This window comes from Acinetobacter sp. YH01018, assembly GCF_013420295.1.
Classification (GTDB): domain Bacteria; phylum Pseudomonadota; class Gammaproteobacteria; order Pseudomonadales; family Moraxellaceae; genus Acinetobacter.
Genome location: NZ_VOYL01000018.1, coordinates 1 through 55,696 on the forward strand (window position 1 = coordinate 1; position 55,696 = coordinate 55,696).

Genomic DNA, 55,696 nt, shown 5'->3' on the forward strand with positions numbered 1-55,696 from the left:
TGAGGACGACCTGATTTCTTTTTGAGTGATTCTGCTTTTTCTAAAACCTCTACCATTTCGGTAAAAACTGGTCGAGGTACGCCAACCAAGCGTTTAAATTCAGAATCTGAAAAACGGTTTAAGTTCTAATATCTCATGAAACTTAGATTGAGGTGGTTTTGACTTTCGCAAGAGGTCTAATGCAGGATCGTTCCTATGCACATCATGTGGTCACACTTGCACTTGAGACAAAGGATCCAGAGCTTGCAAGCTATGTGGAGCGTTTGCGAGCGCTTTTAGACTTACAAGATGATCGTGAACTTATAAATGGAGAAGATCAACAGATTCGTCTTTCTAAGGAAAATAATGCCAATAAAAAAGTTTTTGACGAAGGTCATGTAAGTTTTAGCCTATTCTAAAATATAATAAAAACATCATTTTAAGAGAGCTCATATGTTGAATCATGTGAGCTTTTTTTATATTGGTACAAATATTGCTGCATAGCCTAGTGAGGCTGCTTGATCAAGGAGAGCACTTGATGCCTCACTTTCTTTTTTTAGAGATGGGAATGACAAATGTCAGAAAGTGTAATCATTACAAATGAAGTTTTTTCAGTGGCAACACTTATTTATGCACGGTTAAGACGGGTATCAGGGCGTGTGATTGATGCAAGCTATCTTACAGAGAATGTCGAATATGCCGAACATGTGATGGTAATGGCGAAACAGACACAAGACCCTGAATTACTTCGCCTGGTTGAACGTTTGACTAAAGTGCTGGGACTAAAAACTGATGAAGAACCCGAAAATGAAATTCAGTTCACGCAACATGAAGAATTAATTTCGGTTGAACCTACTCAAGAAGACATAGAGCGTGCACAAGGGGCAAACCGCTACATAGGGGCTTTACGTTAGTTGTCTAGGGTAACTCGGAATCAGGCTGAGTTACCTGTTTTTATTTTTAAAATCAGATGGCTAAATCATTGAATGGTTAATTTATGTTATTGAAAAATTAAATGGGAATTATATTTTTTATTCCAAATACCGAGCTGCTTTTTAGACAAGTAAGATCAAGCTGAACTATTTAAATCGCTTAAACTCTGTATAATACGTTGACTTAACGTATAAGGAATCTCTCATGCACTTGGCGGCATTGCATACTCCGAGCCAGATTCAACTCAACCAAGATGGTAACTTAAAACATTTCCTCACCATCGAGGGTCTTTCTAAAGAAACACTCACAAAAATATTGGACACTGCGCAGTCCTTTTTTAATGACCAAAATCAGCTGATCACCAATAATCTTCTTGAAGGTCGTACGGTGATGAACCTGTTTTTCGAGAATTCTACCCGTACTCGTACCACTTTTGAAGCTGCAGCAAAACGTCTGTCTGCCAATGTGCTCAACATTGATATTGCGCGTTCTAGTACCTCTAAAGGCGAAACCCTGCGTGACACCTTGTGGAATCTGGAAGCCATGGCAACCGACATTTTTGTGGTGCGTCATTCATCTTCAGGTGCGCCGCATTTTATTGCTAAAGATGTCTGCCCGAATGTTGCCATTATTAATGCCGGTGATGGCCGTCATGCACATCCGACACAAGCAATGCTGGACATGCTGACCATTCGCCGTGAAACCAAAAAGAATTTTGAAGATATCAGCATTGCCATTATTGGTGACATCAAGCATTCACGTGTAGCACGTTCAGATGTTGCGGCACTGCAAACTTTAGGCTGTAAAGATATCCGTGTGATTGCGCCAAATACCTTGCTGCCTTATGGTTTTGCTGAATATGGCGAAGGTGTTCGTCTATTTAACAACATGGAAGAAGGCATTAAAGATTGCGACGTGATCATTACCCTGCGTATTCAAAACGAACGTATTGATTCTCCAGCGCTATCTTCACAAGCTGAATTTTACAAAATGTACGGCTTGAACAAAGAACGTCTGGCTATGGCGAAACCGGATTGCATCGTGATGCACCCGGGTCCAATGAACCGTGGTGTAGAAATTGATTCCAGTATTGCCGATGGCACCCAGTCAGTGATTCTGCATCAGGTGACCAACGGTATTGCAGTACGTATGGCGGTATTGGCTCTGGCAATGCAAGGTCAGTTGCAGGAAAAAGGTTTGTTAGAAGCGGTTGCAGGATAAGGGAAAGTCATGAGTATTGTAAAAATTGAAAATGTACGTGCCTTGGACCCCATCAACAAAACCGACAGCGTACAGACTGTATATATTGAAAATGGCAAACGGGTTGCTGAAACTGCTAATGTCACTGAAATCATTGACGGGCAAGGCAAATGGCTGATGCCTACCATGGTAGATTTGTGTGCGCGTTTGCGTGAACCGGGTCAGCAACAGCATGGGACCTTAAAATCTGAAGGTAAGGCGGCACGTGAAAATGGCATTTTGCATGTATTTACCCCACCAGATTCAAAACCAATCGTACAGGATAATGGCGCACTCATTCATGGCCTAGTTGAAAAAGCCATGCTGGATGGCGGCATTTATTTGCAAGTGATTGGTGCACAAACGCAAGGTTTGAAAGGCAATCAACCTGCCAATATGGCTGGCTTGAAAAAGGGTGGCTGTACAGCAGTTTCCAATGCCAATGCGCCGTTTGCTGATGATGATGTAGTGATTCGTACCCTGGAATATGCTGCAGGGTTGAATATGACCGTCGTGTTCTATGCAGAAGAACCACAAATTGCCAAAGATGGCTGTGTACATGAAGGTTTTATTGCTTCACGTCAGGGCTTGCCGATGATTCCAGCCTTGGCAGAAACCGTTGCGATTGCCAAATATTTGTTGATGATTGAAGCGACTAAAGTCCGTGCTCACTTCGGCTTATTGTCTTGCGGTGCTTCAGTAGAACTGATTCGTATCGCCAAAGAAAAAGGTTTGCCAGTAACTTGTGATGTGGCTATGCACCAGTTACATCTGACCGATCAGCTGATTGATGGTTTCAATTCACTTGCACATGTACGTCCGCCTTTACGTTCTGAACAAGATAAAGCATTGTTGCGTCAGGGTGTGAAAGATGGCATCATTGATGCGATTACGACTCACCATGAACCACTGAGCAGTTCTGCAAAAATGGCGCCATTTGCTGAAACCCAACCAGGTTTTACTGCATTTGATACATTTGTACCTTTTGGCATTCAACTGATTAATGAAGGTTTGTTTGAGCCTTTAGAGTGGGTACACAAAGTTACCGTTGCACCGGCAAAAGTAGCAAACATGCTAGAACGCTGGACTGAAGAAGCGGGCTGGGCTTTGCTAGATCCTCAACTTGAGTGGACAGTTAGCAAAGAGAGCATTATCTCTCAAGGCAAAAATACCCCGCTGATTAACCAAAAAGTGGTGGGTAAAGTAATTAAAACTTTTGCGGCTTAAGCGATTAGATTGTGTTTAAAATTTAAAAAAGTCAGCTTCGGCTGGCTTTTTTATTATTGAAAAATAATAGTATTCAAATAATACAATTCATTACACTGCTTAAAAAATGAACCAATAGACTAAAAAGGACATGATAAAAAGACAATAAGAGGAATAAGCCATGAATCTTGATTTGATTGATTTATTAAGGCAGAAAGTGTCTGCAACGGTTTTGGAGGGTGAAACCGAATACCTGAGTGAGAAAAGTCAGGCCTTAAGTAGTTTTATCCCCATTTTGTTATCTATCTTCAAATCTAAACCCGAGTTTATTATAAATTTACAGAATCAATTAAATCCAAGACTGGGCGATATCTTCAACATCAACCCCTCTTTAAAGCAGGAATTTTTGCAACAGATTTCAGGCACGGTGCCGACTAAAACAATCGAATCAACGCTCAATCGTTCTATAGCACCAACTTTGAGAGTACTGGAAGATGAGGCTGGATCTTCCGAACCTAGTGCCATTACCCATCTTATTGCAAGCCATTGGCCCGCAGTATTCAGTGCTTTGCCACATTGGGCTCCCGCACTCCTCAGCGCTTTAGGGATGGATACTGCATCGGGGCAAACTTTACATCAAGTGCCCCCCGTTGACCCTTATCAGGTCATTGAGGAAAAAAAGAAATCAGGTTTTTTAATTCCCTTGATTGTTTTCCTTATTTTAGCTGCGCTATTGGCATTTATTTTTAAGTCGTGTTCAGATAAAAAAGAAAGTACTCCAGCCAGTGGTATACCTGCTGAAACAGCGAGTAGTGAACCGGCAAAATTGCAACTCAGTACCGGTTCGACAGGAGATTTAATCACATGTCAGCTCTATTCCGGTAATGCAAATTATATTGATATTTTACAACAAGAAATTAAACAGATTTTTAATCACAATATCGGTTGTGGTGTAGAAAACAATAGCCGTTATCATTCAGAATTTATCGATCAGGATGTCATTCCAAGCGTATTGAAACTGGTCAAAGGTGTACCTAATGTCTCATTAACCTGGATGGGAGATCAGCTCTTCATTCAGACTGCTCATCCGGCGGATGCTGAACAGCTTGCAGCTCAAATTCGTCCCCTAACGAAAAACATGACTGTACTGACTCCGGCTGGACTGCAGAGTGCATCAGCAGTTGTAGATCCCAATACTGCCATTGCTACCGGTAATAGCAATGCAGAACAAGCATTGGCGGAAATTAATCCAGAGCAGATTCGTGCACTGGATATTGCAACCGCACTGAATATGCAGATTATCAATTTTGCTACCGCAAGTGCCGAGATTCCAGATGCCAATAAATCGATTCTGGATCAGGCTTCTGCCTTGATTAAACGCGCGCCACAGGTCCATTTAACTGTTAAAGGGCATACAGATGCCGTGGGGAATGCAGAGGTGAATAAAGCATTATCGCAAAAACGTGCTCAAGCCGTTGTGGATTACCTAGTCAAACAAGGCGTTGATCCTGCGCAGTTGCAGGCGGTGGGTTATGGTTCACAGCAACCTGTAGCAGATAATGCAACGCCTGAAGGACAATTTAAAAATCGCCGTATTGAGTTTGAAGTATTAAATACCGAAACAGGTGTGGTGCGTGAAGTGGATGAGCAGGGTGTCAATAAGCAGTAATAAGTGAAAGGTCAACTTTATCTCGGTTTAAAAAAAGTACACTTATCCATACATATTGAATTGCAATTAAATAAAAGGACGAATTGATTCGTCCTTTTATTATTGGCATGCTTGTACAGAATTGTAAAACGTGAACTTAGGTATGCGAATTAGTTTTATTGGTGCGGGACGCGTGGCGCATCATCTGGCTGCTGTTTTAAGCCAAAATCATCAAATTGTACAGATCTATAGCCGGACTTTAGAACATGCCCAGACTTTGGCAAGTCAGGTCACTGCACAGGCAATAGTCAATATTGCAGAACTTCAAGCAGATGTGGATTTGGTGATTATTGCAGTGAGCGATCAAGTAATTGCTGAGGTCATTCAACAGGTGCATGCACAATTAGCCGATGTCTTGATTGTGCATACCTCAGGCAGTACCGATATTCAAGTTCTGGCAGAGGTTCATCCACGTGCCGGAGTATTTTATCCTTTACAAACTTTTAGCCTGGCCCGAGAAGTAGATTGGCAGGCCACGCCATTGTTTGTGGAAGCAGTCCAGCAGAATGATCTGGCGCAATTGACCAATCTAGCAAATAGCTTAAGTTCACGAGTCTATCAATATTCATCGGCGCAACGTTTAAGCCTGCATTTGGCGGCTGTATTTGCCTGTAATTTCAGCAATTATTGTTATGACATGGCGAAGCAGGTGGTCGATGCACAGCAAGTCGATTTCTCGCTGCTTTACCCGTTAATTTTGGAAACCGCCCATAAAGCTGTACAGCATGACCCTAAGCAGATGCAGACCGGGCCTGCAATGCGGGGAGATCAAAATATCCTGAATATGCATCAACAGATGCTGGATGATGCCAAACGGGAAGATTTGAAAAATATTTACAATCTGATGAGCCAACAGATTTTGCAATCGCATCATCCTGATGAGTCACTTAAACTTAAATAAATTCAGGTCATGCATTGTAAAGGGAGGCACTTATGGCAAAGGATTTTAATAGCCAGTATGTGGTAGACGGTTATGATTTACACATCCGGAAGCTCATTCCTGGTTATGAAGTGGTACATCAGCAAATTACGGCTTTATTAAAAACTTATGTGGATGAGTATGCACATGTGCTGATTGTCGGTTGTGGTACCGGCTATGAGCTGGGTCATCTGGTCCAGTTGTTTCCTGAATGGACTTTTACCGCAACAGAGTTGTCGCAAAACATGCTGGATAAAGCCAAACATCATATCCACGCCTTAAATGCATTGCATCGGGTGGAGTTTGTATTGGGTGATGTAGACCAGTTAAAAACGGACCAGTCTTACGATGCGGCACTGTCCATTCTGGTTACGCATTTTGTGGCTTATCTAGAGAAGCCCAAGTTCTTTAAAGCCATTTCCTCACGTTTAAAATCTCAAGGCATATTCATCACTTTTGACTTGACCAAAATCAAGTCGGAGCAGGAGTTGCAGACCCTCAAATATCTATGTGAGGCCAATGGCTTAACGCCTTCACAGGCTGCGGTCATGCTGGAGCGTCTAGAAGATGATTTTTATCCGTTATCGAAGCAGGAAACTTTTGAACAACTGAAAGCGAGTGGTTTTGAAGCTGTGCAGGGGTTTACCCAGATTTTGTTCTATCAAGGTTATATGGCGATAAAAGCTTAAACTTTGAGTATAAAAAATGGCTCATTGATATGAGCCATTTTTATGCTGTCAATTAAGGTTATTTGATTTTCTTGAACAGAAAATCATTGATTTTATGACCTTCCTCTAAGCCGCGACGCTCAAACTTGGTTTGCGGACGCCATTCCGGGCGAGGGTAGCTGTTGCCTTTGCCTGCCATATTTTCAAGATTTGGACGGTTATCCAAAACGTCGAGCATCCATTCAGCATAGGGTTCCCAATCCGTTGCTGAGTGGAAAGTACCGCCCATTTCCAGTTTCTGTTCAACCAGTGGCATACGGTCATGCGATACAAAGCGACGTTTGAAATGACGTTTCTTTTGCCATGGATCAGGGAAATACAGCTGGATCGCGTTAATGCTGTTGTCAGGCATTTCACGCAGTACCTGAATGGCATCGGCATCAAGCAAACGTAGATTGGTTAAGCCTGCCATACCCGCTTCATACACACATTGCGCAATACCCGGAACATGCACTTCAATACCGACATAGTTACGCTCAGGGTTGGCTTTCGCCATCAGCACCAGTGAACGTCCCATACCGAAACCGATTTCTACAGTAAGCGGACGTTCTGGATGTTCAAACTGCTGACGTAAATCACCCACCGGATATTCCAAAATTAGGTGACCATATTGTTCAAGCGCAGTACGTTGAGAGGTATTCAGCGGAGATGAACGACGCATAAAAGTGACAATTTCGCGATGTTCATTCAAGTTGTCCAGCTCTACGACTTGCTGGTCTAATGGATCGTTCGACATAATTTTGGCAAATGTAAAAAATACGAATGCGGTATTTTAAGTCCTGAGCCTGACAAGTCAAACTTTTCTCGGTTTTTTCGGTCGCTAAAAGTAGCTTTAAAAATAAAAGAACCCGAAAGCTGTTTATCTTTTATGAAGATTGATTGTATTGATCAATCAAGGTGCTGCTGGCTTCGTTCAAGCCTATCACTTCAACTTCAATATTTTGATCTTTAAATTTCTGCACCACGTTATTCAGCATATTCACTGAAGTAATATCCCAAACATGGGCATGACTCAGATCGATCACAACTTTGGAAATATTTTCTTTAAAGTCAAAAAACTGGAAGAATTTTTCTGAACTGCTAAAGAAGATTTGCCCGGTAATCACATAGTGGCGTTGCTGATTGTGCAAGGTCGATTGTACTTTCACTTCACTTTCCAGCTTGTTGATAATGAACAGTGCAGACAGCAGTACACCAGTCAACACGCCCAAAGCCAGGTTATGTGTTGCCAGTACCACAATCACCACAGTAATCATCACCACATTAAATGCGGCAGGATGCTGACGGAACTGTTTAACCGAGTCCCATTGGAAAGTGGTGAAGGCTACCATCACCATAATCGCCACCAATGCTGCCATGGGCACATAAGCCAGCCAGTCTTTAAAAAAAACAACCAGACAAAGCAAGAATACGCCAGCCACTAAAGTTGACAGTCGGGTACGTGCACCTGAAGATACGTTAATGATGGACTGACCAATCATGGCACAACCTGCCATACCGCCCATAAAGCCACTGACAATATTGGCAATCCCTTGGCCGCGACATTCCTGATGACGGTCGGATTCCGTTTCAGTCACCTCATTAATTACCGTTGTGGTCATCATGGTTTCCAGTAAACCGACCGTGGCTAGAGTGATGGAATAAGGGAAGATGATTTGCAGCGTTTCGAAGTTCAGCGGAATGTCTGGAATCAGGAAAATCGGCAAAGTATCCGGAAACTGTCCCAAATCACTGACGGTACGCATGTCGGCACCCAGTAAAATAGCTAAACCACTCAGTACCACAATACAGATTAAAGGTGAGGGAAGGGTTTTGCCAATTTTGGGCAAATAAGGAAACAGATAAATGATGCCCAGACCCAGTGCCATAAATAAATAGCCTAAGCTATCCATTTTGCTCATTTCCGGCAGTTGTGCGGCAAAAATCAAAATGGCAAGGGCATTTAAAAAACCATAAACTACGGACTGCGAAACAAAACGCATCAGTTTTGCCACTTTAAAGTAGGCTGCAATCACCTGAATGATCCCGGTTAAAATCGTGGCAGCCAATAAGTATTGCAGCCCATGATCTTTCACCAGGGTAATCATCAATAATGCCATGGCACCCGTAGCCGCAGATATCATGGCAGGGCGACCGCCAAAAAAAGCAATCGTTATGGCTATACAAAAAGAGGCATATAAGCCGACTTGCGGGTCAACACCTGCGATCGCCGAAAAAGCGATGGATTCGGGAATTAAGGCTAAACCTACCACCAGACCCGCCAATACATCGGTACGGATATTGGAAAACCATTGTTCTTTTTTCAGGTTAATCACGCTAATTGATTTCACAAATTTTAAAGATGCGTATGGTAAAACAAGTTCAGTCAAAAAAGCATACGAGTTTGACTTGAAAATATGCGTGATTTATACAATATTCAAAGAGTAAGTGATTTTTATACATTTATGCTTTTTTGCAATTTACAGGTTTGATCACTTGAAAGTTTGTTAGAAGCAATTTAAAACAGTGAATAGATATATAACAAGGATCAGGTATGAAGCTTTATTATTCTCCAGGTGCATGTTCTTTGGCATCACACATTATTTTAAATGAAATTAATGTTGATTTTGACTTGGAGCGCGTTGATTTAAAAACACATAAAACTGAAAAAGGAACAGATTATTACGAGATTAACCCTAAAGGTTATGTTCCTGCCTTAGAAATTAATCCGGGTCTGATTCTTACTGAAAACGTTGCCATTTTACCTTTCCTTGCTCAGCACGACCCTAAACAAGATTTGATTCCACCATCAGGACTAGGACGTGCCAAAGTTCTGGAATGGTTAGGATATTTAAACTCAGAATTACATGATGCTTATGCAGTTTTCTTTGGGGCTCCCCTAGAAAAAGAAGCGAAAGAAAAAGCTTATGCCGAAATCGACCGTTTATTGACTTATATCGATAAAGCAATTGGCGAATCAGATAACGATTATCTGGTAGATGATAACTTTGGTCCGGCAGATGCTTATCTGTTTGTACTCACAAACTGGTCGAATGGTATTGGTCATGATCTTACGCCGTATAAAAATATTATTGCCCTGCGTAATAAAGTGGCAGAACGTCAATCAGTACAGATTGCCATGCGAGATGAAGGCTTGATTCCTTAATTCTCTTCATTGATTTGAAAAAGCACCTGAGGGTGCTTTTTTTAGGTTTAAAAATTGATTGGAAGTTGCTTGATCAATAATTTTATTATTGATTTTTTATCAATAGTATTTTGCAAATACATGAATTTTTATCAATAAGGTATTTAAGTATATTGGCCTCATGAAAATATATGATTCAAGGCGAATAAATGAGTAATATCCTGATCGTGAATGGGGCCAAACAGTTTGCACACTCAAATGGCGAGTTAAATGACACCTTGACTGAGTTGGCAAATACTGTGCTTGGCGAGCTGGGGCATCGCGTTAAAATTTCCCGTGCAGATAGTGACTATGAAATTCAGGAAGAGATTCAAAAATATGTATGGGCAGATGTCATTATTTATCAAATGCCTGGATGGTGGATGGGTGCGCCGTGGACAGTAAAAAAATATATGGATGATATTTTTACCGAAGGGCATGGCACTTTATATGCCAGTGATGGCCGATCGCGTTCGGACGCATCGAAAAAATATGGTTCGGGTGGTCTCATTCACGATAAAAAGTATATGTTGTCCTTAACCTGGAATGCACCTATCGAAGCGTTTAATGATCCTGAGCAATTTTTTCAGGGTGTCGGGGTCGACGGGGTTTATCTGCCCTTTCATAAAGCCAATCAATTTTTGGGTATGCAAAGTTTAGAAACTTTCATTGTGAATGATGTGATTAAGATGCCCAATGTTGCTCAATATGAACATGACTATCATCAACATCTGATGAATATTTTTGCTTAATTGATGGGTTGTTTAGGGAGCAGGTTATGTTGATTGTGATTGCAGATATTCAGATTCGCCCGGGTGTTCAACATCGTGAAAATGTATTAAATGCCTTTAGGAACATAACACCTGTTGTTTTGCAGGAAGAAGGCTGTCACGGTTATGAATTACTGGTAGATCATGATTCAGATGTTCATTATCAGACTAAAGTGCCTGATTCAATTATCATGTTAGAACAGTGGGAAAGTATTGAACATTTAAATGCACATTTACAGACCTCACATATGCAAGCCTACCAGCAGCAAGTTAAAAATGATGTATTAGATGTAAAAATCCGGATTATGCAGAAAAGGCTAAACCGTTAAGTGCATTTTCTTGAAATATAAAAAAGGCGATCTATATCGCCTTTTTTATTGTTGAATTAAAATTATTTAAAGAAGTAACCGGTTTCAGGTGAGCTGGCATTGGCCATGCGTTTACGTGGCATACGGCCAGCAAGGAATGCTTCACGACCAGCCTCAACAGCTTTTTTCATTGCCGAGGCCATTAAAACCGGATTTTGCGCAGCGGCAATGGCGGTATTCATCAGTACGCCATCACAGCCCAGTTCCATTGCAATCGCGGCATCACTGGCAGTACCAACACCGGCATCAACCAGTACCGGAACTTTGGCATTTTCCTTAATAATCGAAATGGTATGCGGATTTAAAATGCCTAAACCTGAACCGATCAGGCTGCCCAGAGGCATAATCGCCACACAGCCCATACTCTCCAATTCCTGAGCAATAATCGGGTCATCCGAGGTGTAGACCATAATCTCGAAACCGTCGTCAATTAAGGTACGTGCTGCTTTTAAGGTTTCAGTGACATTCGGGTAAAGGGTTTTTTCATCACCCAGCACTTCCAGTTTCACCAGGTTGTGCCCATCCAGCAGTTCACGCGCCAACATACAGGTACGCACGGCACTGTTGGCATCAAAACAGCCTGCGGTATTAGGCAGAATGGTATATTTTTCTGGTGGGACTACAGAAAGCAAATTCGGCTGATCAGGATGCTGGCCGATATTGACCCGACGGATTGCGACCGTGACAATCTCTGCACCGCTGGCCTGAATGGCTAAATCGGTTTCAGTTAAATCTTTATATTTACCTGTACCAACCAATAAGCGTGAATTAAAAGTACGAGAACCAATTATAAGTGGGGTGTCTTCCATGGGAGCTCCGATTAACCGCCACCGACGGCATGAATAATTTCAATATGATCTTCAGAGCAAATTGGGGTCTGTGCCAACTTGCTTTTGGAAATGATCATTTCATTCTGTTCTACAGCAAAACGTTTACCTTCAAGTTCAAGTTCTTGAATTAATTCTAGTAAATTAGTGCATGAGGTATTTTTTTCTTCGCCATTCAAATAAATCTGCATCGTTAATTCCCTTATTCTATTTCACGTATTTAAAGGCATTCCATGCCAGTACCAGCCAGCCTGCAATCATTAAAGCGCCGCCAATTGGGGTAATTGCTCCTAAACCGCGGGGTAGGCCTAAGGCCATGACATAGAGTGAACCACAGAAAAAGAAAATACCGACCTGAATCAGGATAAAACTGGCTTTAATGGGAAGTTGGGGAATGACTCTGGCTAAAATGGCCAGCGCCAAAAGTCCAAGCGCATGATAGAAAAAATAATCAGTTGCGGTATGCCACCACGCCAATTGAGCTTCTGTTGCACGAGTTTTTAAGCCATGGGCACCAAAAGCACCAAGCATGACAGCAAAAGCTAAATTGAGGGCTGAAATTGCAATCCACATAAGCAATGACTACCTGAGTAAATTTGCCCCATAACTTAGCATATTCTGGTACTTGCACGGAAGGCAAAAAGCAACATTACTGCAGCCTGCATATGAAAAAAGAGCACTTGGCCCTTTTTTCGAAATACCTTGCATATGTTCGGTCATCTAGTTGGAAGACATGGCCACTTTAATTTTTTCCATGGCGTTTTTTTCAAGCTGGCGAATACGCTCGGCAGACACATTATATTCCGCGGCCAGTTCATGCAGCGTCGATTTTTCATCATCCAGCCAGCGGCGCTGTAAAATGTTACGCGAACGGTCATCCAGTTGATCCATGGCATCATGCAGGGCAGAAGTACTTTGTTCTTCATAGTCGTCTTCTTCAGCCAGACGTGCCGGGTCATAACGGTTATCTTCCAGATATAAGGCTGGCGCGACGTGGGTTGAACCTTCATCATCATCATCGCCTTGCGCTTCAAAAGCAGCATCGTAGGCGGTCAGGCGGCCTTCCATTTCCAGCACCTGTTCAGGTGTGACATTCAAGTCATTGGCAATGGATTGTGCTTCATCCAGAGTGAGTTTTTTACTGGATTTTTTTAAACTGCGTAGATTAAAGAATAATTTACGTTGAGCTTTGGTCGTAGCAATTTTAACAATACGCCAGTTACGGATCACGTATTCATGAATTTCAGCTTTAATCCAGTGTACGGCAAATGACACCAAGCGCACGCCCATATTTGGGTCAAAACGTTTCACTGCTTTCATTAAGCCCAAGTTGCCTTCCTGAATCAGGTCGCCTTGCGGCAAACCATAACCGGCATAACTACGGGCAATATGAACTACAAAACGTAAATGAGACATCACGAGCATTTTCGCAGCATCTAAATCTTGGTCGTAAAAGTAGCGTTCGGCCAACTCTTTTTCTTGTTCAGCCGTTAAAATAGGAATCTGATTGACAGTACTTATATAAGCACCGAGATTTACCCCTGGTGCCGATAATGACAGGGGCATCAATTGATTGCTGCTGTCACTCATGTGTTCTCCTTGAGAGTTGGATGACATAACCATCTTAATAAATTTATCTTAATCCAATATTTCAGCGAGTTTAGGAAATTTGGGTAGAGAAATGTAATTTTTTATGCACATTTGAAACGTTCTAGTTTAATTGAAAATAATTAAGATTCAATTAAGTAGTGATATTCAAAATCAGAAATTTTAGTCATATTGCAGTTCATTTGATGCATTGAACAATAACGCGTTACATCTTGCTGACTATGTGGATCTGAAGATTTGAGTAAAAATATGCCGCCCGATTTGTTCTTGATCGCTCGCTTAAGCATCAATAACGGCATGGGGCAAGGCTTGCCCATGGCATCAATGATTATTACCGAATTGGTCAGATCATTCATCGCATTTAATATCTAATTCAATTTCGATAAATATTAGCAAATTTAGTGCCAAAGCCCAATAAAATTATAGAACTTCAACATAAAAGTACTTATCTAAAATAAGGAAATAATTAGTAAAAAAGAAGCTGAATCAAAAAGAAGATTAATCAAAAAAAACAGTATGAATTGTCATAAACCCGTGTTAAGCTCGTTGCGTATTCAAATTTATGACAGCATTTTAAATGTCTTAAAATTGGATATTGCAATGGATGTAACCGGGATTTTGTTAATAGTAATACAGAATGATTACAAGCTTAGAAATAATAATTATTTTTAAACCTTGTTTACTCTGCTGTTTGCAACACCGGGTGGTCCTTTAATTAAATACAATGAGGATTAACTTATGACAGCTCGTGAACAAGGCGTAGTTAAATGGTTCAACGACACTAAAGGCTTCGGCTTTATTCAACGTAACGGCGGCGACGACGTATTCGTTCATTTCCGCGCTATCCAAGGTGACGGCCACCGTTCACTTCGTGACGGCCAACGTGTTGAATTCAGCGTAGTTAAAGGTCAAAAAGGCTTCCAAGCTGAAGAAGTACAACCTTTAGACTAATCGCCTGATTATTCATGAGAACGCCCCAATGTAATTTGGGGCGTTTTTGTTTATAATAGATTCCTATTTTTCCTGATCATTAAGTTAGAGCACATTTATATGTCATCTGGTTTTGAAACCTTAAATTTACATCCGAAACTGAAACAGGCGATTGATGCTTTAGGTTTCAAAGAAATGACACCTATTCAGGAAAAGGTTTTAAAATTCACTCTGGCTGGACATGATGCCATTGGTCGTGCACAAACCGGTACAGGAAAAACGGCGGCTTTCCTGGTGAGTGTGATTAATGATTTGCTCAATAATCCGATTAAAGAGCAACGTTTTCGTGGCGAAGCACGTGCGCTGATTCTTGCGCCTACACGTGAGCTGGCTTTGCAGATTGAAAGTGATGCCAAAGAGCTTACCAAATTTACCGATCTACATCTGGTGACTTTGCTGGGTGGGGTAGATTTTGATAAGCAGAAAGCGCAGCTGGATAAAAATTTTGTCGATATTATTGTGGCGACGCCAGGCCGTTTAATCGATTTTGTTGAGCAAAAAGAAGTCTGGCTGGACCAGATTGAATTTTTGGTGATTGATGAAGCAGACCGTTTGCTGGATATGGGATTCATTCCATCGGTAAAACGGATTGTGCGTTTTTCTCCGCGTAAAGAACAGCGTCAAACCTTAATGTTTTCTGCCACCTTTAGCTATGATGTATTGAATCTGGCGCAACAGTGGTTGTTCGAACCGGTGACTGTGGAAATTGAGCCGGAAAAGAAAACCAATGCCGATGTAGAGCAACGCGTTTATATGGTTGCCAAAACTGATAAATATAAATTGTTGCAAGAAATCTTGCGTGATGAGCCGATTGAAAAAGTCATGATTTTTGCTAACCGTCGTGACCAGGTACGTAAGCTTTATGATCACCTGAAAAAAGACGGCTATAAAGTGGTGATGTTGTCAGGTGAAATTGCACAGGACAAGCGCCTAAAAATGCTGGATCAGTTTAAGAACGGCCAACATAATATTATGATCGCGACCGATGTTGCAGGCCGTGGTATTCATGTGGACGGTGTTTCGCATGTAATCAACTTTACCCTTCCTGAGCAGTCTGACGATTATGTGCATCGTATAGGCCGTACCGGTCGTGCGGGAAGTAGTGGGGTAAGTATCAGTTTCCTGTCTGAAGATGATGCGTTCTATCTTCCGGAAATTGAAAAAGCCATTGGTCAGAAATTGCCTTTAACCCGTCTTGAAGGTTATTGTTAATTTTCAAGATATTTATCTCAGCATTAAATAATGCGATAAACAAAAAAGCCGCTTATTGAAGCGGCTTTTTTTGCCCTAGATAGTTGTATTGAATAAATAAGATGAGGCAGGCTGTGATTTGGTTTCTTAGTTAGCTCAGCAAGTGAAGGTCAGGATGGTTTGGTAGTCTTCATCACGTGCCAGACTGCTACTTTTGCCAGCCAAGGTACCCAGTACAGTAGTTGCAGCCTGAATCATTTGTCCGGTTTTTTCATCGACGACACCTTTTAAGGCACCGTTGTATTCAGTTTTTTCATTCACGATAACAGGCGTGGCTTTTTTACCACAGGTATTATTGGCTGCAGTAATTGCATTATTTTTAGAAATTAAACTGCTTTTACCGATACCCGTCACTTCATATTGATTATTTTCTTTTTGAATCGCTAATGAGGTGGTTGGATTGGATGTACAGGCAGTTAAGGCGACAGCAACGGCAACAGAAGCGAGTGCAAAAACTTGTTTCATCTTTTTCCCCTGAGATTGTTTTAAAAAGAATTTGAATTATTTGAACATGATTTTTTGAATGATTTTTGAAGGACTTGTATGAAATATGCAGCTTTATATGAACTCTTTGTGACTGAAAGTTGGTTAAGTTAGCTATTGTGGAGTAGACATTCACTCAACGCTCTAGAGTATCTAAACAAGATTATGCTAATCTTGATGAAATATTTAGTACACAGATATCAAAGTCAATGACGGATTCAGCGGTAGATACGGTTCATCAAAATATTCATCAACGTCAGTCGATTGGGCATTTGGTTGAGCCTGCGCCGAATGCAGAGCAACTGGAAAAAGCCTTTCAGGCGGCTTTGACTGCACCAGATCATCATCGTTTAAAGCCTACCCGTTTTGTGGTGATTCCGAGTGATCAGCGTGAAGCTTTTGGTGAGTTGCTCTCCAGGGCTTTGGCGGATTTGGGTGAAACTGATTCTGTTCAATTGGATCGGGTAAAAAACCATCCATTTCGTGCACCGCTGCTGGTTTTGGCATTAACCCAATTTCAGCCCCATCCTAAAGTGCCTAATTTTGAACAAACCTTAAGTTCGGGTGCGGCAATAGAAAACTTCTTGTTGTCTTTACAGGTACAAGGCTTTTCAACCATGTGGCGTAGCGGAGCGGTGGTTGAGTCGCCGTTGTTGAAGCGAAGCCTGGGACTATCAGAAGATGATTTAATTTCTGGAATTATTTATATTGGAACGGCAGCGAAAGCGATTCCAGCGCGTACAGCAGTGGATACACAAAACTATGTCAGTTACTGGAATAAGTAACTGTATTGAATCATGAGTTGAGATATAAAAATAATGTCAGAGTTGAAATTTTCAGATCTTGTTGAACCGGTTGTGGTTGATCAAAAAACGGCCTTGCGTGTGACCGTGTTGGGCGGTGGCAGTTTTGGTACGGCAATGGCCAATACTGCTGTACGCAATGGTTGTGATACCATGATCTGGATTCGTGATGAGGCAGCGGCAGCAGAAATTAATCAGATCCATATCAATAAACGCTATTTACCCGATTTTGTTTTGGAGCCGGGTTTAAAAGCGGTATCGGATTTAGAAACAGTTGTCTGTAATCGTGACATTATTTTGGTGGCTATTCCTAGCCATTCTTTTCGCGATGTACTGAAACAAATTAAGCCTTTTATTAGTTCGCAGGCGGTGATTTCCTTAACCAAAGGCATTGAGGCAAAAACTTTTCATTTCATGAGCGATATCATTCGTGAAGAATTGCCTCAGGTTCCCTATGGTGTCCTTTCAGGACCGAATCTGGCCAAGGAAATTATGGCCGGGCAACCTGCGGGAACGGTGATTGCCAGCCAATCGGAACTGGTGCGTTATGCCGTACAGCAAGCGTTGCATAGCGCATTGTTCCGTGTTTTTGGTAGCGATGATGTGCATGGTGTGGAGCTGGGCGGGGCGTTAAAAAATATCTATGCTGTTGCCATGGGTATGGCTGCGGCTTATAAGGTGGGTGAAAACACCAAGAGCATGATTTTAACCCGTGCACTGGCAGAAATGAGCCGTTTTGCGGTGAAACTGGGTGCAAACCCGCTGACTTTCCTGGGATTGTCTGGCGTGGGTGACTTGTTTGCAACCTGTAATAGTCCGCTCAGCCGTAACTATCAGGTGGGTTTTGCCTTAGGTTCAGGCAAGACCCTGGAGCAGGCCACCAGAGAATTGGGCCAAACTGCTGAAGGGATCAATACCATTGTGCAAGTGCGTAGCCGTTCGGAAGAATTAGGTGTCTATATGCCCATTACCAGTGCATTATATGATGTGATTTTTGAAGGTGCACCGCCTTTAAGTATTGCACTTTCACTTATGAAAAATGGTCATCGTAGTGATGTGGAATTTGTTTTACCTCACAATGAAGTGTAATTTTAAATCATATTATTGCGTTCATAAAGCTTGGTTATAATTGATGCATATTTGAAAATAAGGAATTTTTTATGCAACTTACCTTAGTCCGTCATGGTGAAGCCGCTCCAGCGGTGCATGGCAATGATGATAAGCGTCCTTTGACCGAGCGTGGACATGTGCAAGCCCAACTCACTGCAGAATATTTAAAGGATATCATTCGTCCTGATGCTTTTGTGGTGAGTCCTTTATTGCGTGCGCAGGAAACCCTGGCACATTTACAACATTATTTTCGTGATGTACCGGTACTGGTGTGCAATAAGATTAAGCCGGATGATGATGCAAAATTGGCAGTAGACTGGCTGTCTCAGCTTCCTTATGAGTCTATTGTGGTGGTGTGTCATATGAATGTAGTGGCGCATATGGCATCATTGTTGACCGCAGAACCTTCTCATCCGTATGCTCTGGCTGAAGCGCGGATATATGAACAAGCAGTGATTGCAACAGGATTATCAACACAGTTAAAAAGTTTTATTCCAAATGTATAGAATATTAATTAAAACGGCAGAAAAATATTGATGTTGTATTTATGGATGCCTGAAGCCAATGGGGTTTGGCACTGGTCAACTGGAGAGAGTTGGTCTCAGGCCTTTAGTCTTGAACAATTAATTCAAGATATTCAAGGCTATCATGGACAAGAAGCTGTGGTATTTTTTCCCAGTCGTGATGTACAAATGCTGCAACAGAGTCTATCCAGGCCCCAGTACAAGAAATTGGGTACGGATGGGGTTAAATATTTATTAGAAGAATTTGTGCTTTTGCCCATCGATTCCATGAAAATATTGCATCATTTTCAAAATCCCGATCAGTTAATCATTTTGGGTGTGGCAAATAGTACGGTTGAAACCTTGCAACATGCTTTGAACTTAATCCCGGTTAAAGTTGCTTCCTTATTGCCCGATTTTCTCATTTTACCAGCTCCAGAAGTGGGGCAGATCATCATTGCGAACCTGTCCGGGCGCTTGCTGGTGCGTGAAAGTGAATTTATGGGCAATTCGGTGGATGATCTGGCACTGTTTTTAGATTATCAGCCTTCGGGGCAATCTTATAAAATCAGTAATTTTACCGCTGAACAAATGCAAAGCCTTGAAGCCATGGTGACGCAGGAACAGATTGAATCTTTCCATTATGAAATACCGGTATTAAAAAAAGCGCGACTTCATCCTTTTAATATTCTACCTAAAGCTAAAAACAGTCAGGCTATGTCCGGTTATTGGAAAGCCTGTGCTGCTGTCTTGGTTGCTGCTATTGTTGTCCAGTTTGGCTATGATGCAACATGCTGGTATAAATATAAAAAAGTGGCAGACCAGACTGCGTTGCAAGCGATTGATCAGTATAAGTACTGGTTTGGACAGAGTAGTCGTGTGACCGAGCAGAATTTAAAAAGCCAGTTTGAAAGTCATGTACGCTTAAATAAAAGTGCCAATACTCAAGCTTTACAGCTGCTAAGCCGGATTGGTCCAGTGCTGATGCAAAATCAGATCGTGGCTAATCGTATCAATTATGAAGCTTCTATTTTAAATATGGAATTGAAAGCCAATTCTGCGGCTGCTTTGCAAAATTTAACCCAGCAGCTCAATCAGCAAGGCTTTAAGGCAGAATTAGGCACTGTTCAGCCCAATGGTCCAGGTGCAATTGGATTGGTGAAAATACAATAATGAATACATCAGAAAAACTGCAAAACTCGATTGATCAATTCATTGAAAGAGTCACGGATTATCTGGACCAGCTGTCGCAACGTGAACGTTATATGGTGATCTTTACCACTATTTTTGTTGTGATTGCGGTTATTGGTTCGGCACTCTGGTATATGCATGCCGCTGCGAATAAACAGCAGAATCGGGTCAATGATCTTAAGGATATGATTGTATGGATGCAGAGTAATGCAGTCACCATGAAACCTGCAGATGACGTGCAGTTAACTGCTGCAGAAAAGGTTCAGCGTGTTGCCCAGCAGCAGGGATTATCGGTGGCTTCCCAGCAAACGGGTGAGCAAATCCAGATTGTTGCGGCACATGAAAATTATGCCATCTTGGCAAATTTTTTAACCCAATTAGTACAAATGGGTCTAAGCCTTGAGAAAATAGAACTAATTTCTGATGCTGGTCAGATTAAATTAACAGCGACAGTGCAATAAAGGGTAAAAATAAAGATCTGTGAAGCATGGCGTTTTCTGCGGGCTATGCCTATAATATGCCGACTTAAAAAGCAGTAGACTTTTATAGATATGTTGTATTCTCTTGCCCGCCCTTTGTTGTTTTCTTTAGCACCAGAGCGTGCACATGAGCTCACACTATCGTTATTGAAATCAGCTCATCGCATGGGCATGATGCGTCAAAACGTAGCGTCCAAACCTGTGACCTGTATGGGAATTGAATTTCCCAATCCGGTAGGTTTGGCAGCTGGTCTGGACAAAAATGGCGCTTATATTGATGCTCTGGCTGGGCTGGGCTTTGGTTTTATTGAAATTGGAACCATTACACCACGTCCCCAATCGGGCAATCCACATCCCCGTTTATTCCGTTTGCCTGAAGCCAAGGCCATTATTAACCGTATGGGATTTAATAATGACGGTGTAGACAAGCTGATTGAAAATGTCAAGGCAGCAAAATTCAAAGGTATTTTGGGCATTAATATTGGTAAAAATGCCGATACCCCGGTTGAAAATGCTGTAGATGATTATCTGATCTGTCTGGAAAAAGTCTATAACTACGCTTCCTATATCACGGTCAATATTTCATCGCCGAATACTAAAAATTTGCGCAGCCTGCAAAGCGGCGATGCGTTAACAGAATTGCTGCAAACCTTGAAAAAACGTCAGCTTGAACTGGCGGAAGAGTATCAGCATTATGTACCTTTAGTGCTTAAAGTTGCTCCTGATCTGACCGACGAAGATATCCAGTTCATTGCGAAACAATTGCTCCAGTTTAAAATTGATGGTTTGATTGTGACCAATACCACCTTGTCTCGTGAAGGGGTGGAAAACCTGAAATATGGCAATGAAGCGGGTGGTTTGTCCGGTGCGCCTGTATTTGAAAAAAGTACCGCTTGTCTTGCTGCTTTTGCTAAAGTATTAAAAGGTCAGATTCCATTGATCGGGGTAGGCGGGATTTTGTCGGGCGAACAGGCTGTTGCGAAACAACAGGCGGGTGCCAGCCTTGTACAAATTTATAGTGGCCTCATATATACAGGTCCAGCCCTGATTAAAGATTGTATTGATGCTTTAAACACACCATGAATACACTGGATATCTTTATACTGATTATCTTGCTCATTGGAGGGCTCAACGGTTTGCGACAAGGATTGGTTTCAGCCTTTGCGAACTTGGTAGGATGGGTTCTTGCGCTGGTCATCGGTGCAAAATACGCAGCCATCCTGGCACCTTCGATGGTCTCGCTCAGTGGAGATCCAGTGGTACAAAAAATAGCAGCTTTTGCATTTATTGTATTGGTCATGGTGGTGTTAACCTGGATTGTCACCGCATTTCTGAACAAAGTATTGAAGAGCCTGAAACTCGGCCCATTGAACCGTTTGGCAGGTGGTGCTTTTGGCTCTTTAAAAGGTTTATTGATTGTACTCATCACCATGCAGGGCCTGGGTCCCTGGGTGGAAAGTTCTCCTCACTGGAAACAGTCTAAATTTGTACAACTCCTTATTCCGTATGCGCCCTGGGCGACCGAACTTTCTAAAGAAGCGGCGCAAGGGGCACTTGCTCATATCAAGTCTGAAGACGCAGCGTCATCTTCCGACTCATCGTCTGAAAAAACGCAGAAGCATGCAGCGCGTACAGGCGAATCAACAAATAATCCTTTTTATTAATCCTAGCTTGTTTGCGAGGTTGCTATGTGTGGAGTAGTTGGTATAGCTGGTAAGTCACCCGTTAACCAAATGTTGTTTGATGCATTAACGATGTTACAGCATCGTGGTCAGGATGCAGCCGGAATAGTAACCTGTCATAAAGGGCGGCTATTCCTGCGTAAAGACAACGGTATGGTACGAGATGTCTTCCATACGCGTCACATGCGTGCATTGCTAGGGAATTACGGTATTGGTCATGTGCGTTATCCGACAGCGGGTTCTTCGAGCAGTGCAGAAGCACAGCCATTTTACGTGAACTCGCCTTACGGAATTACCCTGGCGCATAACGGTAACTTGACCAATGCTGAAGAAATTCATGAAGATTTGTTTAAAACAGATCTTCGTCACATGAATACCGATTCGGATTCTGAAGTACTGTTAAACGTTTTTGCTCATGAAATGCAGAAAAGTGGCGAGTTGAATCCGTCGCCGGAAGATATATTCAATGCGGTGACACGTGTACATGAGCGCTGTAAAGGTGCCTATGGTGTGGTTGCCATGATTACTGGACATGGTCTGGTTGGCTTCCGTGATCCAAACGGTATTCGTCCATTGATTTATGGTTCTCGTGAAACGGAAAAAGGCCTTGAATATATCATTGCTTCCGAGTCTGTAGCGATTACCGCTTTAGGCTTTAAAGTTGAACGTGATATTGAACCAGGCGAAGCTATTTTGATTACTTCAAAGGGTGAGCTGTTTAGCAAACAATGTGCTGAAAATCCTGAATATCGTCCTTGTATTTTTGAATATGTATATTTTGCACGTCCAGATGCCATCATTGACGGCATTTCAGTGTATAAGGCACGTTTAAAAATGGGCGAAAAGCTTGCCAGCAAAATTATCCGTGAATGGGGTGATGAGCATGACATTGACGTGGTGATTCCAATTCCGGATACTTCTCGTACTTCCGCTTTGGAACTGGCAAATAGTTTGGGTGTTAAATTCCGTGAAGGTTTTGTGAAAAACCGTTATATCGGACGTACCTTCATTATGCCGGGTCAGCAGCAACGCGAGAAATCGGTACGTCAAAAGCTCAACCCGGTTGAACTGGAGTTTAGAGGCAAAAACGTTTTACTGGTGGATGACTCGATTGTACGTGGTACCACCTGTAACGAAATTATTCAAATGGCACGTGATTCCGGGGCGAAAAAAGTATTCTTTGCTTCGGCTGCACCGATGGTAAAATATCCAAACGTGTACGGTATTGATATGCCAGCAAAAGCGGAACTGATTGCCTCAAACCGCAGTGTTGAAGAAATCCGTGAAATTATTGGTGCAGACCGTTTGATTTTCCAGGACCTGGAAGATCTAAAAGGCGCAGTTCGTACCAACAAGGTACCAGCATTACAGGAATTTGACTGTTCGGTGTTTGATGGTGTGTATGTAGCGGGCGGTATCGATGAAGCTTATCTGGAGGAACTGGAAAGTAAGCGTAATGACTCTGCTAAAAAAGCTCAAGACGGTTATATTGATGTCAATATTGATGCGGCGTCAGTGGACTTGACTGGCGTGAAAGAAGAATAAATTCTTCTGGCATGCGATGAAAAGCGGGAAATTCCCGCTTTTTTAATTTATGATGAGTAGATAAATACAATGTAATAAAGGAACTTTACATTGAAGAGTGCGGGTTATTCTTTTATTCAAAACAAAAATATGATTTGGTCTGCAAGTATCTGTGTACTCGCGGTGTTGCTGACATTATTTATTTTAAATACCATTTTGGGGTTGAATGTTTTTTATTTTGATCAAACTCAATCCATCTTCTGGCATGTGTTAAGTCCCTATTTGATTGCTTTATTACTGAGTGTGATGGCTGTTTCTATAGGGTATGAGTTCTATGTTTTTCGTTCTGGTGGGCATTCACTGGCGAAACAGATGGGAGCTCGTCGTTTAAACTTAATCGAAAGTATTCCTGAAGAAAGTATAGCCTTAAAAATTACTGAACAGCTGGCTGAAACCTTTTTAATTGATACACCTACGGTATATGTGTTGCCTGATGAAGTCGGGGTAAATGCACTGACGGCCGGATTTTATCCACGTGATATTGTGATCATTTTAACCTGGGGTGCTTTGCAGAATCTGGATGAACTGGAACTTTATGGTCTGTTAAGTCATGAATTCAATAAAATTTTATCGGGTGAAACAGCTGAAAATACGCGTCTAAAAATTCTTTACAGCAGCCTGACGACTTTGAGCCAGTGGGGCAGTAAAATTGCCAAATTAGGCTTTACCAAGCATGGTCGGGCATATAGGCATAAACTTGCAACTTTCTTTGTAGCTATGGGTGGGCTGATCTGGTTGGTTGGGAGTTTAGGGGTTTTGATTACCCGTTTTATTAAATATATTTCACTCGGTAGTCGCACTTTTAAGAATGATCAAAAAACCAGGCGTCTGATTCAAAATGATGCCAATGTGCAAACCTTATTGAGAATTCATGTACATCATTCAGGATCACAAATTCATAGCGAATATGCAGAATCCATTTCGCATATGTGTTTTGCCAATTCTTTAGGTCCACAAAATTGGATGAATATTCATCCGCGTATTGATCAACGTATTTATGAGTTGAATCCTGGTCTAGTGCAGGATTTACAGCTTGAAAATTTGAAGAAATTACGCAATCAGCCCTTATTTAGCCTGTTCCGTTCGCTTGAGGAGCTGAACAGTGAAGTTTATATACCCTGGAGCTCCCCGCAACCCTTGCCATTGCTGCGTCTATCACCGATCAGTTTTGCCCTGAAGGATGCCATTAAACCCTTAAATCCAGAAATTCGAAACAATATGCAGCGTCCTGAATTAATCCAGCGTGCATTGCAGACTGCTACGGGTTCACGGGAAGTGATGGTGGCCATTTTAATGATTCGGCAGTACCGTGAATTTATTCCGGCTGAAGCCGAAGTCAGCCGTGCCATTGTGGATTCATTACTGCATTTAGATGGACGGGTTCATATCTCGATCTTTCGCGAGGCATGTAAAAATATTGGCTCTATGCCAGCGACCATTGCACGTCAGTTTTTGATGAAACTGGCGCGAATTATTCAGGAAGATGGTGAAATTGGTTTATTGGATGCTTTATTGCTTGAATATGTGAAACATGAATTGAATCTTTTACCGATTCATACTCCAACGTCTTTGGATGAGGTGAAACCGCATATTGTACGTTTGATTGATGCCTTATTGCATGTGCAGCAAATTAATAGCCACAATCAGCTTGATGTGCGTGAAAAAATCCTGAAACGGGTATTAACTGTAAAAGAACTGGAAATTTATGCTGAAATTTCGGATGAGCCGATTGATTTAGCCGAAATTCTGAATGATATTGCGGGTTTGCTGCTACGTGACCGTCTGAGTATTTTAGGCATTGCAGAATTATGTTTGTGGAATGATCGTATTATTACCCAAGATGAACTGGATGTTCTGGAGCTGTTGTATTGGCGTTTTGGTTTTGAAACCGATGAAATTGTCGAGTTGATGCAGAAGAAAAACAGTTTGATGATCGTCTAATCCCCATACGATAAAATGCCGGATGATTCAATAAAAGCTCAGCAAAAAATCGCTAATCTCGTTAGAATATCCACTATTCAATTGGTGATGAAAAAAGATGATAGGGCATCAGCGTGACATATTGGCAACTTTAGGAATCGATATTTGGGTTCCTCGGGATGTTGTATGTCAAAAAATGCCATCTTCATCGCTGTGGCGAGATCAGGCCACAGCTGAATATCAGACTGAAATTGTGCTGGCAAAAGCACCAACCGTACCCTTAGCCCTTAAAGCAGACCAAAGGCAAGAGCCTGAACGCACCGAGCCTTTAATCTCTTCAATTGCAGTAGTAGAAGAAAAAATTGAAATTGTCGCTGAGGTGTTAGAAACACGTCCAGCACAGCAAATTTCCCCTTTCCAACTGCAAGCATTGGCTTTGTCACACTGTGTAATTGTAGTGGACACAACAGAAATCACCGCTGAGCAGCAGCAACTTTGGCATAATATTCAACATGCAGTATCGGGTGAATATAATGAATTGCAGTGGCCATTTCCTTTAATGAGTTTTCAGGATGGTCACGGTGCGGAAAGTTATGTACAAGGCTTTTTAGATGCAATCAGTGAAGATAAAAATATTATTTTTCTGGGGCAGAGTGCTTATTTAAAACATTCAAAAAGCATCAATCTGGCGGGTTTGCAGGAAATGCTGACTCAGCCCCTGTTAAAAAAACGCTTGTGGCAGTTTATGCAAAAATCGTCTCAAAACACGGATAGAACATGAACAAGAAAGTCGTGGTTTTTAGCCAGTTAGATCAGGATATCCTTCAGCGCTTACAACAGCAATATCAGGTGGTCATCATTAACCCGAAACAGGGTGATGTCAACCAACAGATTCTTGAGCAAGTTAAAGATGCCGATGCAATGATTGGTGCAGGGCGGTTATTGAATGAAAATAATCTAGCAACTGCGCAACAGCTTAAAATTATTTCCAGTGTCAGTGTCGGTTATGATAATTACGATCTGTCCTACTTAAACCAGCAAAAAATCTGGTTATCCAATACCCCCCATGTATTAACCGAAAGCACTGCCGATTTGGCGTTTAGTCTACTGATGAGCGCAGCACGTAAAGTTCCGGCTCTGGATCAGTGGACCAAGCAGGGTAACTGGCAACGCACTGTGGGGACGGCGCAATTCGGGCAGGATGTTTTTGGTAAAACTTTGGGGATCATTGGTTTGGGCAATATCGGCGCTGCGATTGCACGCCGTGGCTTTTATGGTTTTAACATGAACATTCTTTACCATAACCGCCGTGAAAAACTTGAACTGGCGCAGCCTTTAAATGCCCGTTATTGTGCTTTGGATGAGTTATTGCAGCAGTCTGATTTTGTAGTAGTGGCTGTTGATCTCAATGCGGAATCTCAGGCCTTGATTGGGCAGCACGAGTTCGATCAAATGCAGTCACATGCGGTTTTTGTCAATATTGCCCGTGGTTCTGTGGTGGATGAGCAAGCACTCATTAATACACTTAAAGCCGGCAAAATTTTTGCTGCTGGACTGGATGTTTATGTAAAAGAGCCTTTGCAGGAATCAGAACTTTTTGCTCTGGAAAATGTGGTAACTATGCCGCATGTCGGTTCTGCGACTGCTGAAACGCGTAAAAAAATGGCTGAGCTGGCCTATTGTAACCTGGTGGATGTGCTGGAAGGCCGTACACCGCCTTATCTGGTGAATCCTGCCTTTACTTAAACTTTGATAACACTTCATTGCAAATTGCTCCAATTTTCAATGTTATAGTCAGGTGAATTGAAAAAAGCAGTTTGAGAACATCACATTGAAACGGTTTTTATGGGCGTGTAACCTGACTTTGATTTCAGCAATCACATTAACGCACAGTGCAAATCTCAATTTAACCTCACAATTTAATGTTCCTGAAATTGGTAGTGGTGTTGGTCTGATTGACCAGCAAAAAGAAAAAATGATTGGTGAAAAGGTCTTTCGTGAAGTCCAGCACCAAATGCCTGTCTTGCAAAATCCGTGGCTGGAAGATCAGTTGGGGAGTGTATTTTCACATATTTTAAGCCAGACCCAGCTGGGTCAGCCCATAGGGCTGGTGATTATCGATGATCCTCAAATCAATGCTTTTGCCGTTCCGGGTGGATTATTTGCCATCAATACGGGCTTAATCACTTCTGCCCGAAATATGGATGAAGTGGCTGGGGTGATGGCGCATGAAGTGGCCCATGTGTCACAGCGTCATTACAGTCGCTCACAAGAGGCGTTTAAGGGGCAGGGCCTGTTAACTGTGGCAGGATTACTGGTTGGCGCGCTAATTGCTTCTCAAGCTGATGGGGATGCTGGAACTGCAGTCATGCTGGGTTCTCAGGCGGCATTGATGGATAAACAGCTGAACTATAGTCGGAATCAGGAGCGTGAAGCAGACCGGATTGGCATGCAGTATATGTATAGCGCAGGCTATAACCCGCAAAGTATGGCGGACTTTTTTGAAGTCATGGATAGGGCAACCAGCAAGGTCAGTTTCTTGCCTGATTTCTGGCTCACCCATCCACTCAGTACAGAACGGATGAGCGAGGCGCGTTTAAGAGCCAATCAATTCCCTCTGGTAAAATCAAGCTTGCATGATGAAGATTTTGAAATACTGAAGTGGTACAGCAAGGTCATTTCTAACCAGACCACAGAGCAACAACTTCAGGTTTTGGCGAATCGCAATAATTTTTCCGGCCAGCTGGCATTGGCTGCTTTTTATCTAAAACAAGGCGATTATGTTTTAGCTCAGCAAGTTTTAGATCAGGCAAAGGCACAGCAACGCTTAAATAATTTGTTGGTTTTGATTCAAACCGATATTTATTTGGGGCAAAACAAAACCGAGCAAGCCTATCAGGCGATTCAGTCAGCCGCACGAATTATGCCGGAAAACAGGGCTTTGGCTTTTAAACTGGCAGAAGTTTATATCCGTCAAAAAGAGCCTGTACAAGCTTTCAGTCTGATCCAACGCTTTATCAATAAAAATCCGCGTGATATTCAGGCTTGGCGCCTGATGCAGCAAGCGGCCAATATAGACCGGTTGTCACCGTTTAGAACGGTGAATGTGCTGCGTTATCGGGCAGAAGTAGAATACTGGTCGGGTTCGGAAGAAAATGCGATTAAGTCTTTATTGCATGCACAGCGCTTGGCTAAAGATAATGCTGTGTTAGCTGCAAAATTAAAAGTACGGATTCAGGAAATGCAAAAAGAGCGACAGCTCAGAATTTAGTTGTATATGATTATGTTGCAGTGATAATAAAAACAAGGAGTAACACATGCTAGAAGGTCAATGCTTATGTGGAAGGGTGAAATATCGTTATCAGGGTGAAATTGAAAAAACCATCATCTGTTACTGTAAGGATTGTCAAATGGCGCAAGGCTCAATCTTTGCCTGGAACAGTCCGTTACAGCAATCAAAATTTGAAATTACCACTGGACTTAAATTTTTAAAAGAATATTTCCATAGCCCGAATAAAGCATGGGTTTTTTGTCAGGAATGTGGTAGTCCAATTTATTCTTATCGGGTCGATTTGCCTGAAATTATTCGTTTACGCTTAGGGACGGTAACTTCGGGTGAATTACTGGCACCTACAGAGCAAGCTTATATTAAATACAAGCCATCTTTTCTGCATATTGAAGAATAAAATCTACATCTAGAAACTTGAAGTATATGATAATCTTAGGCTGCATTTGTATTTCTGACGATGAACAATATTGATTGAATGATGAAAAAAATATTATTTTCCTGTTTTTTAATGGGGTGTGCGACATCAAATGTTGCCTTAGCAAGTGTTGAGCAATACGTGGCAGCTGTGGATCAAATTTCTGAGCAATATAAGCAAGAAACCAGGAATTTTTTTAGTAGTTTGGATGCTCAGCAAACCAGATTTACTTCACAGCAACAAGCGAAATTCTGTGGAATCGTGGGTAATTATGTAGATCGGTTATATCAGGCGGCAGATCAGAACAGGGAGTCTTTGGATCGTCAATTTAGACACATGACCAGGCAAGACGTCATTAATAAAGTGATGTCATCAAAAGAAATGCTGATTTTGAAAAAATATAATATTCAGTGTGATCTGAAATAATCGGGAATGTTTATAAGAGATTAGATGAAACATTTGAACTGTCTTTGCTTAAAGGCAGTTCAACGATAAAGAACGATTTTAGAAGTGGGGTTAGCTAAGTTTAGCTTTAATTTTAGCTGAAACTTGTGCAGGATCGGCGCGCCCGGCTATGAGCGGACGCAGAGAATTCATCACCTTACCCATATCTTTCATGCTAGTAGCTTCTTGTGCAGTAATCGTCTGCGCAATGATAGAATCAAGCTCTTCCTCAGTCATAGCTTCTGGTAGAAATTGAGATAACACTTCAATTTCGGCTTGTTCCTTACTAGCTAAATCATCTCGGCCAGCGCCTTCAAAGGCTTTAACCGATTCTTTACGTTGTTTAATTTGCTTTTCAATGACCGCAAGAACTTGAGCGTCCTCAAGCTCTTTGCGCTCATCGACTTCGATTTGCTTAATTGCTGCCTGCAGACTACGAATAACCGTCAACTTATTCATTTCTTTAGCACGCATTGTTGCTTTCAAAACTTCAGTGATTTGGTTTTTTAAAGTAGTCATTTATTTAGTCCAGGCAGTCAATCACAAATTAATCTTAGTAAAGGCGTGTAGTACGAACTGATTCGCGAGCCAATTTCTTTTGGTAACGTTTAACAGCAGCAGCTTTTTTACGTTTACGTTCTTGAGTTGGTTTTTCGTAGAATTCACGTTTACGAACGTCAGCTAAAACACCTGCTTTTTCGCATGAACGTTTGAAACGACGGATAGCTACGTCTACTGGTTCGCCTTCTTTCAATTTAACTTGTGGCATGAAGAATCCTCATTAAGTTATGGATAAGATCTAGGCTGAATTGCCTTCGATCACAAGTGAAGTGCAGTATTTTACTCATTTACATCTCATATCACAAGTCTATAATAGCTTTAGCAATATTTAGATACGGGTAAAAGGCAGTTTAATGATCGTTCTGGGCTTGGAAACTTCTTGTGATGAAACTGGGTTAGCACTCTATGACAGTGAAGTCGGCTTAATAGGACAGGTGTTATATAGTCAGATTAAACTGCATGCCGAATATGGTGGAGTGGTCCCGGAACTGGCTTCACGCGATCATGTGCGTAAGTTAATTCCTTTAATGAATCAGTTGCTTGAACAAAGCAATATTAAAAAATCAGACATTGATGCCGTCGCCTATACACGTGGTCCCGGCTTGATGGGAGCGCTTATGACTGGTGCACTGTTTGGTCGTACCTTGGCGTTTGCTTTGAATAAACCGGCCATTGGTGTGCATCATATGGAAGGTCATATGTTGGCGCCTTTGTTGTCTAAAACTCCGCCAGAATTTCCGTTTGTCGCTTTATTGGTCTCTGGCGGGCATACTCAGCTCATGGCAGCTCATGGCATTGGTCAATATGAATTGCTGGGTGAATCCATTGATGATGCTGCCGGTGAAGCTTTTGATAAAGTGGCAAAGATGATGGGCTTGCCTTATCCAGGTGGTCCGAACATTTCAAAACTGGCTGAGCAGGGGAATCCAGAAGCCTTTGCTTTCCCGCGTCCAATGCTGCATCAAGGTCTGGATTTTTCATTTAGTGGTTTAAAGACGGCAGTTTCCATTCAATTGAAAAAAGTGGAAGGTCAAGGTCGTGAAGCTGATATCGCAGCGAGCTTCCAGGAAGCACTAGTAGATACACTGGTGAAAAAATCGGTAAAAACACTGAAACAGACCGGTTTAAAACGTTTGGTGATTGCAGGTGGTGTAAGTGCCAACAAACGTTTACGTGAACGTCTGGAAGCGGATTTGGCTAAAATTAAAGCCCAAGTCTATTATGCAGAACCCGCGTTATGTACTGATAATGGTGCCATGATTGCCTTTGCCGGTTATCAGCGTTTAAAAGCAGGGCAGCATGATGGCTTGTCTGTGACGACTACGCCACGTTGGCCAATGACAGAGTTGACCAATCCAAGCGAAGCTTAAATATAAAGAATTAAAAAAGAGGCGAGAGAGTCTCTTTTTAATACTCAGTTGAAGCGGTTGGGGCAAAGTATAATTTGATATATGCGGATTTATATTCAGAATCAGTTTTACCTATGTGCTCAGAAATACTGCACACAGTAATGATATTGTGGCTCGTTTAGGTAGGGATGAGTTTGTGATTTTAAGTGTAGAAAATGATGAGGCAGGAGTAGTAGAAGTACTCTTGAGTCGCCTTATACAAGCTTTAACACAGGAAAAAATTGCTGCGGCGATTGGGGGCGATGCGTCATCCTTCTCAAGGACTGTTTAAAGCAGCTGCTGAAACAGATAGAAAAATGTTTGAGTATAAACGTCAACTCAAGTCTGAAGCATAAAATCGGGCTAGAATGACTTTGAACGATTTTTCTCAATAAACTGATTAAATTGATCTTTTACTTCCCGATACTCGTTATGTATTTTTGCTTTCTTTTTATCTTGTGTTTCCGCTTTAAAAGCCAAATTTCTATAAAAGAACCAGCTCATTTTAAGCTGGTTTTTATATGAAACTTGATCGGATTTAAAGTGCTTTTAACTGTTGTGATCCAATCCAGTGTTTTGAGAACTGATACGCTGCACGCCCTGAACGCTGTCCACGTGCCTGACACCATCTTAAGGCTTCGGCGCGTACTTCATCTGTCATGGACATACCAGCTTTTGCTAAATAGTGCTGCACGATTTCCAGGTACAAGTTCTGATCCATCGGATAGAACGACAGCCACATACCGAAACGGTCAGACAGTGAAATTTTTTCTTCAATGGCTTCTTGTGGGTGTAGCTCCGTGTATTGAGGAACATCCATACGCGTTATCGGGGTGTTTTCATGCATAAATTCCGGCAATAAATGACGGCGGTTGCTGGTGGCATAAATAATAAAATTGCTTGAACCGGATTGTAATGAACCATCCAATACACTTTTTAAACTGCGATAGTTTTCATCTTCTGCGTTAAAAGCCAGGTCATCACAGTAGACAATAAATTTCTCAGGGCGATTTTCAATCAGTTTCTGAATCATCGGCAAATCGGCCAAATCATCACGTTCAATTTCAATTAAACGCAAGCCTTCAGATTCATACTCGGTTAATAATGCACGTACAATTGAGGATTTCCCTGTACCGCGTGAGCCAGTCAGTAGCACATCGTTGGCAGGCAAGCCTTTTAAAAATTGCCGGGTATTTTGAATCACTTTTTCTTTTTGTTTTTCTATACCTTTTAAGTCGTCCAAATAGATTTTTTTAGGCTGCTGAATGGCGTTTAATTGTTTATTTTGCCACTTATAAGCCGAAGCTTCAAAGTTGGTTTCTTGTTTCAGTTCAGGTAGGTTTTGCTGTAGCTGTTGGAGTACTGTCGAAAGAACTTGTAAGATATTGTCAGGTAAATTAATTGTTGCCATGATGGTTCAGCTTATAAGGATAAAGTGAAAAAGGTCATTTTACATGGAAACTGTATATCAAATAGCCATAGTTTGCCAATTGAATAGGCGGTATGATGATGGATTAATCACTTGTTGATTGTACAAAGATGATGTTCGATACCCGATCAGGGACAGGAAATAACAATGAAAGTGTTTGAGGGATAGATATGTTATTTAATGATTTCACGACAAATATTAATCCACATCAAGCATACCGTATAAAAAAATTAAAAAGTCAGCTCGCTGCGGCTGAAACATATGAAGAATGGAAAAGCATTGCCCTAAAAATAGATGAAGAATCCGGTGCTCAAGAATGGAAATTGGATAACTGTTCACCTTATTTTGATGCCGAAATTATTTCTGGGCGATTAAGCAGGTTAAAACGCTACCGTTTTCAAAAACGTACCCAAGATCTCATGTACATATTGCGTGAAGGTTTAAGCTACGATATCGCAAATATTGCACATCCCATGCTTTTTAATGCTACCTATGTGGGCACTAAAAAAATTATTGAAGATTATGTGGAAGAAGTCAGTGAAAGCCTGGCTTACATTGCTTCGAGCAACTGTACTTGCTTGCCTATGGAAAAAAAAATAGAGTTCTTTCAGCAGTGTAAAAAAGCTTATGGCCAGCCTGCGATCATGTTTTCAGGTGGAGCAACTTTAGGACTGTTTCATACCGGCGTATGTAAAGCACTGCTTGAACAGGATTTAATGCCTAAAGTGTTATCCGGTTCGAGTGCCGGGGCAATCATGACCACCATGCTCGGTACTTCAAAACCTTCAGATATTACCGGTCTTTTAAATGGTGAAAACTTTTTTACCGAAGCTTTTCACTTTCGTAAATTTGGTGACCTTTTAAAGGGAAACGGTGGTTTTGCCGATGTAAAATACCTGAAAAAATTCCTGATTGAAAACTTGGGTGATGTGACATTTGAAGAAGCCTTTAAAACTTCCGGTTTACATATTAATGTCGCTGTAGCACCTTATGACACCTCACAACAAGCCCGCATCATGAATACTTATACTTCGCCAGATTTACTGGTTTGGAGTGCGGTGTTGGCATCCTGTGCTGTGCCCATCCTGTTTCCACCGGTTAAGCTCACCAGTAAGCGTTACGATGGCAAATTGACCCCTTATATGTCCAATACCCGTTGGGTAGACGGCAGTGTAAGAAGTGATTTCCCGCAAGAAAAAATGGCGCGACTGTATAATTTAAATTACACCATTGCCAGTCAGGTGAATCCACATATTGTGCCATTCATGCAAAGTGATGTAGAACGCTATCGTCAAGATATGATGAGCTGGCCAGAGCGGATTGTTCGTCGTCAGGGCAAAGTCATTACCAAAGGAATCATGGATTTTGCTCGTGGTCGGGTCGGCATGTTTCCCCCTGTACGCCGTTTGCTCGATCATGGCTATGGGGTGATTGATCAAGGTTATTATGGGGATGTGAATATCGTAGGTGATTATAGCCTGCGCCATTATAGTTACATGTTTCAGAATCCACGTCCGTATTTGTTCAAGTTATTGCAAAGAGAAGGTGAGCGCGCAACCTGGCCGAAAATCTCCTCTATTGAAACCCATGCCCGTGTAGGTAAAACCATCCAGCACTGTTTAGAGCTTTTAAGTTATCAGCATGATCCTGAGAAAAAAACCGCAGAATTTATTGCCGTTTAAAGATGTGGATTTTTCTAATATCCATTTAATGTTAAAGACCAAGCCCAAAAGTTTAACTTTTGGGCGTTGTTTATATACCTTTGAATATCAGCAACAACACTATTGGTTAAAAACCCAAAGCTTAAATAGCCATCCAAGTGTTGAAGCAGGGTTTCGAAATGAACTGGTTTTTTATCAGCAATTTTTAGCTCAAGCCAATTCTGCCAGCAGCCAGCCTGATTTTTTATTGCCTTTTCAAATGATTTCTAATTTTAAAAGCCTGGCTGAATCACAGGTGTCGGGCAGTGCAGCATTGATTCTAAGCGATGCAGACTTATTGCTTGGTAATTGTGCCGAGATGTCACTACAACAGATCAAACAGACTTTTTTGAAGCTTTTAGATGCCGTGGATCAGTTGCATCAGTTGGGCTGGATTCATGGTGATTTAAAACGTGAGCACTTGGTTAAACATCAAAACCGCGTATGTTTAATTGATTTTGAGCAGGTACAAAAAATCAATGCAGTCCACAATCCGAAAAATCTAACGGCAACACCACGCTATATGGCACCCGAACTTTTTCAGGGTGCCGAAAAAACCGTGCAAACGGATATTTATGCGTTGGGTATTATTCTGTATGAATGGTTGAAAAATCAGCGCCTGAGTGCGAAAAATTATCACGATTGGGCCTATTTGCATTGCCAGCAGCTAAATATTGAACTGCCACAACCTTATTTAGCGTTTGAACAGCTTTTATGTGGCATGTTGGCGAAGCAAAAACAGCAGAGATTTACCGACATTGCTACAATAAAATGCTGCTTAGTCACTGAAAATGCTTAAGAAAAATACAGAAAAACGGTTTTTGTTTTTTATTTAAACAAACAAGTGGATTTTTCATAAAAAGGTCTTGTCATCAGGAATCGATCTCTATAATATACACAGCCATTGGGGACGTGGCGAAATTGGTAGACGCACTGGATTTAGGTTCCAGCGCCGCAAGGTGTGAGAGTTCGAGTCTCTCCGTCCCCACCACTTAAATATCAGCATAGTTTGATAATTAGGTTACAGAGGATTGGTGTAATGGTAGCATGACGGTCTCCAAAACCGTTCGTCAAGGTTCGAATCCTTGATCCTCTGCCAAGTTTTAAAAAAATCCAACACACAGTTGGTACCCTGATGGGGACGTGGCGAAATTGGTAGACGCACTGGATTTAGGTTCCAGCGCCGCAAGGTGTGAGAGTTCGAGTCTCTCCGTCCCCACCATCATATTAAGGCAAGGTAAGCTACCTTGCTTTTTTATTGTAGGAAAAACCCAGCACTAAGCTGGTCCTGACGGGGATATGGCGGAATTGGTAGACGCACTGTGTTCAGGTCGCAGCGCCCTCTGGGCGTGAGAGTTCGAGTCTCTCTATCCCCACCATATTAAAGCAAGGTAAATAGACCTTGCTTTTTTATTGCCTGTAAAAAGTGAACATAAATAAAAAGCCCAAAAAATGGGCTTTTAAAAATAGATTTAAAATTATTATTGTTTTGCCCTAATCCAAAATGACCAATAGTCTTTTAAGCTTTTAAATGATCTTCGAATTCTTCGCCAAGTTGCATGGCAAGCGCATTACCTGCTAAATCACATGTGACCAGACCATATTCTTTTTTGAAGCTAAAGGTAAACCCACGATTATCAGTCAATGATTTTACTGAATAGCCCAATTTTTCTAACCAGATACGAAATGCAATTAAATTTTTTGCCTTAACAACTTTCTTCACGAGAGAACTCCTTGTGTATTAGATACTGACTGCTATTAAATAATTAATAGGGATGCAGATATTTTTTTAAAGGGTAGCTTGAACAGGTTTTTTATAAAATAAATATTTTGTATTTTTTTTATGCAAGAAATGCGTAAATAATAATTAAATTGCGGATAAAAACCAATCTTGTATTTAAGGAATTATTTTACATATTATTGATTTTTATTTATTTTAGCCTATTTTCTTGATTTTTTGAAATGGAAATATTTAAACACAATTTTAACTAGAGCATGAATGTTTTTATCTTTGAGTAGTTTTGGGGAAGGATAAATTGGGGGGAAATACCGCACTGAAGTGGAACAGCCATGTCATTTTATTCACAACTCAATAGCCGCCTAAAAATGACAGTGCTTCATATTTTAAAAAAAGATAAAATATATGGCACTGTACCAAGAGAATTTATTGAATTCTGGCAGGTGCAAAATGTTGATCAAGATGAAGACAGAATTGTAATGACCACAGAAACCATTGAACAGAATGTAATCAAGCAAATTCAGCAGATGCAGCAACAAGGTCAGGTACCTGTTGCTGTTATGCTGGGCCATGAGGACTGGCTATTTTTCGGCGAACAATCCAAAGTGTCCTATACGCCTTTTGGCAGCGCCCGTCGTTATCAACCGGCTTTAGGTGGGTTACTGCTAGTTCGTGTGGACGAGATGCATGTCACCAAGGTGGTAACGCAAGCCGAGCTCGATGCTTATACCCAAATCCATCAAATTTTATAAACTTTCATCGCTGCTACATACTACACCCATTAAAAGTTATCTTTTAACTGTCGTATGTGCCGAAATTCTTCCACGCTGTCCACCCTTAAAAAGGGATTAGTTTGCAGTTCCAATTCAATGCTACTTGGTAAGGTACTTTGACCGAGCATACGCAGTGCTTCCACCTGTTCGAAGCGCTGCTGAATCGCCAGGTTGTCAGGTTCGACATGTAAAGCAAACTTGGTATTGGCCAGTGTATATTCATGGGTGCAGTAGACTTTGGTGCGTGCAGGCAAAGCAGCCAGACGGTTCAGCGAATGGTACATTTGCTCATATGTTCCTTCAAACACACGGCCACAACCCATGGCAAACAATGTATCGCCACAGAAAAGTACATCCAGCGCATCAATAAAATAAACGATATGCCCCAGTGTATGTCCAGGTACGGCAATAATCTCAATATTTAAATCATGAAAACTAAGATGATTTTCATGTTGCAGGGGATGAGTGATAAAAGGAACTTTGCTTAATTCTTCCCGTGGACCATAAACGGGGATATGACGATTTTGTAAAAGCTCGGGCACACCGCCAATATGGTCTTTATGCCAATGTGTCAGCCAGATCTGAGTCAGCTTTAAACCTTTCGCTGTACAAAATTCTTCGACCAGATGTGCTTCAGTAGGGTCAACTGCAACTACTTCTTTACTCGGGATATGTTCTAATAACCAGATATAGTTCTGTAATTGATTTTTCACATCAATCATATGGACTTGAAAATGCATAAGATAGAAATCAATGATATAGATATGAATAAGCTAGCCTTAAAGCCAGGTTTTTTCCAGGGGAAAATCGCAATTAATAGGCCAGTATTTATACATAAAGTTGCTGATCTGCAGGCGGATACAAAACAGTCTTTCTCGATCAGCTTTTTATTTTTAAAAAGCACGCTATGGAATACTTGCAGCAATAATGTCTGTATTACATTTAGAACATACAAAGTGCTGAATCTAAAATTGGGGAAATCAATATGAAAATGTATCAGGTAGATGCCTTTACAACGGAACTATTTAAAGGAAATCCTGCGGCAGTGATTGTGACTGAACACTGGCTGGATGAGGTCTTGATGCAAAATATCGCCTTAGAAAATAATCTGGCAGAAACTGCTTTTGTAAAAATGCTTGATGCAGAAAACTATGAAATCCGCTGGTTTACCCCAACCACAGAAGTGAACTTTTGTGGACATGCAACGCTAGCCAGCAGTTTTGTACTATTTAAAGATTATACTGCTGCGAAAACCCTTCGGTTTCATGTTAAAGAGCTCGGTATTTTTGTGGTAAGCCAGGAGGCTGATGGCAAAATCAAAATGAACTTTCCGATTCGCCGTGCAAAAAAAATTACCCATTACCCTGAAATTTTAAAGCAAATTTTAAGCAAGCCATTTAAAAATGTTTTTTTAAATCATCAAGCCTACATTATGGAATATGCAAATCCACAAGATGTACGGGATGAAAAGCCCAATCTGGAATTATTGAAACAATGGACACTCAATCAAGCCGAGAAAACCCAACCCAAGCGTGTTCTGGACCTGGCCATTACTGCTCAGGCTGCTGCGCCTTATGATTGTATATCGCGCTATTTTGCTCCCGCGAATGGCATTCAGGAAGATCCGGTTACCGGTTCAATTCATACCGCGATTGCACCGCTTTGGGCGGAGAAACTGGGCAAAAAAGACATTCTGGCTTATCAGGCATCCGCGCGTGGGGGAAAATTATATTGTGAACTGCTTGAAAATGAACGGATTGAAATTTCGGGTTATGCAAAATTATATATGCAGGCAGAGCTACATGTGTAACATCTGGATATAAATGAACGACAAAGCTGTTGAAATAAACGGCAATGCTTGCAAAAAGTGACTACTCAACATCATGATCATTTTCTAAGATGTGATGCTTAAAAATTCATATGACTGAATAAATTGGAATAATTATGCTCATGCGGTTTAAACAACTTACTATCTCATTATTATTTGTTGGTTTTAGTGCAACTGCCTGGGCACAACCGATTTTGGTTAAATCTGAGCAGAAGATTGAAGAATATACATTAGACAATGGTTTTCGCATGGTGCTGGCGCAAAACGATAAAGAAAATAAAGTGTTTATGAATACGGTCTATCTGACCGGTTCGCTCAATGATCCGCAGGGCAAAGGTGGTCTGGCGCATTTGCTCGAACATCTGGCATTTAAGGGAACACAGAATATCAAGGGGGAAGAATTTCAGCGCCGTCTGGATCAATACACCTTAATGACCAACGCCAGCACGGATTATTATTCCACCAAATATACCAATGTGATCCGTCCTGAACAGAATGCGATTAATCAAGTGATTCATCTTGAAGCTGAACGTATGGACAAACTGGTACTGCAGGAAAAGTTTGTGCCTTCTGAAATTGCCATTGTGAAACGCGAACGTGAAGTTCGTATGGATCAGCCTTTTGCAGTGATGATGGACCAGATGTGGAAATCTGCTTATGGCAACCGGTATCTGGGACGTTTGCCGATTGGCGATTTAAAAGAATTGCAGTCCATCAAAATGGATGAGCTGAATAAATTTTATCGAACTTGGTATGCACCGAATAATGCGGTGATGATCATTTCCGGTAAATTTGATAAAGCTGCTGTGTTAAAACAGATTGATCAACAGTTTAGCCCTATAGTAGCTCGCCAGGTTCCAGCACAGACCAAGGTTCCTGTGCTGGATTCGGCCAAAATTCAGCAAAGAAATTTTGCCGTGGAAAAGGGCAGTGATCTGGCTAAATTCAATATTTACCTGAATGGCAAAAATGAAAAGATCAAGTCTGCTTTGGCACTGACACCTTATTTATATACCATGCAGCCGAGTGGGCATCTTTATCAAAGTATGGTGGAAACCGGTTTAAGTACCGGCGTTCAATCCACCACCTGGCTGGATCAGGACTTTAATCTGGTGTTTATGGGCGCCATTTATGCACCCAATCATGATGAGAAAAGGGTGCAATCCGAACTGGTTGCAGGGGTGGAAAAGAGTCAGCCATTTAATGAGACCGAACTGAACCGGGTAAAAAACCTGATTCAGAATCAGGCAGACAGTGTGCTCAGCAATGCTGCCGCCTTGGGTGGAAGATTAAGTGATTATTATGTGGCGTATCAGGGGAATTGGTCGCAGTACTTTAGCGATTTGAATAATGTGAAGCAATTGAAGCTTGCTGATGTCAATCAAACCCTGATCCGGTTTTTAGTGCCAGAACATCGCATTTCTGGAGATATTAAACCGACCCCGGAAGATCAGAAAAAAGCATTACAACAACAGGCCGCCGAGCAGCCTAAAACCTTAGATCAGGCCAGTGTGCAAGAAGAACCGCTTAAAGACAGCAGGGTGTATAAGCAGGAGGTTGCGGAATACGTCAAAACCTCGAAGCAGTATTTGGTGGATACTGAAAAGAAAATTCAGCGCGGAAATTTGAAAAACGGTATTGCATACGCTTTATATCCGACCTCAACCCGTGATGATAAAACCTATGCCACCATTTCTGTGGACTTTGGTACGGACAAATCTTTGTTCAATAAGGGTGAAGTGCTGGATTTAATGGCCTATTTACTGCTGCGTGGCTCAGATCAATACAGCTTGCAGGATATTGCCGACAAGTCAATTGAAGCCGGTGGTGGCGCAACGGCTACTGCATCTGCAAATAGCATTATCATTCAGATTGTGGCGAAAAAAGACAAATTTGACGATTATTTCAAATTTATGCTTGATGTTCTGAAAACACCGAAGTTTGAACAATCGCAGTTTGACCTGATTAAATCACAGAGCCTGTCGAGCCTGGATCGTCCCTATACCGAACCTGAAACGGTTGCTGCATTGACCATGACCCGCTTATTGGAAACTTATCAGCCAGGGGATTTGCGTTACCATTTTGAACCGAACCTGTCCAAACAGCAGCTTCAAGCGGCAACGGTTGAGCAAGTGAAAAAGTTATATCAAGATTTTTTTGTCAGTCATCATGCACAAATTGCCATTACGGGTGATTATCAGGCTCAGCCCATGCTAAAACTGCTGCAAAAAGAATTTTCAGGATGGAAAGCGCAATTGCCTTATCGGCGTCTAAGTTCTGATTATCAGGCATATCAGGCACAAAAAATTCATGCCTTATCTGAGCAACGTGAATTTGGGAATTATCAGGCCATTTTGACCTTGCCGGTGGGTTCGAATCATGCCGATGCACCCGCACTCATAGTGTTGGGCTATATTATGGGCGACTCGCAACTGTCTTCACGTTTAGCCCAGGAACTCCGTGAGAAAAATGCCCTGGTGTACGGTTTTGGCAGCAATCTGGATCTGGATGAATGGATTGATTCAGGCGCACTCAGCATAGAAGCCAATTATACGGCAGCGAAGTCGGCGCAAGTATCACAAGCTGTGCATAAAGTGCTGAATGATTTACTTGCTAAAGGGGTGACTGAACAGGAGCTGGAAGCAGCCAAAGCCAGTATTCTGAAAAAACGGGTAACTGCTTTGGAAGATGAGCGCAATATTCACGCAATGCTTATGCCACAACTGGAACATAACCGCGACTTACTGTACCGTGAAAAACGTGATCAGGCTTTTGCAAAACTCAGCAAAGCCGATGTAGACACCGTGATCAAGAAATACCTCAAGCTGGATCAGCTGGTGGAAGTCATGGCGGACCAGTATGGAAAGCCACAAAACAAGTCATAACTTTTAAACGCTATTTTCTATCCTGCTATTCATATATTTGTTGTGCTTTTCCCCTCCTTTTAGGAGGGGTTAGGGGAGGTTTCTTTTAAAGCCGATAAAACTGCTTCGCGTTATGATAAAAAACTTGTTTCAGTGCATTCATAGATCCCACGACCACATCACTAAAGGCATTAATGATGTTCAGCAGTGAGCTGTTGATGACCCGATCCATGGGAAAGTTGAAGGCAAATATGACCCGGTAATTGCCAAAGTGGCGCAGTACATGGCTAATCAGTGGAAAGGCTAAATCATAGATTTCCTGTTTGCTGGCTAAGCGGTCTTGTTTATGAAACTGATGACCTAATACAGGCATAACAGGCCAGACATCTTGATATAAACATTTGGATACCTTGCCAGTTCGGCAATATCCTCCTGCCAGCGCAACAAAATATTTTCCCGGGCGGTTTTCGTCAGTCCTGTAAGTGAGCCGACTTTTCCAAATAATCCGGCAGGCGTGCCAAAATGGTCCAGTACAATAGAGGTTTCCGGAAACTGTCTCCAGCTATTGTATGGTCAGTCTTTGGTTCAGTAAATCTCTGTCATGTCACCATACACTAAGGTATTTTGGCTTTGGATGACCTTTCATCCAAAAACTCAGCACATAAAAAAAGCCCCGTAGGGCTTTTCATTAATGATCGTGATTGTGGTCATGATCATGCTTGTTGGTATGAAATTCTTCGTTACGACGGAAGCGAAGATAGTTTTCAAACTGTTCGCAATATTCGTCATAGTTATCTTCCAGCATCATCTGGAATTGCTGCATGATGTACGACATCACCTGATCTTTGGCATCACGCATTTCATTGCCATCTTTAAAGTTATTGGCAGCTACCCAAGTATTAAAACGGGCAGTAGCAAACAACATGGCAGCGCTGACTTGTCCGCGCATTTCAGCAGGTTTCACGGCTGAACCTTTTTCGACACGGCAAAATTCGTTGGCCTGTTTAATAAATTCATCAGCACGTTCAAAAAAAGCAGCATTTAACGCTTCTTCTTCGGTTACATCTGTTGCTTCAATCTTTTGAACCATGAACTTTTCCTGCAAAAACGATCTAATGGCTTATTATAGGCAAAGCCTTGCAGAAACTAAACCTTTGGCTTAATCTAAAAATAGCCTAAGCATTAAAATGGATAATCCAATGCAAGATGCCATTGCTGTACAAAGTTTAAAAAGTGACATCGCCTTATTGCGTCAAAATATTTGGCCGCCTGCAAATCTGGCCAATGTTGAAGGCTTACCTATTTATTATGGTTCTAAAAAAGAAGTCGATGAATATTACCGGCAATGGATCGGGTTAATTGAACGAGCACAAGATCTATTCCAGCCTTTTATGCAAGATGAAACACTCGATGCGGTGCATTTACCCAGCCATTTGAATCTGCCGCTGTTCTATTTTCATGTTGACCGCATCCGAATTAATAAAACCCGCGCCAAAGAGTCGAAAACCTTTCGCGGTATTGCCAGCCTGGTGGATAAGTGTGGACAATATGAGCCTGCACAAATTCAAGCCATGAATGCCTGGTTAGAAAGTGATGATACCGCAGTTTTGGTGGCACATCGCGAATTTATCGACTTACGCACTTATGTGTTCCAGCATGGACAAAGTGAATATACTCGTACGCGGTTTTATGTAAATGGTATTGTACTGAGTACAGAGCCACATTTTGAGCTGGTAGATGCCCGTGACAAGCCGCGCAAACAGCGCAATGACAGTTATAGTGATCCACTGGCGGATAATGGAACCTGGAAAATATTTGGCAAATATCGCTAATATTAATTTTACATTTTCTACTTACCAGAAAGTATCGGTTTTAGAATAATAGTCTAAATGCTGCTGAGCCTGTTGCAGAACGTATTTTTTCTCACTGGCAATCCAGCCCAAGGCAAACCACGATTTTTGTTTACGTTTAACCATATTCTGAAACAGCGTTTCGGCCACCATCAAATCGTTATATTGTCCCAAACTTTCCTGGGCGGGTTTTAAATCTTTGAGATAGTGCTTTACATCTTGAACAGGATAAAGCGAAGCCACGAATTCTACACAATAACGCAAGCGTTTGACCCGTTTGCGGGTACGATGCCGGGAGGGAATATCCAGCTGTAAAAATTGATCGGCATCTTTGCAGATTTGTTGATGCATTTTTTGCAGTTTTTTGGCGATATCTTTTTTTAATCCGGATTTTTTCTGTTCTTTACATGGCTGATCGACAAAGCGCAGCAGATGCAGAATCAATTCTACAAAGTCTGAAGAACGTAATGATTCATCAATGGGAATGCCGGATTGTTCAGGCGTATTCGAAAGCTGAACAAAAGGGGCACCTGCCTGTTCGAGCTGAGGTAAAAGTCCTTCACTCAAGGCATCGCGATCACGGGTTGAACCCAGTTGGCGGAACAGATGAGTCAGCTGCTCTTGCCAGTCTGGATTGACATCTTTTGACCAGTCCTCAAAAACACGTAAGGCACTTCTTAAACGGCGAATGGCAACCCGAGTCTGGTGCACATGTTCGCTATCATACTGTCCGGAAGCGATGGTTGATGCATTCGGCAATAGGTGCTGCAAGGTATTATTGATGATCTGCTTTAAAGCTTGATCTGTTGAGTCCTGTGGATTCAGCTTGAGTGGGCTGGCAAATTGAGCAGCAGGATTTTTTAAACTCTGTGCCAGCAAATCGCCGCGTTGAGCTTTACTTCGCACATCTAGCCATAAATGATATCGCTGCACCCAGGGGTGAATAAATTTGATCAGGTCTTGTATGGAACCTTGTTTAAGCTCAAATTCAATTTCATAAATTGACACGCTCTGATCGTTATGTCGAATTTCGCCGCGATCCAGACTGACTTCAATTTTTGAACGGTTAAAATGAATCACATGCACCAGACGTTGAACGACTGTTTCATATTGCACAATCAGGTTTTTAACCTGTTTGCCCAAAGCATTTTGCAGCAATTGTTTTGCTTTCGGATCGGACTGGTACATCTTAAGGGCCAAGTCCGGAGGGGCATTTAGTTTGCCTAAATCGCTTTCCAGTTCAAAACGTTGTAAGGAATGATCGCTGGGCGCTTTTAAAGTTTGTATCCAGTGATCGTCTTCAAGACGTTGCCGTAATGAAATATTCTTTTCAGCCAAATGCCGTTCGGGCGTGTCATAGTATTTTGCGTATAAAGAAATCAAGCGAGCATTCTTGTTCAAGAAGAGCTGATAGAGCTTTTCTTGATCTGATGCGGGGATCTGAAATTTTAATTCTACTTCAAGCATGTTAAAACTCCTGACGCTTCATCATCCGATAGGGCCATGACTTTCATTGTAAGCCAGTATCAAAAAAAGAGTAGGGTTTTGCCAGAAAGTAGATCAAGCGTATGTCGCCCCACTCATTGGTGTGCATTAAAAGATCATGCCATACGCTTTGATTTGACTGGTTTAATTTTGTCGCTTTATTTGTTACTTAATAAATTTACGACTCACCAGGAATTGTTCTGTCGCTTCAAGCAGGTTTTGTGCATACACTTCCTGTTTTGCTGTCAGCCAACCCAACACAAACCAGTCACTGGCTTCCAGTTCAGTTTGCTGAATATACTCGGCAGAAGAGGCCAGAATCTGATATTCACTGGCTGCAAGTTGCGCATCATTCAAGGCTTTGCTGTATTTTTGCAAATTTTTGACATCATAAATCGAAGTTAGAATCGGGAAGCTAAATTTCAGTTCATGAATTTTAGTGGCTAACTGATCCAGACTTTCAAAATTGGCAATATCGGTATTTGCGAGATGATCTTGGAGTTGTTTATATTGATTTTGCAGGGTATTTTGCGCAAACCACTTTAAGTCGTGCACTTGGGACTTATCCTTGTGGTCCAAGCCAAACATCAATAATTCCAGATAATGATGTACGTTTTGTGTTGAACGTACCAGATTGGCCAATTTTTCTTTAGCATACAAAATATCTTTGGCTAAATTTGATGCAGTATTGGGATTCTGTAAAAATGCGCCTAAAGTCGACTGCATGTGCTGCAAATGCTGTAAATGATCAAACTGATGCTTAAATGCACCCAGCTGCACCGCCCATTTGTCGGAAACTGCCTCATTCCAGTCTTTAAATAACGACAGGGTCAAATGTAAATGATCCAGGGCAATTTGTGCCTGCTGAATATGGGTTTGCTCGGCAACACCTGCAGCAATAGCTGCGATATTTGGCAGTAAATGCTGTAACTGCTGGGCAATCAGCATGCGCAAGTTTTTATTGGCGGGGTCTTTTTTACTTAAATGAAATTCCTTGGCTAATTTTGCCGGACTGACGGGTTGCTGGATGGCCAGAAGATTGCCGATTTCGGCCTTACTGCGCACGTCCAGCCAAAGGTGATATTTTTTCACCCATTCAAAGCTAAAGGCGAGAAGAGATTGGACTGAGCCTGACTTCAATTCAAATTCAACTTCATGTACTTCACTCTGCGCTGTTTCGGTACGCACTTCACCAACATCTAGACTGACTTCTATCTCGGTTTCTTCAAAATGAATGACGCGAAAGGTACGCTGTATATCAGTTTCAAACTGTAATTTAAGTTGATCCTGTGCCTCACCCAAAGCATTTTTCAGGATGTGTTGTGCTTCAGCATCCTGCTCATAAATAGATAAATCCAGTTGCGGTGCCTGTTCCAGTTCACCCAGGTCATGATTGTGCTCAAAACGATGTAAGTGGCTTTTCCCGGCAGCTTTCAAGGTTTGAATCCAGCGTGTGCCTTCCAGACGTTGTCTTAAGGCAACACCATGCTGTGAGAGTAAGCGTTCCGATGTGTCGTAATATTTGGCTTTCAGTTGAATAATTTCAGATTTTTTAGGATCCAATGCTTTCAGTAAAGCATTACGTCTTGCTTCAGGAATTTGAAATTTTAATTCAACTTCAATCATGATTTTTCATCCTAATTTTTTGATGCGATGTCAGCAATGCAAACATTATCTATAGCTTACACATGCATTATGAAATCTGTTCTTTTATAGCGCCGGAAATAGCATTGTTCATTCTAAGCTGATGATTGTAGCGAAAATGATTTTTGATGTAAGACTTGACGAACGGATTCTTGACTGGTTGCTTTGCAAATGATCAAAAAAATGATAAAAGCGGACACTTTAATTTGGCTGAAATATGAGCTAACTTGAATCAAAATAGGCAGGACTATGACCATGAATACAACAATCCAGCTCAAATTTGAACATCATCCAGAACCGGAATTTCAGCTGCCGATTCAAAACTATCATGAATTCTATCGGTTTTATCTAACTGAGCATCGTAATATTATGAGTCGCCGTTTGCATATATTCGGCAGTAGTGTCGGGGCATGCCTATTAAGTCGTGCCATTGTAAAAAGAAAGCCAAAGTATCTGGTTTATGGATTATTGTTCGGCTATGCTAGTGCATGGGCAGGTCATTTCTGCTTTGAAAAAAACAAACCGGCCAGTTTTAAACAGCCGCTCTATAGTTTTATTTCAGATTGGCGCATGTTTTCTGATGTGTTGCGTGGGAATTTAAGTTTAAAAGATCGTTCCCTGGATAAAATTCCCAGTTAGTTAAAAAATCACTTTTATTATGTGAATAGTGTTGAAAAAATTTACCTAAAAATAAAATATTTGTAAATTTACGGAATGTAGACTTGCAATGGTAGAGTGAATATTCTATTAATAGAACAGGCATTGAATAAATTTATTTCTTACTTCGAGCGTCCTAATTTTAAAGTTTTCCAAGCCTAGAGTGACCTTCTCTAGGCTTTTTTTATTTAAGGAAGGTTAGATAAAAGCTAAACTTTTTGAACCAAAATTAAAAAATATGGAATTAAAAATTTACAAGAAATGCTTTGTCAGAGTTGAAGATATTACCCAATTTTAGCGGAATAAAAATAGAATGACTTCCTAATCCTTGATTCGCTTCCCCCAAGCGCATTTTATAATCAAGGATCAGGAAGTCTTTTCAGTGCTTCAAGTTTTTGTTTTTATAATTATTATTTATTGTCATTTTGTGGTTTATTTAATCGTTTAATCTTCAGATGATCTATCCCTGAAAATAGGTATTTTCACACTATTTAACTCAAAGTTGCTACCGTTTAAGTTTTCTAATTTTTGATATTCATCTGCTGTAATTTTAAGGAATTAAGTCAGTTCCGCTGAATCTTGTTCCTGATATGCCTATAATAGGGCAGTTTTAATTTTGGCAGTTTGTTATGCGCGGTTTATATCTGATCACCAATGATGATCCTTTAGAACTTTTATTGGCTAAGCTTGAAGGTGCAATGGCCAATGGCGGTATTTCAGTATTGCAATACCGTCGTAAAAAAGTCGCCAAAGAAGATCAATTTTATGAAATTGAGTATATGAAAGCCATGTGTGCTGAATATCGCGTACCTTTCGTGATTAATGACGATCTTGAAATTGCGGTTAAATACGGTGTAGGTGTGCATCTGGGCCAGGATGATGGCTCTATTGTCGATGCGGTTGCACGTTTGCCAGAAGGTGTCCTGATTGGTCGCAGTTGCAACAATTCACTGGAATTGGCAGAACAGGCGATTGCCGATGGTGCAAATTATGTGGCATTTGGTGCAATTTATGCGACTGAGAGTAAGCCTGAAGCCGGAAACATTGGTTTGGAAACATTAAAACAAGCCAAAACGCAACTAAATGTGCCGATCTGTGCCATTGGCGGGTTAACCGTTGAAAATTCAAAGATCGTGGTTGAATCTGGTGCAGATTATTGTGCAGTGATTAGTGATATATTAGGTCGTCCTATGCATGCCATTCCTGAGCGTCTTGATGAATGGTCTACACTTTTTCAAGACAGCCTTTAATAATATAGATTTAGATTGATTTAATTTTGAGTTGAGTAAATTCATGAGCCTATCTCCAAAGCAAGAACAATTGTTTAAACAAGCCAGCAAACATATTCCGGGTGGGGTGAATTCACCGGTACGTGCGTTTAATGGGGTGGGTGGTACGCCTGTATTTATTGAAAAAGCCAAAGGTGCCTATTTATACGATGTCGATGGTAAACGCTATGTGGACTATGTTGGTTCATGGGGACCGATGATTTTAGGCCATGCCCATCCTGACATCATTAAAGCCGTACAAGAGGCTGCTGTTGATGGCTTAAGCTTTGGTGCACCAACAGTTCATGAAACAACCCTGGCTGACATCATCTGTGAAATCATGCCGTCGATTGAACTGGTTCGTATGACCAATTCAGGTACGGAAGCAACCATGACAGCAATCCGTTTGGCACGAGGCTACACAGGCCGCGATAAGATTGTAAAATTTGAAGGCTGTTACCACGGTCACTCAGACTCGCTTTTAGTTAAAGCGGGTTCAGGCATGTTGACTAGCGGTGAAGGTGAAGCGACTTCTGCGGGTGTACCGGCTGATTTTGCCAAGCACACTTTAACCCTGCCATACAATGACATCGCGACTTTAAAAGAATGTTTTGCTAAATTCGGTCATGAAATTGCTGGCGTAATTGTTGAGCCAGTCGCAGGCAACATGAACTTGGTGAAACCGATTGACGGTTTCCTGCAAGCAATTCGTGATGTATGTGATGAGCATGGTTCGGTTTTCATCATTGATGAAGTGATGACCGGTTTCCGTGTCGGTCTAGGCGGTGCACAGGCACATTATGGCGTAACACCTGATTTGACCACTTTGGGTAAAATTATTGGTGCAGGCCTGCCAGTCGGTGCGTTTGGTGGTAAACGAGAAGTGATGGAATGCATCGCGCCACTGGGTAAAGTCTATCAAGCAGGGACATTGTCAGGTAATCCACTCGCGATGCGTGCCGGTATTGAAATGTTTAAACATTTACGTGCCGAAGGTTTTTATGAAAAATTAACTGCGCAACTCGAAAAACTGCTTGCCGGTTTACAAGCTGCTGCGGATGAAGCAGATATTCCATTCAAGACTCAACAAGTGGGCGGGATGTTCGGTTTGTACTTTACCGATCAAGAAGACATTACCAGCTTTGATTCAATGCTGAAATGTGATGTGAATGCCTTCCGTAAATTCTTCCATGGCATGTTGCAGCGTGGGGTGAATTTTGCGCCATCTGCATTTGAAGCTGGCTTTATTTCAGCTGCACACAGTGATGAAGATATTGAATTTACTATTCAAGCTGCGAAAGAAACCTTTGCTGAAATGAAAGCATCCGCTTAATTTTGAGCATGTAAATGAAGCCCGTTTTATAGCGGGCTTTTTTATAAAGAATTTTTGAGAGCGAATATGAAAACCAAACATTATTTGACTTTAAGCGATGCGGAATTTTTACTAAATTCAGCTTATGAATATGCACTTGAACATGATTTTAATGTCAGTATCGCCATTGTAGATGAAACGGGTAATTTGCTTGCGATGAAACGTATGGATGGGGCATCACCTATGACAGCCAATTTATGTCTAGAAAAAGCCAAATGCTCGGCAATGAGCCGCCGTCCATCCAAGCTATTTGAAGATATTATCAAAGGCGGTCAAATGGGCTTTCTGACTATGGAAACGTTCTCGGGCATGTTAGAAGGTGGTGAGCCGATTCTGTATCAAGGGCAGTTGGTCGGAGCGATGGGGGTGTCAGGTGTGAAGTCGTTTGAAGATGCGGAGATTGCACAGGTAGCGATTGAGAAGTTTTTAGCGCAGGTTGAGGCTTAATGTTTTATCCATTACCCAAAAAGATCCAACTCACCCCCTCCCAAGCCAAATGGCAGCTTTCAGCAACTGAATCGGTTTTAGTGTTGGTGGGATTGCACAACCTAAGGATGATGGCAGGCATACAAGACAGCGACCTCATGACCCATCTTGTTCAGATCACCAATAAAGCCAAAGCTTTAGATATTCCGATTGTTGATTTGTATGGCGATGACCTGATGCAGGGCATGCAGCAACTCGGTGAATATGCATCATCGTATCCCCAACTGATTTTTGCCGGGCAGGTCACGCCGATGCTCAAGCAAATATTGCCGCATCTACAAAGTGTCACCGAGCAAATCTGTGTAGTGGACGATGCGATTTTATTGTCGAATCAAGACCAGCATATTCAATGGATTGATAACATTTCGATACACGGCTTGCATCATATGAATAGCTATAGTTTGACTAGATTATGGGATTTAAGTGCTCCATCCAATTATGTGCTTTCCCCCAAGGGAATTATGCTTGCGGTTGCAGAGCAACTGAACATGGATGCTCTGGAAATTGATCCTGATCTTGATCTGAAACAGTACGGTTTGGATTCTGTTGCTATTGTCACTTTAGTGGGTATTTGGCGAGCGCATGGGGCAAACATTACTTATGAAGATGTCCTAAAACACAATTCACTACATGCGCTGGTCAGCTTTGTATTGCAATCAGCACGTTGATAACACGGGATTGAAATAATTTTTGAGCAAAATCGGAAAAACCGTCACCAATTCGAATATTGTGCATTGTAATTCTGCGCCAAGCTTTCTATCATTGCCGCCTTGTTTGCGCGATCAGCCTGGGATTGAACATTGAGTAATTTTCTAACCGAACATCTGATACATCGTGATGAAGATTTTATGGTCATCCATAAACCTGCAGGTGTACTCACCGTTCCTGGCAAAACCGAAGATTTACAAGATTGCGTGATCAACCGATTATTAGAAATAGAACCCAAAACACTACTGATTCACCGCCTGGATCGTGATACTTCAGGTATTCTGGTGTTTGGCCTGAGCAGATGGGGGCAAAAAACCATTTCCCGCCAGTTTCAGGAACGTCAAACCGACAAAACCTATCAGGCGCTTGTAGCAGGGCATCTTGAAGGGGAAGGCACGGTTGATGTACCTGTCGTCTATGACCCTGAACATCCACCATTACATATTGCCGATCCAAATCATAACAAGCCTGCACTGACCCATTGGCAGGCCATCGAACATTTTGAAATTCAGGGACAGGCGGTGACGAGGGTCAAACTTAGCCCGATTACCGGCCGTTCCCATCAGCTACGCGTGCATATGCAATATCTGGGTCATCCTATTATTGGTGATACTTTATATGCCACTCCTGAGCAGCAACTGATGATGCCGCGTCTGTGCCTGCATGCTGAAAACTTAAGTTTTTATCATCCGCAAACAGAACAGCTGATGGAGTTTTATGCTCCAGTTCCTTTTTAAAGTAAAAACTTTTTAATCCTCATAGATTTTGCGCACTTTTTAGTGGGCTTTATGTCAAAATATATTGCTTAAAGACCTGGTTTTTTGCTCAAATACCAAGCAGATTTTGGGCTTGAAATTAGTGTCCTCATTTTTAGATAAAGGTGGAAAAATTGCATCAGTTTGCTATTGGTCAGCGTTGGTTATCAGATACGGAAACAGAACTCGGTTTAGGGGTTCTTATAGATGTAGATGAAAGATCGGTTAGCATCTTATTCCCAAAAAGTGATGAAACACGTGTCTATGCACGTAACAATGCACCTTTATCACGTATTGTGTTCAATGTGAAGGATGAACTGCAGGATCAGGAAGGCACCCAATGGACAGTTGAGTCTTTGGAAGACCGTCATGGTGTGGTGCGCTATAACGTCGTGCGTAATCTGGAAGATGGCTCAGAAGAACGTAAGTCACTCAATGAAACCCGTATCGGTGCGACCATCCAGCTGTCTAAACCGCTTGACCGTTTACTGGCCAGTCAGGTCGACTATAAAGAATGGTATGACCTGCGTATTGAAGCTTTACTGATGCAAGCCAATATGAAGAACAGTCCTCTGCGCGGCATGGTCGGTGCGCGTGTAGGCCTGATTCCGCACCAGCTTTATATTGCCCATGAAGTGGGACAGCGTTTTGCACCGCGTGTCTTACTTGCGGACGAAGTCGGTTTGGGTAAAACCATTGAAGCGGGCCTGATTATTCATCAGCAACTCAAAACATCGCGTTCTGAACGTATCCTGATTCTCGTGCCAGATTCACTGCAATATCAGTGGATGATTGAAATGCGCCGCCGTTTTAATCTGGAATTTTCACTGTTCGATTTGACCCGTACCGCATCCATCAAGGAACATGATCCTGATCTAAACCCATTCCTGACCGAGCAGCGCATCATTGCTTCTGTTGATTTGATGGTGGATCACGAGGATTTACGTGAACAGGCTTTAGAAGCTGGTTTTGATCTTCTGGTGGTGGATGAAGCTCATCACCTGATGTGGAGTGAAGAAGAAGGAGGTAATGACCGTTACGATTTGGTTGAAGAGCTGGCGGAAAAAACCCCGGGTGTGTTACTGCTTACAGCAACACCTGAACAGTTAGGTGTAGAAAGCCATTTTGCCCGTTTACGTCTGCTTGATCCACAACGTTTCAGTTCACTTGATCGCTTCCTTGATGAAGAAGAGCAGTATCATCAGACTGCAAAAATTGCTGAAGTGCTGATGTCAGACCTGCCTTTGGAAGAAGGGCATTTAAAAGCGATTGAAGGTTTATTGGGTCATAGCATTCAGGATGAGCCGGAACAGCGTTTCCGTGCTATTCACGAATTATTAGACCGTCATGGTACTGGCCGTATCTTATTCCGTAATACCCGTGAAGCGATTCAGGGTTTCCCGGGTCGTGACTGTCAACCAGCACCTTTACCAGCACCTGCAAACTGGTCAAAAGACGGTAAGCTACGTGAACAGATGTGGCCGGAAGAAGCTCAGCTGGATGGCGCATGGATGGAACATGATCCACGCGTGATGTGGCTGATGGAAAAGCTGCGTACTGATCTTAAACACAAAAAAGTGTTGCTGATTGCACGTAGTGGTCCTGTAGTGGAAGCACTGGAAAATGTGCTGCGTTTACATGCTGGTATCCGTACTGCCATGTTCCATGAAGGTATGAGCCTGCTTGAGCGTGACCAGGCAGCGGCTTATTTCGCTGAAGAGTCTTATGGGGCACAAATTCTATTGTGTTCTGAAATCGGTTCAGAAGGGCGTAACTTCCAGTTTGCCTCTGACCTGATCTTATTTGATTTGCCTGCGAACCCGGATGTGCTTGAACAGCGTATTGGTCGTCTGGACCGTATTGGTCAGGAAAACCGGATTCAGATTCATGTGCCTTATCTGGTTGGTACAGCGCAAGAGCGTATGTTCCGCTGGTACAACGAAGGCTTAAATATTTTCAGTAATATTTCCCCGACGGCACAAACACTGCAAGAAAACTTTATTGTGAAATTAAAAGACTGTTTACTGGCAGATTTAGGCCAGCAGTTTGAAGATTTGCTGGAAGAAGTTAGTGTTCAGCGTGAAGCGCTGGAAGCTGAATTGCAGGAAGGCCGTGACCGTCTGCTGGAATACAACTCTTGCCGTCCAATCGTGGCACAGGAAATTGTGCAGGCGCTTGAAGATTATGATGACAACACTACTTTGCCGATGTTTATGAAACGCTTCATGGCGTCGACCAATATCGATTTTGATGAGCAAAGTAACGGTACGGTGATCATCAAGCCGACCGATCAAATGCAGGTACAAGGCTTGTCTTTAGATGAAGAAGGCATGACTGCGACTTTCTATCGTGATCAGGCGCAAGTTCGTGAAGATGCCCAGTATTTAACCCTTGAGCATCCATTCACTGAAAGTGTGATGGAAATGATCAATACTCAATCTTTTGGTAGTACCAACGTTGCGGTATTAAAATCAGCAGCCTTGCCACAGGGTTCGGTATTGATGGAAGTCTGGTTCAAGGTGGATGTGGTTGCACCGAAGGCATTGAACCTGCCATCCAGCTTGCCACAACAGTTGATTCGTGTATTGCTTAGTGAAAAAGGTCAGGACCTGTCTGAAAAGATTGCACCAGAAATCCTGAAACCTTATTTGCATCACCTAGATGGCAATAGCTGCCGTCAAGTGGTGAAAGCACGCCGTGAAGTGATTGAGCAGCGTTATGCACAAGCCTTGGATATTGCCAAATCTGCATTGCCAAACTTCAAGCAGCAGGCAAAAGAAGTTTATGGCAATAAATGGCAATATGAAATTGACCGTTTAACTTACCTGAAGCAATTCAACCCAAGTATCCGTGAAGATGAAATTTCACGCTTACAGAAATTCCAGAAAGAAGGCTTGAGCTTGTTGGATGGCTTATCTGTCACACCAGAAGCGATTCAGGTGATGGTTGTGGTTAAACCATAATTTGGAATTGAAATAAAAAGCACCTGCGGGTGCTTTTTATGTTTAAGATGAAGGAGTTCTGACTCATCTAGCTTAAAATTCAACTCATGCTAAAATAAGAAAATAATTTTTATAAAGTACAAGAAGAATAACAATGGCTCAGTCTTTAATAACCCTCGGTTCTACCACCTCGCACGGCGGTATAGTTTCGGAATGCGATTCTTCTTTTATCATAAATGGAGTGGCTGTGCATTTGCATGGCATGAAGCATTATTGTCCGAAATGCCAAACTGTTGTGTCCGCGATTGCTGCTGAACAGTCAACTACTGTGAAAGGACGTGGGGTGGTGATTGCAGGTGATAGGACAACTTGTGGAGCAACGTTTTTAGGCAATCAGTTTCTGGTGGTTTCGAGAAAATAAACCGCAGTAGTCAAATCATTTGGTGTACAGAATTCTTTAATTAAGCCATCTGACTTGCAAGTCAGGGAGTTATTCATTTAGTGATTTCATCCTGGCCTGCTTTTGCTTAGAGCCTATCCAGTATTAATTTCATTCTTTTTTAGCACTTAAAAAAAGAATTTGTTAAAATTATTCAATGAGAAAACCATATCCCAGCGACATTAGTCGAGAAGCCTTTAAAGAAATTGAACCGTTA

At 41.8% G+C, this 55,696-nt stretch carries 57 protein-coding genes, 4 tRNA genes and 3 pseudogenes; 46 read left to right on the forward strand and 18 right to left on the reverse strand.

The genetic code is table 11. The features are described 5' to 3' along the window. Positions 1-89, reverse strand: a pseudogene (locus FTT83_RS16310) (IS5/IS1182 family transposase); the annotation flags it as partial. 90 nt (positions 90-179) lie between these two features. Here FTT83_RS16310 and FTT83_RS08095 point away from each other — a divergent pair. From FTT83_RS08095 to FTT83_RS08125, 7 genes are all read left to right on the forward strand, one after another. Continuing rightward, the gene (locus FTT83_RS08095; protein WP_180176504.1) at positions 180-398 is read left to right on the forward strand and encodes a hypothetical protein; all 219 of its coding nucleotides are present in this window, start codon (positions 180-182) and stop codon (positions 396-398) included. A gap of 156 nt (positions 399-554) precedes the next feature. Continuing rightward, positions 555-893, forward strand: a complete 339-nt coding sequence (locus tag FTT83_RS08100) for a hypothetical protein (protein WP_166166661.1) — start codon at positions 555-557, stop codon at positions 891-893. 223 nt (positions 894-1,116) lie between these two features. Further along, positions 1,117-2,133: an aspartate carbamoyltransferase catalytic subunit gene (locus tag FTT83_RS08105; protein ID WP_086195586.1), complete on the forward strand. Its 1,017-nt coding sequence runs from the start codon at positions 1,117-1,119 to the stop codon at positions 2,131-2,133. A gap of 9 nt (positions 2,134-2,142) precedes the next feature. Next, on the forward strand, positions 2,143-3,378 hold the full coding sequence (locus FTT83_RS08110) for a dihydroorotase (RefSeq protein ID WP_180176505.1): 1,236 nt from the start codon (positions 2,143-2,145) through the stop codon (positions 3,376-3,378). A 160-nt stretch (positions 3,379-3,538) separates the two neighbouring features. After that, complete coding sequence (locus tag FTT83_RS08115; protein ID WP_180176506.1) at positions 3,539-5,026, forward strand: OmpA family protein; 1,488 nt, start codon at positions 3,539-3,541, stop codon at positions 5,024-5,026. Between the two features lie 142 nt (positions 5,027-5,168). Then, positions 5,169-5,966 (forward strand): Rossmann-like and DUF2520 domain-containing protein, encoded by a 798-nt coding sequence (locus FTT83_RS08120; RefSeq protein ID WP_180081816.1) that lies wholly within the window; start codon positions 5,169-5,171, stop codon positions 5,964-5,966. A 32-nt stretch (positions 5,967-5,998) separates the two neighbouring features. Continuing rightward, a complete protein-coding gene (locus FTT83_RS08125) occupies positions 5,999-6,673 on the forward strand; it encodes a class I SAM-dependent methyltransferase (protein WP_180176507.1) in 675 nt (224 codons plus the stop codon). Between the two features lie 58 nt (positions 6,674-6,731). Here FTT83_RS08125 and trmB read toward each other — a convergent pair whose 3' ends face one another. Continuing rightward, positions 6,732-7,448: a tRNA (guanosine(46)-N7)-methyltransferase TrmB gene (trmB, locus tag FTT83_RS08130; protein ID WP_092818457.1), complete on the reverse strand. Its 717-nt coding sequence runs from the start codon at positions 7,446-7,448 to the stop codon at positions 6,732-6,734. Between the two features lie 130 nt (positions 7,449-7,578). Further along, the gene (locus tag FTT83_RS08135; RefSeq protein ID WP_180176508.1) at positions 7,579-9,027 is read right to left on the reverse strand and encodes a SulP family inorganic anion transporter; all 1,449 of its coding nucleotides are present in this window, start codon (positions 9,025-9,027) and stop codon (positions 7,579-7,581) included. Between the two features lie 218 nt (positions 9,028-9,245). On the opposite strand from FTT83_RS08135, the gene FTT83_RS08140 reads away from it, so the two are divergent. The 3 genes from FTT83_RS08140 (at position 9,246) to FTT83_RS08150 (ending at position 10,974) form a co-directional block, all read left to right on the forward strand. Beyond that, positions 9,246-9,857: a glutathione binding-like protein gene (locus FTT83_RS08140; RefSeq protein ID WP_092818456.1), complete on the forward strand. Its 612-nt coding sequence runs from the start codon at positions 9,246-9,248 to the stop codon at positions 9,855-9,857. 188 nt (positions 9,858-10,045) lie between these two features. Beyond that, positions 10,046-10,627 (forward strand): NAD(P)H-dependent oxidoreductase, encoded by a 582-nt coding sequence (locus tag FTT83_RS08145; protein ID WP_180176509.1) that lies wholly within the window; start codon positions 10,046-10,048, stop codon positions 10,625-10,627. Positions 10,628-10,653: 26 nt separating this feature from the next. Then, entirely contained in the window at positions 10,654-10,974 is a 321-nt protein-coding gene (locus FTT83_RS08150) for a putative quinol monooxygenase (RefSeq protein ID WP_180176510.1), read from the forward strand. A 62-nt stretch (positions 10,975-11,036) separates the two neighbouring features. On the opposite strand, the gene FTT83_RS08155 is transcribed toward FTT83_RS08150, so the two are convergent. From FTT83_RS08155 to FTT83_RS08175, 5 genes are all read right to left on the reverse strand, one after another. Further along, positions 11,037-11,822 (reverse strand): thiazole synthase, encoded by a 786-nt coding sequence (locus tag FTT83_RS08155; RefSeq protein WP_131272734.1) that lies wholly within the window; start codon positions 11,820-11,822, stop codon positions 11,037-11,039. Positions 11,823-11,833: 11 nt separating this feature from the next. After that, complete coding sequence (gene thiS, locus FTT83_RS08160) at positions 11,834-12,031, reverse strand: sulfur carrier protein ThiS (protein WP_180041786.1); 198 nt, start codon at positions 12,029-12,031, stop codon at positions 11,834-11,836. Between the two features lie 16 nt (positions 12,032-12,047). After that, positions 12,048-12,413 carry a DUF423 domain-containing protein gene (locus FTT83_RS08165; RefSeq protein ID WP_086195567.1) on the reverse strand — a complete coding sequence of 122 codons (366 nt, stop codon included), beginning with the start codon at positions 12,411-12,413 and terminating at the stop codon, positions 12,048-12,050. 147 nt (positions 12,414-12,560) lie between these two features. Then, positions 12,561-13,430: an RNA polymerase sigma factor RpoH gene (gene rpoH, locus FTT83_RS08170; protein WP_086195566.1), complete on the reverse strand. Its 870-nt coding sequence runs from the start codon at positions 13,428-13,430 to the stop codon at positions 12,561-12,563. Between the two features lie 140 nt (positions 13,431-13,570). After that, positions 13,571-13,804, reverse strand: coding sequence for a sulfurtransferase TusA family protein (locus tag FTT83_RS08175; protein WP_180041784.1), 234 nt, complete (start codon positions 13,802-13,804; stop codon positions 13,571-13,573). A 382-nt stretch (positions 13,805-14,186) separates the two neighbouring features. On the opposite strand from FTT83_RS08175, the gene FTT83_RS08180 reads away from it, so the two are divergent. Both FTT83_RS08180 and rhlB read left to right on the forward strand, forming a co-directional pair. After that, the gene (locus FTT83_RS08180) at positions 14,187-14,399 is read left to right on the forward strand and encodes a cold-shock protein (protein ID WP_004648643.1); all 213 of its coding nucleotides are present in this window, start codon (positions 14,187-14,189) and stop codon (positions 14,397-14,399) included. A gap of 99 nt (positions 14,400-14,498) precedes the next feature. Beyond that, a complete protein-coding gene (rhlB, locus tag FTT83_RS08185) occupies positions 14,499-15,650 on the forward strand; it encodes an ATP-dependent RNA helicase RhlB (protein WP_086195564.1) in 1,152 nt (383 codons plus the stop codon). 135 nt (positions 15,651-15,785) lie between these two features. Here the strand turns inward: rhlB and FTT83_RS08190 are convergent, their stop codons facing one another. Beyond that, a complete protein-coding gene (locus tag FTT83_RS08190; RefSeq protein WP_180176511.1) occupies positions 15,786-16,154 on the reverse strand; it encodes a hypothetical protein in 369 nt (122 codons plus the stop codon). Positions 16,155-16,381: 227 nt separating this feature from the next. On the opposite strand from FTT83_RS08190, the gene FTT83_RS08195 reads away from it, so the two are divergent. The 14 genes from FTT83_RS08195 (at position 16,382) to FTT83_RS08260 (ending at position 29,574) form a co-directional block, all read left to right on the forward strand. Then, on the forward strand, positions 16,382-16,957 hold the full coding sequence (locus tag FTT83_RS08195; protein WP_180174449.1) for a nitroreductase family protein: 576 nt from the start codon (positions 16,382-16,384) through the stop codon (positions 16,955-16,957). Between the two features lie 33 nt (positions 16,958-16,990). Beyond that, positions 16,991-18,064, forward strand: a complete 1,074-nt coding sequence (locus tag FTT83_RS08200; protein ID WP_180176512.1) for an NAD(P)H-dependent glycerol-3-phosphate dehydrogenase — start codon at positions 16,991-16,993, stop codon at positions 18,062-18,064. Positions 18,065-18,135: 71 nt separating this feature from the next. After that, entirely contained in the window at positions 18,136-18,591 is a 456-nt protein-coding gene (locus FTT83_RS08205; protein ID WP_180176513.1) for a histidine phosphatase family protein, read from the forward strand. 30 nt (positions 18,592-18,621) lie between these two features. Further along, the gene (gene gspL, locus FTT83_RS08210) at positions 18,622-19,761 is read left to right on the forward strand and encodes a type II secretion system protein GspL (RefSeq protein WP_086195559.1); all 1,140 of its coding nucleotides are present in this window, start codon (positions 18,622-18,624) and stop codon (positions 19,759-19,761) included. Continuing rightward, positions 19,761-20,240, forward strand: coding sequence for a type II secretion system protein GspM (gene gspM / locus FTT83_RS08215; protein ID WP_086195558.1), 480 nt, complete (start codon positions 19,761-19,763; stop codon positions 20,238-20,240). The genes gspL and gspM overlap by 1 nt, the downstream gene beginning before the upstream one ends. A 90-nt stretch (positions 20,241-20,330) precedes the next feature. Continuing rightward, positions 20,331-21,341 carry a quinone-dependent dihydroorotate dehydrogenase gene (locus FTT83_RS08220; protein WP_180176514.1) on the forward strand — a complete coding sequence of 337 codons (1,011 nt, stop codon included), beginning with the start codon at positions 20,331-20,333 and terminating at the stop codon, positions 21,339-21,341. After that, positions 21,338-21,922 carry a CvpA family protein gene (locus tag FTT83_RS08225; protein WP_180041771.1) on the forward strand — a complete coding sequence of 195 codons (585 nt, stop codon included), beginning with the start codon at positions 21,338-21,340 and terminating at the stop codon, positions 21,920-21,922. The genes FTT83_RS08220 and FTT83_RS08225 overlap by 4 nt, the downstream gene beginning before the upstream one ends. A gap of 24 nt (positions 21,923-21,946) precedes the next feature. Then, the gene (gene purF / locus FTT83_RS08230) at positions 21,947-23,485 is read left to right on the forward strand and encodes an amidophosphoribosyltransferase (RefSeq protein WP_086195555.1); all 1,539 of its coding nucleotides are present in this window, start codon (positions 21,947-21,949) and stop codon (positions 23,483-23,485) included. A 129-nt stretch (positions 23,486-23,614) separates the two neighbouring features. Continuing rightward, positions 23,615-25,465: a M48 family metalloprotease gene (locus FTT83_RS08235; RefSeq protein ID WP_373423497.1), complete on the forward strand. Its 1,851-nt coding sequence runs from the start codon at positions 23,615-23,617 to the stop codon at positions 25,463-25,465. Between the two features lie 97 nt (positions 25,466-25,562). Continuing rightward, positions 25,563-26,225 (forward strand): hypothetical protein, encoded by a 663-nt coding sequence (locus FTT83_RS08240; RefSeq protein WP_180176515.1) that lies wholly within the window; start codon positions 25,563-25,565, stop codon positions 26,223-26,225. Further along, positions 26,222-27,190, forward strand: coding sequence for a D-glycerate dehydrogenase (locus tag FTT83_RS08245; RefSeq protein ID WP_180176516.1), 969 nt, complete (start codon positions 26,222-26,224; stop codon positions 27,188-27,190). Before FTT83_RS08240 ends, FTT83_RS08245 begins: the two co-directional genes overlap by 4 nt. 85 nt (positions 27,191-27,275) lie before the next feature. Then, positions 27,276-28,715, forward strand: a complete 1,440-nt coding sequence (locus FTT83_RS08250; protein WP_180174442.1) for a M48 family metalloprotease — start codon at positions 27,276-27,278, stop codon at positions 28,713-28,715. A gap of 46 nt (positions 28,716-28,761) precedes the next feature. Further along, a complete protein-coding gene (locus FTT83_RS08255) occupies positions 28,762-29,130 on the forward strand; it encodes a GFA family protein (protein WP_086195550.1) in 369 nt (122 codons plus the stop codon). An 81-nt stretch (positions 29,131-29,211) separates the two neighbouring features. Continuing rightward, the gene (locus FTT83_RS08260) at positions 29,212-29,574 is read left to right on the forward strand and encodes a hypothetical protein (RefSeq protein WP_086195549.1); all 363 of its coding nucleotides are present in this window, start codon (positions 29,212-29,214) and stop codon (positions 29,572-29,574) included. Between the two features lie 90 nt (positions 29,575-29,664). Here the strand turns inward: FTT83_RS08260 and FTT83_RS08265 are convergent, their stop codons facing one another. Beyond that, complete coding sequence (locus FTT83_RS08265; protein ID WP_180176517.1) at positions 29,665-30,111, reverse strand: GatB/YqeY domain-containing protein; 447 nt, start codon at positions 30,109-30,111, stop codon at positions 29,665-29,667. A 34-nt stretch (positions 30,112-30,145) separates the two neighbouring features. Then, positions 30,146-30,361 (reverse strand): 30S ribosomal protein S21, encoded by a 216-nt coding sequence (gene rpsU, locus FTT83_RS08270; protein ID WP_001136722.1) that lies wholly within the window; start codon positions 30,359-30,361, stop codon positions 30,146-30,148. Positions 30,362-30,506: 145 nt separating this feature from the next. Here rpsU and tsaD point away from each other — a divergent pair, with 145 nt between their 5' ends. Next, positions 30,507-31,523, forward strand: a complete 1,017-nt coding sequence (gene tsaD / locus FTT83_RS08275; RefSeq protein ID WP_086195547.1) for a tRNA (adenosine(37)-N6)-threonylcarbamoyltransferase complex transferase subunit TsaD — start codon at positions 30,507-30,509, stop codon at positions 31,521-31,523. Positions 31,524-31,638: 115 nt separating this feature from the next. Further along, positions 31,639-31,897: pseudogene (locus FTT83_RS16315) on the forward strand (diguanylate cyclase domain-containing protein); the annotation flags it as partial. 182 nt (positions 31,898-32,079) lie between these two features. On the opposite strand, the gene FTT83_RS08285 reads toward FTT83_RS16315, so the two are convergent. Beyond that, complete coding sequence (locus FTT83_RS08285; RefSeq protein WP_180176518.1) at positions 32,080-32,952, reverse strand: ATP-binding protein; 873 nt, start codon at positions 32,950-32,952, stop codon at positions 32,080-32,082. Positions 32,953-33,140: 188 nt separating this feature from the next. Here FTT83_RS08285 and FTT83_RS08290 point away from each other — a divergent pair, with 188 nt between their 5' ends. The 6 genes from FTT83_RS08290 to FTT83_RS08315 all read left to right on the forward strand — a co-directional run bounded on the left by FTT83_RS08290 (position 33,141) and on the right by FTT83_RS08315 (position 36,049). After that, a complete protein-coding gene (locus FTT83_RS08290) occupies positions 33,141-34,652 on the forward strand; it encodes a DUF3336 domain-containing protein (protein WP_166166596.1) in 1,512 nt (503 codons plus the stop codon). Further along, positions 34,612-35,469 carry a protein kinase gene (locus FTT83_RS08295; protein ID WP_180176519.1) on the forward strand — a complete coding sequence of 286 codons (858 nt, stop codon included), beginning with the start codon at positions 34,612-34,614 and terminating at the stop codon, positions 35,467-35,469. Before FTT83_RS08290 ends, FTT83_RS08295 begins: the two co-directional genes overlap by 41 nt. Positions 35,470-35,576: 107 nt before the next feature. Further along, positions 35,577-35,661, forward strand: a tRNA-Leu gene (locus FTT83_RS08300). A gap of 34 nt (positions 35,662-35,695) precedes the next feature. Further along, positions 35,696-35,769 (forward strand) — tRNA-Trp (locus FTT83_RS08305). A 38-nt stretch (positions 35,770-35,807) separates the two neighbouring features. Next, positions 35,808-35,892 (forward strand) — tRNA-Leu (locus FTT83_RS08310). Between the two features lie 71 nt (positions 35,893-35,963). Then, positions 35,964-36,049, forward strand: a tRNA-Leu gene (locus tag FTT83_RS08315). 140 nt (positions 36,050-36,189) lie between these two features. On the opposite strand, the gene FTT83_RS08320 is transcribed toward FTT83_RS08315, so the two are convergent. Beyond that, on the reverse strand, positions 36,190-36,393 hold the full coding sequence (locus FTT83_RS08320; RefSeq protein ID WP_086176023.1) for a hypothetical protein: 204 nt from the start codon (positions 36,391-36,393) through the stop codon (positions 36,190-36,192). 494 nt (positions 36,394-36,887) lie between these two features. Between FTT83_RS08320 and FTT83_RS08325 the strand changes: the two genes are divergently transcribed. Then, positions 36,888-37,160 (forward strand): hypothetical protein, encoded by a 273-nt coding sequence (locus FTT83_RS08325; protein WP_180176527.1) that lies wholly within the window; start codon positions 36,888-36,890, stop codon positions 37,158-37,160. 29 nt (positions 37,161-37,189) lie between these two features. On the opposite strand, the gene gloB is transcribed toward FTT83_RS08325, so the two are convergent. Beyond that, positions 37,190-37,921: a hydroxyacylglutathione hydrolase gene (gene gloB / locus FTT83_RS08330; RefSeq protein ID WP_180176520.1), complete on the reverse strand. Its 732-nt coding sequence runs from the start codon at positions 37,919-37,921 to the stop codon at positions 37,190-37,192. Between the two features lie 245 nt (positions 37,922-38,166). Here gloB and FTT83_RS08335 point away from each other — a divergent pair, with 245 nt between their 5' ends. Next, a complete protein-coding gene (locus FTT83_RS08335; RefSeq protein ID WP_180176521.1) occupies positions 38,167-38,991 on the forward strand; it encodes a PhzF family phenazine biosynthesis protein in 825 nt (274 codons plus the stop codon). A 134-nt stretch (positions 38,992-39,125) separates the two neighbouring features. Continuing rightward, on the forward strand, positions 39,126-41,894 hold the full coding sequence (locus FTT83_RS08340) for a pitrilysin family protein (RefSeq protein ID WP_180176522.1): 2,769 nt from the start codon (positions 39,126-39,128) through the stop codon (positions 41,892-41,894). An 85-nt stretch (positions 41,895-41,979) separates the two neighbouring features. On the opposite strand, the pseudogene FTT83_RS08345 reads toward FTT83_RS08340, so the two are convergent. Both FTT83_RS08345 and FTT83_RS08350 read right to left on the reverse strand, forming a co-directional pair. After that, positions 41,980-42,431: pseudogene (locus FTT83_RS08345) on the reverse strand (amidohydrolase); the annotation flags it as partial. 130 nt (positions 42,432-42,561) lie between these two features. Further along, positions 42,562-42,963: a DUF3144 domain-containing protein gene (locus FTT83_RS08350; protein ID WP_086195539.1), complete on the reverse strand. Its 402-nt coding sequence runs from the start codon at positions 42,961-42,963 to the stop codon at positions 42,562-42,564. A gap of 109 nt (positions 42,964-43,072) precedes the next feature. On the opposite strand from FTT83_RS08350, the gene FTT83_RS08355 reads away from it, so the two are divergent. Then, entirely contained in the window at positions 43,073-43,705 is a 633-nt protein-coding gene (locus tag FTT83_RS08355) for a hypothetical protein (RefSeq protein WP_180041868.1), read from the forward strand. 21 nt (positions 43,706-43,726) lie between these two features. On the opposite strand, the gene FTT83_RS08360 is transcribed toward FTT83_RS08355, so the two are convergent. After that, on the reverse strand, positions 43,727-45,190 hold the full coding sequence (locus tag FTT83_RS08360) for a CYTH and CHAD domain-containing protein (RefSeq protein ID WP_180176523.1): 1,464 nt from the start codon (positions 45,188-45,190) through the stop codon (positions 43,727-43,729). A gap of 183 nt (positions 45,191-45,373) precedes the next feature. Next, the gene (locus tag FTT83_RS08365) at positions 45,374-46,834 is read right to left on the reverse strand and encodes an inorganic triphosphatase (RefSeq protein ID WP_180041747.1); all 1,461 of its coding nucleotides are present in this window, start codon (positions 46,832-46,834) and stop codon (positions 45,374-45,376) included. A 273-nt stretch (positions 46,835-47,107) separates the two neighbouring features. Here FTT83_RS08365 and FTT83_RS08370 point away from each other — a divergent pair, with 273 nt between their 5' ends. From FTT83_RS08370 to FTT83_RS08405, 8 genes are all read left to right on the forward strand, one after another. Beyond that, positions 47,108-47,491: a DUF962 domain-containing protein gene (locus FTT83_RS08370; RefSeq protein ID WP_166166573.1), complete on the forward strand. Its 384-nt coding sequence runs from the start codon at positions 47,108-47,110 to the stop codon at positions 47,489-47,491. Positions 47,492-48,138: 647 nt separating this feature from the next. Further along, positions 48,139-48,759 (forward strand): thiamine phosphate synthase, encoded by a 621-nt coding sequence (gene thiE / locus FTT83_RS08375; protein WP_180082678.1) that lies wholly within the window; start codon positions 48,139-48,141, stop codon positions 48,757-48,759. Positions 48,760-48,802: 43 nt separating this feature from the next. Beyond that, positions 48,803-50,110 (forward strand): glutamate-1-semialdehyde 2,1-aminomutase, encoded by a 1,308-nt coding sequence (gene hemL, locus FTT83_RS08380; RefSeq protein ID WP_180041742.1) that lies wholly within the window; start codon positions 48,803-48,805, stop codon positions 50,108-50,110. Between the two features lie 66 nt (positions 50,111-50,176). Then, the gene (locus FTT83_RS08385; protein ID WP_180041740.1) at positions 50,177-50,596 is read left to right on the forward strand and encodes a heme-binding protein; all 420 of its coding nucleotides are present in this window, start codon (positions 50,177-50,179) and stop codon (positions 50,594-50,596) included. Beyond that, positions 50,596-51,303, forward strand: a complete 708-nt coding sequence (locus tag FTT83_RS08390) for a phosphopantetheine-binding protein (protein ID WP_180176524.1) — start codon at positions 50,596-50,598, stop codon at positions 51,301-51,303. Before FTT83_RS08385 ends, FTT83_RS08390 begins: the two co-directional genes overlap by 1 nt. A 132-nt stretch (positions 51,304-51,435) precedes the next feature. Continuing rightward, positions 51,436-52,080 (forward strand): RluA family pseudouridine synthase, encoded by a 645-nt coding sequence (locus FTT83_RS08395; protein WP_180041736.1) that lies wholly within the window; start codon positions 51,436-51,438, stop codon positions 52,078-52,080. 143 nt (positions 52,081-52,223) lie between these two features. Further along, entirely contained in the window at positions 52,224-55,061 is a 2,838-nt protein-coding gene (gene rapA / locus FTT83_RS08400) for an RNA polymerase-associated protein RapA (protein ID WP_180176525.1), read from the forward strand. Between the two features lie 133 nt (positions 55,062-55,194). Beyond that, positions 55,195-55,461 (forward strand): PAAR domain-containing protein, encoded by a 267-nt coding sequence (locus FTT83_RS08405; RefSeq protein WP_180176526.1) that lies wholly within the window; start codon positions 55,195-55,197, stop codon positions 55,459-55,461. Positions 55,462-55,696: the final 235 nt, after the last annotated feature.

Bases quoted from the DNA above. Each gene is read 5' to 3' on its own strand.
- FTT83_RS08340 (WP_180176522.1), top strand. From the start codon at position 39,126: ATGCTCATGCGGTTTAAACAACTTACTATCTCATTATTATTTGTTGGT.
- FTT83_RS08095 (WP_180176504.1), top strand. From the start codon at position 180: ATGCAGGATCGTTCCTATGCACATCATGTGGTCACACTTGCACTTGAG.
- FTT83_RS08220 (WP_180176514.1), top strand. From the start codon at position 20,331: ATGTTGTATTCTCTTGCCCGCCCTTTGTTGTTTTCTTTAGCACCAGAG.
- FTT83_RS08370 (WP_166166573.1), top strand. From the start codon at position 47,108: ATGAATACAACAATCCAGCTCAAATTTGAACATCATCCAGAACCGGAA.
- thiE (WP_180082678.1), top strand. From the start codon at position 48,139: ATGCGCGGTTTATATCTGATCACCAATGATGATCCTTTAGAACTTTTA.
- FTT83_RS08355 (WP_180041868.1), top strand. From the start codon at position 43,073: ATGCAAGATGCCATTGCTGTACAAAGTTTAAAAAGTGACATCGCCTTA.
- FTT83_RS08195 (WP_180174449.1), top strand. From the start codon at position 16,382: ATGACGGATTCAGCGGTAGATACGGTTCATCAAAATATTCATCAACGT.
- hemL (WP_180041742.1), top strand. From the start codon at position 48,803: ATGAGCCTATCTCCAAAGCAAGAACAATTGTTTAAACAAGCCAGCAAA.
- FTT83_RS08335 (WP_180176521.1), top strand. From the start codon at position 38,167: ATGAAAATGTATCAGGTAGATGCCTTTACAACGGAACTATTTAAAGGA.
- rpsU (WP_001136722.1), bottom strand. From the start codon at position 30,361: ATGCCACAAGTTAAATTGAAAGAAGGCGAACCAGTAGACGTAGCTATC.
- FTT83_RS08350 (WP_086195539.1), bottom strand. From the start codon at position 42,963: ATGGTTCAAAAGATTGAAGCAACAGATGTAACCGAAGAAGAAGCGTTA.
- FTT83_RS08180 (WP_004648643.1), top strand. From the start codon at position 14,187: ATGACAGCTCGTGAACAAGGCGTAGTTAAATGGTTCAACGACACTAAA.
- purF (WP_086195555.1), top strand. From the start codon at position 21,947: ATGTGTGGAGTAGTTGGTATAGCTGGTAAGTCACCCGTTAACCAAATG.
- FTT83_RS08405 (WP_180176526.1), top strand. From the start codon at position 55,195: ATGGCTCAGTCTTTAATAACCCTCGGTTCTACCACCTCGCACGGCGGT.
- FTT83_RS08140 (WP_092818456.1), top strand. From the start codon at position 9,246: ATGAAGCTTTATTATTCTCCAGGTGCATGTTCTTTGGCATCACACATT.
- FTT83_RS08290 (WP_166166596.1), top strand. From the start codon at position 33,141: ATGTTATTTAATGATTTCACGACAAATATTAATCCACATCAAGCATAC.
- FTT83_RS08105 (WP_086195586.1), top strand. From the start codon at position 1,117: ATGCACTTGGCGGCATTGCATACTCCGAGCCAGATTCAACTCAACCAA.
- FTT83_RS08200 (WP_180176512.1), top strand. From the start codon at position 16,991: ATGTCAGAGTTGAAATTTTCAGATCTTGTTGAACCGGTTGTGGTTGAT.
- FTT83_RS08390 (WP_180176524.1), top strand. From the start codon at position 50,596: ATGTTTTATCCATTACCCAAAAAGATCCAACTCACCCCCTCCCAAGCC.
- FTT83_RS08150 (WP_180176510.1), top strand. From the start codon at position 10,654: ATGTTGATTGTGATTGCAGATATTCAGATTCGCCCGGGTGTTCAACAT.
- FTT83_RS08265 (WP_180176517.1), bottom strand. From the start codon at position 30,111: ATGACTACTTTAAAAAACCAAATCACTGAAGTTTTGAAAGCAACAATG.
- FTT83_RS08295 (WP_180176519.1), top strand. From the start codon at position 34,612: ATGATCCTGAGAAAAAAACCGCAGAATTTATTGCCGTTTAAAGATGTG.
- thiS (WP_180041786.1), bottom strand. From the start codon at position 12,031: ATGCAGATTTATTTGAATGGCGAAGAAAAAAATACCTCATGCACTAAT.
- FTT83_RS08225 (WP_180041771.1), top strand. From the start codon at position 21,338: ATGAATACACTGGATATCTTTATACTGATTATCTTGCTCATTGGAGGG.
- FTT83_RS08365 (WP_180041747.1), bottom strand. From the start codon at position 46,834: ATGATTGAAGTTGAATTAAAATTTCAAATTCCTGAAGCAAGACGTAAT.
- FTT83_RS08255 (WP_086195550.1), top strand. From the start codon at position 28,762: ATGCTAGAAGGTCAATGCTTATGTGGAAGGGTGAAATATCGTTATCAG.
- gspL (WP_086195559.1), top strand. From the start codon at position 18,622: ATGTTGTATTTATGGATGCCTGAAGCCAATGGGGTTTGGCACTGGTCA.
- FTT83_RS08190 (WP_180176511.1), bottom strand. From the start codon at position 16,154: ATGAAACAAGTTTTTGCACTCGCTTCTGTTGCCGTTGCTGTCGCCTTA.
- FTT83_RS08385 (WP_180041740.1), top strand. From the start codon at position 50,177: ATGAAAACCAAACATTATTTGACTTTAAGCGATGCGGAATTTTTACTA.
- FTT83_RS08110 (WP_180176505.1), top strand. From the start codon at position 2,143: ATGAGTATTGTAAAAATTGAAAATGTACGTGCCTTGGACCCCATCAAC.
- rpoH (WP_086195566.1), bottom strand. From the start codon at position 13,430: ATGAGTGACAGCAGCAATCAATTGATGCCCCTGTCATTATCGGCACCA.
- FTT83_RS08325 (WP_180176527.1), top strand. From the start codon at position 36,888: ATGACCACAGAAACCATTGAACAGAATGTAATCAAGCAAATTCAGCAG.
- trmB (WP_092818457.1), bottom strand. From the start codon at position 7,448: ATGTCGAACGATCCATTAGACCAGCAAGTCGTAGAGCTGGACAACTTG.
- FTT83_RS08235 (WP_373423497.1), top strand. From the start codon at position 23,615: ATGATTTGGTCTGCAAGTATCTGTGTACTCGCGGTGTTGCTGACATTA.
- FTT83_RS08260 (WP_086195549.1), top strand. From the start codon at position 29,212: ATGAAAAAAATATTATTTTCCTGTTTTTTAATGGGGTGTGCGACATCA.
- tsaD (WP_086195547.1), top strand. From the start codon at position 30,507: ATGATCGTTCTGGGCTTGGAAACTTCTTGTGATGAAACTGGGTTAGCA.
- FTT83_RS08175 (WP_180041784.1), bottom strand. From the start codon at position 13,804: ATGAATGATCTGACCAATTCGGTAATAATCATTGATGCCATGGGCAAG.
- FTT83_RS08245 (WP_180176516.1), top strand. From the start codon at position 26,222: ATGAACAAGAAAGTCGTGGTTTTTAGCCAGTTAGATCAGGATATCCTT.
- FTT83_RS08100 (WP_166166661.1), top strand. From the start codon at position 555: ATGTCAGAAAGTGTAATCATTACAAATGAAGTTTTTTCAGTGGCAACA.
- FTT83_RS08285 (WP_180176518.1), bottom strand. From the start codon at position 32,952: ATGGCAACAATTAATTTACCTGACAATATCTTACAAGTTCTTTCGACA.
- FTT83_RS08125 (WP_180176507.1), top strand. From the start codon at position 5,999: ATGGCAAAGGATTTTAATAGCCAGTATGTGGTAGACGGTTATGATTTA.
- FTT83_RS08240 (WP_180176515.1), top strand. From the start codon at position 25,563: ATGATAGGGCATCAGCGTGACATATTGGCAACTTTAGGAATCGATATT.
- gloB (WP_180176520.1), bottom strand. From the start codon at position 37,921: ATGCATTTTCAAGTCCATATGATTGATGTGAAAAATCAATTACAGAAC.
- FTT83_RS08165 (WP_086195567.1), bottom strand. From the start codon at position 12,413: ATGTGGATTGCAATTTCAGCCCTCAATTTAGCTTTTGCTGTCATGCTT.
- FTT83_RS08115 (WP_180176506.1), top strand. From the start codon at position 3,539: ATGAATCTTGATTTGATTGATTTATTAAGGCAGAAAGTGTCTGCAACG.
- FTT83_RS08145 (WP_180176509.1), top strand. From the start codon at position 10,046: ATGAGTAATATCCTGATCGTGAATGGGGCCAAACAGTTTGCACACTCA.
- FTT83_RS08120 (WP_180081816.1), top strand. From the start codon at position 5,169: ATGCGAATTAGTTTTATTGGTGCGGGACGCGTGGCGCATCATCTGGCT.
- rhlB (WP_086195564.1), top strand. From the start codon at position 14,499: ATGTCATCTGGTTTTGAAACCTTAAATTTACATCCGAAACTGAAACAG.
- FTT83_RS08360 (WP_180176523.1), bottom strand. From the start codon at position 45,190: ATGCTTGAAGTAGAATTAAAATTTCAGATCCCCGCATCAGATCAAGAA.
- FTT83_RS08205 (WP_180176513.1), top strand. From the start codon at position 18,136: ATGCAACTTACCTTAGTCCGTCATGGTGAAGCCGCTCCAGCGGTGCAT.
- gspM (WP_086195558.1), top strand. From the start codon at position 19,761: ATGAATACATCAGAAAAACTGCAAAACTCGATTGATCAATTCATTGAA.
- FTT83_RS08155 (WP_131272734.1), bottom strand. From the start codon at position 11,822: ATGGAAGACACCCCACTTATAATTGGTTCTCGTACTTTTAATTCACGC.